The 57,671-nt window shown below is 57.7% G+C and carries 49 protein-coding genes and 1 riboswitch (2 of these 50 cut by a window edge); of the genes, 24 read left to right on the top strand and 25 right to left on the bottom strand.

Annotated elements, in window-relative coordinates; translation table 11 throughout:
- Together HKD28_RS06140 and HKD28_RS06135 are read right to left on the bottom strand one after the other, a co-directional pair.
- Nucleotides 1–2,155, bottom strand: the 5' portion of a protein-coding gene (locus tag HKD28_RS06140) for a TonB-dependent siderophore receptor (protein ID WP_235993339.1). It extends 197 nt beyond the left edge of the window; the window shows 2,155 of its 2,352 coding nt (coding positions 1–2,155); it begins with the start codon at nucleotides 2,153–2,155; its stop codon lies off the left edge, out of view.
- A gap of 120 nt (nucleotides 2,156–2,275) precedes the next feature.
- On the bottom strand, nucleotides 2,276–2,488 hold the full coding sequence (locus HKD28_RS06135) for a heavy-metal-associated domain-containing protein (protein ID WP_194267563.1): 213 nt from the start codon (nucleotides 2,486–2,488) through the stop codon (nucleotides 2,276–2,278).
- A 310-nt stretch (nucleotides 2,489–2,798) separates the two neighbouring features.
- On the opposite strand from HKD28_RS06135, the gene HKD28_RS06130 reads away from it, so the two are divergent.
- The 4 genes from HKD28_RS06130 (at nucleotide 2,799) to HKD28_RS06115 (ending at nucleotide 6,195) form a co-directional block, all read left to right on the top strand.
- Nucleotides 2,799–3,206 carry a hypothetical protein gene (locus HKD28_RS06130; RefSeq protein ID WP_194267562.1) on the top strand — a complete coding sequence of 136 codons (408 nt, stop codon included), beginning with the start codon at nucleotides 2,799–2,801 and terminating at the stop codon, nucleotides 3,204–3,206.
- A gap of 87 nt (nucleotides 3,207–3,293) precedes the next feature.
- Complete coding sequence (locus HKD28_RS06125; protein ID WP_194267561.1) at nucleotides 3,294–5,075, top strand: copper resistance system multicopper oxidase; 1,782 nt, start codon at nucleotides 3,294–3,296, stop codon at nucleotides 5,073–5,075.
- Nucleotides 5,072–5,845, top strand: a complete 774-nt coding sequence (locus HKD28_RS06120) for a copper resistance protein B (protein ID WP_194267560.1) — start codon at nucleotides 5,072–5,074, stop codon at nucleotides 5,843–5,845. The genes HKD28_RS06125 and HKD28_RS06120 overlap by 4 nt, the downstream gene beginning before the upstream one ends.
- 32 nt (nucleotides 5,846–5,877) lie before the next feature.
- Entirely contained in the window at nucleotides 5,878–6,195 is a 318-nt protein-coding gene (locus HKD28_RS06115) for a hypothetical protein (protein ID WP_194267559.1), read from the top strand.
- 4 nt (nucleotides 6,196–6,199) lie between these two features.
- On the opposite strand, the gene HKD28_RS06110 is transcribed toward HKD28_RS06115, so the two are convergent.
- Nucleotides 6,200–6,541: a metal-sensitive transcriptional regulator gene (locus tag HKD28_RS06110; RefSeq protein WP_235993338.1), complete on the bottom strand. Its 342-nt coding sequence runs from the start codon at nucleotides 6,539–6,541 to the stop codon at nucleotides 6,200–6,202.
- Nucleotides 6,542–6,981: 440 nt separating this feature from the next.
- Here HKD28_RS06110 and HKD28_RS06105 point away from each other — a divergent pair, with 440 nt between their 5' ends.
- The 3 genes from HKD28_RS06105 to HKD28_RS06095 are packed head-to-tail and all read left to right on the top strand — an operon-like array spanning nucleotide 6,982 to nucleotide 9,287.
- A complete protein-coding gene (locus tag HKD28_RS06105; RefSeq protein WP_099286286.1) occupies nucleotides 6,982–7,224 on the top strand; it encodes a FeoA family protein in 243 nt (80 codons plus the stop codon).
- A gap of 6 nt (nucleotides 7,225–7,230) precedes the next feature.
- On the top strand, nucleotides 7,231–9,099 hold the full coding sequence (gene feoB / locus HKD28_RS06100) for a ferrous iron transporter B (RefSeq protein WP_194267558.1): 1,869 nt from the start codon (nucleotides 7,231–7,233) through the stop codon (nucleotides 9,097–9,099).
- A complete protein-coding gene (locus HKD28_RS06095) occupies nucleotides 9,099–9,287 on the top strand; it encodes a hypothetical protein (protein WP_194267557.1) in 189 nt (62 codons plus the stop codon). The genes feoB and HKD28_RS06095 overlap by 1 nt, the downstream gene beginning before the upstream one ends.
- Nucleotides 9,288–9,305: 18 nt before the next feature.
- Here the strand turns inward: HKD28_RS06095 and HKD28_RS06090 are convergent, their stop codons facing one another.
- Nucleotides 9,306–10,904: an alkaline phosphatase D family protein gene (locus HKD28_RS06090; protein WP_194267556.1), complete on the bottom strand. Its 1,599-nt coding sequence runs from the start codon at nucleotides 10,902–10,904 to the stop codon at nucleotides 9,306–9,308.
- A 239-nt stretch (nucleotides 10,905–11,143) separates the two neighbouring features.
- On the opposite strand from HKD28_RS06090, the gene HKD28_RS06085 reads away from it, so the two are divergent.
- The 3 genes from HKD28_RS06085 to HKD28_RS06075 all read left to right on the top strand — a co-directional run bounded on the left by HKD28_RS06085 (nucleotide 11,144) and on the right by HKD28_RS06075 (nucleotide 15,331).
- The gene (locus HKD28_RS06085; protein ID WP_194267555.1) at nucleotides 11,144–11,617 is read left to right on the top strand and encodes an RNA polymerase sigma factor; all 474 of its coding nucleotides are present in this window, start codon (nucleotides 11,144–11,146) and stop codon (nucleotides 11,615–11,617) included.
- A gap of 12 nt (nucleotides 11,618–11,629) precedes the next feature.
- Nucleotides 11,630–12,547, top strand: a complete 918-nt coding sequence (locus HKD28_RS06080; protein WP_194267554.1) for a FecR family protein — start codon at nucleotides 11,630–11,632, stop codon at nucleotides 12,545–12,547.
- 99 nt (nucleotides 12,548–12,646) lie between these two features.
- Nucleotides 12,647–15,331 (top strand): TonB-dependent receptor plug domain-containing protein, encoded by a 2,685-nt coding sequence (locus HKD28_RS06075; RefSeq protein WP_194267553.1) that lies wholly within the window; start codon nucleotides 12,647–12,649, stop codon nucleotides 15,329–15,331.
- Nucleotides 15,332–15,392: 61 nt separating this feature from the next.
- Here the strand turns inward: HKD28_RS06075 and HKD28_RS06070 are convergent, their stop codons facing one another.
- The 3 genes from HKD28_RS06070 to HKD28_RS06060 are packed head-to-tail and all read right to left on the bottom strand — an operon-like array spanning nucleotide 15,393 to nucleotide 19,205.
- Nucleotides 15,393–16,721 (bottom strand): c-type cytochrome, encoded by a 1,329-nt coding sequence (locus tag HKD28_RS06070; RefSeq protein ID WP_194267552.1) that lies wholly within the window; start codon nucleotides 16,719–16,721, stop codon nucleotides 15,393–15,395.
- Nucleotides 16,718–18,496 (bottom strand): GMC family oxidoreductase, encoded by a 1,779-nt coding sequence (locus HKD28_RS06065; RefSeq protein WP_194267551.1) that lies wholly within the window; start codon nucleotides 18,494–18,496, stop codon nucleotides 16,718–16,720. The genes HKD28_RS06070 and HKD28_RS06065 overlap by 4 nt, the downstream gene beginning before the upstream one ends.
- A gap of 13 nt (nucleotides 18,497–18,509) precedes the next feature.
- Nucleotides 18,510–19,205 (bottom strand): gluconate 2-dehydrogenase subunit 3 family protein, encoded by a 696-nt coding sequence (locus tag HKD28_RS06060; protein WP_194267550.1) that lies wholly within the window; start codon nucleotides 19,203–19,205, stop codon nucleotides 18,510–18,512.
- Nucleotides 19,206–19,391: 186 nt separating this feature from the next.
- On the opposite strand from HKD28_RS06060, the gene HKD28_RS06055 reads away from it, so the two are divergent.
- Nucleotides 19,392–20,411, top strand: coding sequence for a LacI family DNA-binding transcriptional regulator (locus HKD28_RS06055; protein ID WP_194267549.1), 1,020 nt, complete (start codon nucleotides 19,392–19,394; stop codon nucleotides 20,409–20,411).
- Between the two features lie 85 nt (nucleotides 20,412–20,496).
- Here HKD28_RS06055 and HKD28_RS06050 read toward each other — a convergent pair whose 3' ends face one another.
- A complete protein-coding gene (locus tag HKD28_RS06050; protein WP_235993337.1) occupies nucleotides 20,497–22,092 on the bottom strand; it encodes a carbohydrate porin in 1,596 nt (531 codons plus the stop codon).
- A 499-nt stretch (nucleotides 22,093–22,591) separates the two neighbouring features.
- On the opposite strand from HKD28_RS06050, the gene HKD28_RS06045 reads away from it, so the two are divergent.
- The 5 genes from HKD28_RS06045 to HKD28_RS06025 are packed head-to-tail and all read left to right on the top strand — an operon-like array spanning nucleotide 22,592 to nucleotide 28,019.
- A complete protein-coding gene (locus tag HKD28_RS06045) occupies nucleotides 22,592–23,026 on the top strand; it encodes a GlcG/HbpS family heme-binding protein (protein WP_194267547.1) in 435 nt (144 codons plus the stop codon).
- Nucleotides 23,027–23,069: 43 nt separating this feature from the next.
- Entirely contained in the window at nucleotides 23,070–23,738 is a 669-nt protein-coding gene (locus tag HKD28_RS06040; RefSeq protein WP_328749362.1) for a sugar dehydrogenase complex small subunit, read from the top strand.
- Between the two features lie 3 nt (nucleotides 23,739–23,741).
- Nucleotides 23,742–25,400, top strand: coding sequence for a GMC family oxidoreductase (locus tag HKD28_RS06035; protein WP_194267546.1), 1,659 nt, complete (start codon nucleotides 23,742–23,744; stop codon nucleotides 25,398–25,400).
- A complete protein-coding gene (locus HKD28_RS06030) occupies nucleotides 25,397–26,827 on the top strand; it encodes a c-type cytochrome (protein ID WP_194267545.1) in 1,431 nt (476 codons plus the stop codon). Before HKD28_RS06035 ends, HKD28_RS06030 begins: the two co-directional genes overlap by 4 nt.
- 43 nt (nucleotides 26,828–26,870) lie before the next feature.
- Nucleotides 26,871–28,019, top strand: coding sequence for a lactonase family protein (locus HKD28_RS06025; RefSeq protein WP_194267544.1), 1,149 nt, complete (start codon nucleotides 26,871–26,873; stop codon nucleotides 28,017–28,019).
- Between the two features lie 291 nt (nucleotides 28,020–28,310).
- Here the strand turns inward: HKD28_RS06025 and HKD28_RS06020 are convergent, their stop codons facing one another.
- Together HKD28_RS06020 and tmpT are read right to left on the bottom strand one after the other, a co-directional pair.
- A complete protein-coding gene (locus HKD28_RS06020) occupies nucleotides 28,311–31,556 on the bottom strand; it encodes a TonB-dependent receptor domain-containing protein (protein WP_194267543.1) in 3,246 nt (1,081 codons plus the stop codon).
- A 266-nt stretch (nucleotides 31,557–31,822) separates the two neighbouring features.
- Complete coding sequence (tmpT, locus tag HKD28_RS06015) at nucleotides 31,823–32,485, bottom strand: thiopurine S-methyltransferase (RefSeq protein WP_194267682.1); 663 nt, start codon at nucleotides 32,483–32,485, stop codon at nucleotides 31,823–31,825.
- A gap of 97 nt (nucleotides 32,486–32,582) precedes the next feature.
- Here tmpT and HKD28_RS06010 point away from each other — a divergent pair, with 97 nt between their 5' ends.
- Nucleotides 32,583–33,905 (top strand): ATP-dependent DNA helicase, encoded by a 1,323-nt coding sequence (locus HKD28_RS06010; RefSeq protein ID WP_194267542.1) that lies wholly within the window; start codon nucleotides 32,583–32,585, stop codon nucleotides 33,903–33,905.
- On the opposite strand, the gene panS is transcribed toward HKD28_RS06010, so the two are convergent.
- On the bottom strand, nucleotides 33,877–34,824 hold the full coding sequence (gene panS, locus HKD28_RS06005) for a ketopantoate/pantoate/pantothenate transporter PanS (RefSeq protein WP_194267541.1): 948 nt from the start codon (nucleotides 34,822–34,824) through the stop codon (nucleotides 33,877–33,879). The genes HKD28_RS06010 and panS overlap by 29 nt on opposite strands.
- Nucleotides 34,825–35,050: 226 nt before the next feature.
- Between panS and HKD28_RS06000 the strand changes: the two genes are divergently transcribed.
- Nucleotides 35,051–36,223, top strand: coding sequence for a GGDEF domain-containing protein (locus tag HKD28_RS06000; protein ID WP_194267540.1), 1,173 nt, complete (start codon nucleotides 35,051–35,053; stop codon nucleotides 36,221–36,223).
- A 350-nt stretch (nucleotides 36,224–36,573) separates the two neighbouring features.
- Here the strand turns inward: HKD28_RS06000 and HKD28_RS05995 are convergent, their stop codons facing one another.
- The 3 genes from HKD28_RS05995 to HKD28_RS05985 are packed head-to-tail and all read right to left on the bottom strand — an operon-like array spanning nucleotide 36,574 to nucleotide 40,543.
- Nucleotides 36,574–38,040, bottom strand: coding sequence for a PepSY-associated TM helix domain-containing protein (locus HKD28_RS05995; RefSeq protein ID WP_194267539.1), 1,467 nt, complete (start codon nucleotides 38,038–38,040; stop codon nucleotides 36,574–36,576).
- Entirely contained in the window at nucleotides 38,040–38,354 is a 315-nt protein-coding gene (locus tag HKD28_RS05990; RefSeq protein WP_235993335.1) for a hypothetical protein, read from the bottom strand. The genes HKD28_RS05995 and HKD28_RS05990 overlap by 1 nt, the downstream gene beginning before the upstream one ends.
- The gene (locus HKD28_RS05985) at nucleotides 38,354–40,543 is read right to left on the bottom strand and encodes a TonB-dependent siderophore receptor (RefSeq protein ID WP_328749355.1); all 2,190 of its coding nucleotides are present in this window, start codon (nucleotides 40,541–40,543) and stop codon (nucleotides 38,354–38,356) included. Before HKD28_RS05985 ends, HKD28_RS05990 begins: the two co-directional genes overlap by 1 nt.
- 506 nt (nucleotides 40,544–41,049) lie before the next feature.
- On the opposite strand from HKD28_RS05985, the gene HKD28_RS05980 reads away from it, so the two are divergent.
- The gene (locus tag HKD28_RS05980; RefSeq protein WP_194267679.1) at nucleotides 41,050–42,234 is read left to right on the top strand and encodes an MFS transporter; all 1,185 of its coding nucleotides are present in this window, start codon (nucleotides 41,050–41,052) and stop codon (nucleotides 42,232–42,234) included.
- A gap of 10 nt (nucleotides 42,235–42,244) precedes the next feature.
- On the opposite strand, the gene HKD28_RS05975 is transcribed toward HKD28_RS05980, so the two are convergent.
- From HKD28_RS05975 to HKD28_RS05935, 9 genes are all read right to left on the bottom strand, one after another.
- The gene (locus HKD28_RS05975) at nucleotides 42,245–42,976 is read right to left on the bottom strand and encodes a bifunctional hydroxymethylpyrimidine kinase/phosphomethylpyrimidine kinase (RefSeq protein WP_194267538.1); all 732 of its coding nucleotides are present in this window, start codon (nucleotides 42,974–42,976) and stop codon (nucleotides 42,245–42,247) included.
- Nucleotides 42,973–43,935 (bottom strand): HesA/MoeB/ThiF family protein, encoded by a 963-nt coding sequence (locus HKD28_RS05970; protein ID WP_235993334.1) that lies wholly within the window; start codon nucleotides 43,933–43,935, stop codon nucleotides 42,973–42,975. Before HKD28_RS05970 ends, HKD28_RS05975 begins: the two co-directional genes overlap by 4 nt.
- A complete protein-coding gene (locus HKD28_RS05965) occupies nucleotides 43,932–44,546 on the bottom strand; it encodes a thiamine phosphate synthase (RefSeq protein WP_235993333.1) in 615 nt (204 codons plus the stop codon). Before HKD28_RS05965 ends, HKD28_RS05970 begins: the two co-directional genes overlap by 4 nt.
- Nucleotides 44,543–45,301, bottom strand: a complete 759-nt coding sequence (locus HKD28_RS05960) for a thiazole synthase (protein ID WP_194267536.1) — start codon at nucleotides 45,299–45,301, stop codon at nucleotides 44,543–44,545. Before HKD28_RS05960 ends, HKD28_RS05965 begins: the two co-directional genes overlap by 4 nt.
- A gap of 1 nt (nucleotide 45,302) precedes the next feature.
- Nucleotides 45,303–45,500, bottom strand: a complete 198-nt coding sequence (gene thiS, locus HKD28_RS05955) for a sulfur carrier protein ThiS (RefSeq protein ID WP_194267535.1) — start codon at nucleotides 45,498–45,500, stop codon at nucleotides 45,303–45,305.
- Nucleotides 45,490–46,428: an FAD-dependent oxidoreductase gene (locus HKD28_RS05950; protein ID WP_194267534.1), complete on the bottom strand. Its 939-nt coding sequence runs from the start codon at nucleotides 46,426–46,428 to the stop codon at nucleotides 45,490–45,492. The genes thiS and HKD28_RS05950 overlap by 11 nt, the downstream gene beginning before the upstream one ends.
- Complete coding sequence (gene thiC, locus HKD28_RS05945) at nucleotides 46,425–48,218, bottom strand: phosphomethylpyrimidine synthase ThiC (RefSeq protein WP_062109326.1); 1,794 nt, start codon at nucleotides 48,216–48,218, stop codon at nucleotides 46,425–46,427. Before thiC ends, HKD28_RS05950 begins: the two co-directional genes overlap by 4 nt.
- A 112-nt stretch (nucleotides 48,219–48,330) precedes the next feature.
- A riboswitch (TPP riboswitch) is annotated at nucleotides 48,331–48,464 on the bottom strand.
- Between the two features lie 54 nt (nucleotides 48,465–48,518).
- Nucleotides 48,519–49,001, bottom strand: coding sequence for a YybH family protein (locus HKD28_RS05940; RefSeq protein ID WP_194267533.1), 483 nt, complete (start codon nucleotides 48,999–49,001; stop codon nucleotides 48,519–48,521).
- 49 nt (nucleotides 49,002–49,050) lie between these two features.
- Nucleotides 49,051–49,797 carry an SDR family oxidoreductase gene (locus tag HKD28_RS05935; RefSeq protein WP_194267532.1) on the bottom strand — a complete coding sequence of 249 codons (747 nt, stop codon included), beginning with the start codon at nucleotides 49,795–49,797 and terminating at the stop codon, nucleotides 49,051–49,053.
- 244 nt (nucleotides 49,798–50,041) lie between these two features.
- Here HKD28_RS05935 and HKD28_RS05930 point away from each other — a divergent pair, with 244 nt between their 5' ends.
- Nucleotides 50,042–50,857 carry a DJ-1/PfpI family protein gene (locus tag HKD28_RS05930; RefSeq protein ID WP_194267531.1) on the top strand — a complete coding sequence of 272 codons (816 nt, stop codon included), beginning with the start codon at nucleotides 50,042–50,044 and terminating at the stop codon, nucleotides 50,855–50,857.
- Between the two features lie 44 nt (nucleotides 50,858–50,901).
- On the opposite strand, the gene HKD28_RS05925 is transcribed toward HKD28_RS05930, so the two are convergent.
- Entirely contained in the window at nucleotides 50,902–52,278 is a 1,377-nt protein-coding gene (locus tag HKD28_RS05925; protein ID WP_194267530.1) for a carotenoid oxygenase family protein, read from the bottom strand.
- Nucleotides 52,279–52,354: 76 nt separating this feature from the next.
- On the opposite strand from HKD28_RS05925, the gene HKD28_RS05920 reads away from it, so the two are divergent.
- Complete coding sequence (locus HKD28_RS05920) at nucleotides 52,355–52,930, top strand: TetR/AcrR family transcriptional regulator (protein ID WP_194267529.1); 576 nt, start codon at nucleotides 52,355–52,357, stop codon at nucleotides 52,928–52,930.
- 20 nt (nucleotides 52,931–52,950) lie between these two features.
- Here HKD28_RS05920 and HKD28_RS05915 read toward each other — a convergent pair whose 3' ends face one another.
- Nucleotides 52,951–53,898, bottom strand: a complete 948-nt coding sequence (locus HKD28_RS05915) for a GlxA family transcriptional regulator (protein ID WP_194267528.1) — start codon at nucleotides 53,896–53,898, stop codon at nucleotides 52,951–52,953.
- Nucleotides 53,899–54,626: 728 nt separating this feature from the next.
- Between HKD28_RS05915 and HKD28_RS05910 the strand changes: the two genes are divergently transcribed.
- The 3 genes from HKD28_RS05910 to HKD28_RS05900 form a co-directional block, all read left to right on the top strand.
- Nucleotides 54,627–55,349, top strand: a complete 723-nt coding sequence (locus HKD28_RS05910) for a response regulator (protein WP_207728891.1) — start codon at nucleotides 54,627–54,629, stop codon at nucleotides 55,347–55,349.
- Entirely contained in the window at nucleotides 55,346–56,755 is a 1,410-nt protein-coding gene (locus HKD28_RS05905) for a sensor histidine kinase (RefSeq protein ID WP_194267526.1), read from the top strand. The genes HKD28_RS05910 and HKD28_RS05905 overlap by 4 nt, the downstream gene beginning before the upstream one ends.
- Before the next feature lie 308 nt (nucleotides 56,756–57,063).
- Nucleotides 57,064–57,671 carry the 5' portion of a DUF3313 family protein gene (locus HKD28_RS05900; RefSeq protein ID WP_235993332.1) on the top strand. It continues 79 nt past the right edge of the window, so the window shows 608 of its 687 coding nt (coding positions 1–608); it begins with the start codon at nucleotides 57,064–57,066; the stop codon falls past the right edge of the window.

Here is a 57,671-nt window from a genome sequence, read left to right as displayed (position 1 = left end):
AACTGCCGCGCAGATTGCTGTTCGCATCAATCCCCGCCCCCACATTCAGACCTTTGAGAAAGCCATCCTGCACATTGTAATGCACCCAGGATTTGAACATGTGATGCGGCGAGAAAACACCCCCGAAATCATTGACCTTCGCATTTGAGACCTTCGTGTCCAGATAGGTATAGCCAATCGACACATCCAGCCCCGGCAGGATCTGACCATCGACCTGCGCTTCCCAGCCCTGACGGCGGATCGGGCCGGTCGTGATGTAGTACAGTGAATGATATGGGTCCTGCACCGGCTGATTGATACTTTCCATCCGGAACAGCGCGGATGAGAGGTTCAGGCGTCCATGAAAATATTCAGCCTTGAACCCGGTCTCGACCTGATTGCCTTCCTGTGGCGCCAAACCACCGCCACGATAACTCTGCTTGCCGACAGCAGGCGTGAAAATGCTGGCATAGCTGGCATACCAGGAGATGTTCGGCGTGATCTGATACACCGTGCCCAGATAGGGGGTAAGCTGCCCGCGCAGATCGGCCTGATTGACCCATTCCCCCTTCGGTGCAGGAGAAATGTCCTGAAGTTTTTCATAGTAGCGTGAAACACGACCGCCCAGAATCAGGGAGAGATGCCGGATCACCTCCAGCCGGAGCTGACCATAAAACCCCCACTGATAGGCATAGTCGTCCGTCCCGTATCCATCGGCATTCTGCTTGTAATCAAAGCAGCTTGCGGGTGGCTGGGGAACGGCATTGGTGTTTTCGAGGCTGATATTGTTGTAGATATTGTTGCAGTTCACGTTCGCATACTGCGTGATCTGCTCGTAGGAATTGTAGTTGAACCCGAACAACGCGTGATGCGTCCGGTTGAGCAGCTTGAAACTGCCCTGCGCATACACATCGGCGGAACGGGACGTGTTGGAGCCTTTATATTTGGAGATCCCCTGATCCCGGTACTGAAGTGTTCCGGTCGCAGGATTCATTTTGTTCCAAGGCTCGTTATAGAAAGTATTGTAGTCCTGATCATAGAATGTGGCGCGCGCCGTCGCCGTCCAGTCGCCCCAGAGCTTCTGGGTGATGGATGCAATCGTCTGCTGCGTCATGTAATTCGAATACCCCCAGCTCTGGCTCGGGTTCGCATCGCGGTTACCAGACCACAGGGTATTGGCGGTGGTCAGCGGCAGACCATAGTAGGGCGCCGTAATGTCCTGCTGCTGGGCAGCATGGGAAACCATAAACGTCGTCGTGGGCGTGACATCCCATTCCAGCGCGCCATAGGCCTGCCATTTGCGCGAGTGGGAATATTTGTAGAAAAAATGATTGTCCTGATACAGGTCCGCCGTCCGGAAGCGCACGGTTTTCGAGTGGTTCAGCGGAATGGTGATATCCGTATCCACCCGGTAATTATCAAAACTGCCCACGCTGACCGATCCGCCCGCGGCAAAGTCCATCCCGGGTTTCTTCGTCACCTGATTGACCACACCACCCGCGCCGCCCCCGCCCTGCAACAGGCCGGAAGAGCCACGAAGCACCTCGATCCTGTCATACATCGACAGGTCAAAGGTGGCATTATTCAGCGTCCCGGCAGCGTTGGGCGTGCCATCAATGGACGTCGTGAGCTGATATCCGCGTGAATAATAATTGGAATTGGCCGTAGAACCCGGAAAGACCCGGATTCCGTTGATCTGCCGCATCGCATCCGCCATCGTCAGCATGTTGGAATCTTCCATACGCTGTTGGGTGATGACCGAAATCGACTGCGGCACGTCCTTAAGCGCCACGGGGCTTTTCCCCCAGACTTCAACAGCGGGTGCCGTATAGGTGTGGTTGGTGCCCAGAACCTGAATATTTTCGTCTGACGCAGCATCCAGATCTTCGGAAGAGCGAGACGCGGCTGCGACAGGCGCTGGAGCAGAGACCGTAGCGGGAGCCTTCGCAGACTGCGCAAAAGGCGTGTCGGCGCGTCGCGATACCCCGCAATGCACAGGACGCGGTACCCTGTGTGTGGCATGGCAAACAGACGGGTGGTTTCTGGCGCGCTCTGCAACCGTATCAGCCAAAGCCGCAGGGCATGCGCCCGCCATCAGGCTGCCCCAGATCAGGGCATGGTGGGAAATAGCGGAAAAGTTGAGCCGACGGCGAGCTGAAATGCCATGCTGTGTCATAATGTTTGTCCTAAAGAGACATGCCAGCCCCATGCAACAGCCCGTAACACGAAAAGCATCGTGTTACGGCATGAGGCCAGCAATGAAACGCTCCTGTTCAGGAGGAGGCGTGCTCCGGCTTCAGGAAACGACGTCAAATCCCGTGTCTTCGACGACGTCCCTGAACGCTGCGGGCGAAACATGGGCCGGGTCGTAAGAGACCGTCACCTTGCCGCCATCCAGCACGATATCGACGCCCGTTACGCCATTTACGGCTTCAAGAGCGCGCTGGAGCTTACCCAAACATCCGTTGCAGGACATGCCCTCGACCGTCATGTGCGCTGTTTCTGTCATGTCATGAAATCCTTGAAAGAGAGAAAAATTCCCCCAGTGAGGGCATATCCACATACGATGCGGGGGTATGGTTTATACAACTATTCGCCATAAAACGATTCTGGCAACAGTTATTATTCAACGATCATATTTTGGTATATATACCGCACCGGGGTATATGATTTTTCATATTGCCTCCGAAACAGATTCGACAAGACAATTTTTTCAGACACGAAAAAATAATCTTTTCCGATCCCCCGGCTGGCTATAGGGTCACATCAGATTCGAACGATGAATCGCTCCGTTTCTTCCCCTTCTGTGGTGATTTCTGATGGTCAGGACACATGCCCGGATCTGGATCGGCCTGCTGGCCTGCCTGCTCATGCAGGTGGGGCTGTTGCTCGGCGCATCCACCGCGCAGGCCAGATCTGAAGCCCCTCACATGGCCATGACCCACATCGCCATGACGATGCATCACATGGCCCATCACCAGAAACCAGACGCCACGGATTGCTGCAAAACCTCAGCGTTCCACGCGATCCCTCATCCGCAGCAGTCTTCCGAAGGCTGCTGCCACACGCATGCGGTCTCGGCCGACCCCATGCTGACAATGGCGTCCGTCCACCCGTCCGGCCCGGCCCATACGGCCGCGCGCGTCTTTGCCTCAGGGCTGCAAGGACGCTTCAGCGGGACGGACTGGATCCCCGCCTCGCCGCCTCCAAAACTACACGCAATCTGACACACGCCTGACCGGCGTGGACCCGTCCTGCTGTCCGAAATGGGCATTCAGGGCCTGATCCTCTGTCATTTTTGCGGATTTTTCCTCATGACCTTTCCGTCCCGCTTCCGGGGCGGCCTGACACGACGGCGTTTCGTAACAGGGATCGGTGCAGGCGGCCTGCTGGCAGTCCTGCCCCGCACCTCACAGGCGTTCTCGTCCACGGCTGTTCCCATTAGAGCTTCTTCGGGTATCATACCCCCCACCCCTTCTGATCGGTGGGATCTGAAGGTCGGCCACACGCGCATTTCGCTCGATGGCAAGACCATGCACGCCCCGACTGTCGGCGGCACGGTGCCCGGTCCGATCCTGCGCTTCAAGCAGGGCGATACCGTCAGCATCAACGTGACCAACACGCTGGATGAACCGACCTCGATCCACTGGCACGGCATCCGTACGCCCGCGAACATGGACGGCGTCCCGGGGCTGAGCTTTGGTGGCATCGCGCCCGGCGAGACCTTCACCTATCGCTTCAAACTCCATCAGAGCGGCACCTACTGGTATCACAGCCATTCGGGGATGCAGGAAGCGATGGGCCTGTATGGCGCGATGGTGATCGACCCGCGCCGACCGGACCCGAACGCCTGCGACCGCGATTACGTCATTTTCCTCGCTGAATGGACGGATGTCATGCCCCATGACATCGTCAGCAACCTCAAGATGCAGGACGATTATTACGTCTTCCGCCAACGCACGGCGGCGTCTTTCCCAAAGGAAGCGCGCGAGGCCGGAAGCGCGGGCGCGGCCCTCGCGGACCGTCTGGCCTGGTCAAAAATGCGCATGGCCGCGACCGACATCGCGGACGTCTCGGGCGCGATCTACACCTACACGCTGAACGGCCACGCCCCGGAGATGAACTGGAACGGCCTGTTCCGGCCTGGCGAAAAAGTGCGCCTGCGCTTCATCAACGGCTCGACCATGACGTTCTTCGACATCCGGATTCCGGGGCTCGAAATGCTGGTCGTGCAGGCGGATGGCAACGATATCGAACCTGTCCCGGTGGACGAGTTCCGCATCGGCGTGGCTGAGACCTACGATGTGATCGTCCAGCCGAAGGACGAGCGCGCCTATGCCATTTTCGCCCAGAGCGAAGACCGCACCGGCTACGCAAGAGGCACCCTTGCCCCGCGCGAAGGCATGATTGCGCCGCTCCCGCCGATGGACCCACGCCCCGTCCGCACCATGGTCGATATGGGCATGGGGAACATGAAGCCCGGCGAGAGCATGAAGGACATGGATATGTCCGGAGACATGTCGGGCATGAAAATGAAAGGCATGGATATGAGCCACATGGCCATGCCGAAAATGGAAGTGGACGACCCCGGCCCACCGCCCATCAATGTCGAAAACCAGATGCGCGCCATGATGCCCATCGACCGCACCGGCAGCCCCGGCGACGGGCTGGAGAACAATGGCCGCCGCGTCCTGAACTACAAACAACTCCGCGCCACACGCCCCGGAGCGGATTTGCGACCGCCAACGCGGGAGATCATTCTGCATCTGACCGGCAACATGGAGCGCTATATCTGGGGCTTCAACGGTCGGAAGTTCTCGGAATCCGGCCCGATCCGCCTCAAGCTGGGCGAGCGCGTGCGCTTCACGCTCATCAACGACACCATGATGGAACATCCGATCCATTTGCACGGTCTGTGGAGCGAACTGGAAAATGGTCAGGGCGATTACCGCCCCTACAAACACACCATCATTTCCCAGCCGGGCTCGAAACTGAGCTATCTCGTGACGGCCGATACCCCCGGCATGTGGGCGTATCACTGCCACCTGATGTATCACATGGATCTGGGCATGTTCCGCACGGTGATCGTGGCATGAAACACGCCCTTTCTCTCACGGTTCTAGCCCTCGCAGCCCTGTCTGGCACGGCCCGCGCCGCCCAGCCGGTCTATCATGCCGCCGATGCGCCGGAAGCAACCCCCGTCGTCTATATTGGCGGTATCAAACCCGCCATGGATCAGGGCACCTGGCTGCACGGCATCTTCAACCAGCTTGAAGGCCGCTATGCGCCCGGCGGCACCGATTTCCGCTGGGACGGCGAAGCCTGGTTCGGCGGCGATTACAACAAGATCTGGCTCAAATCCGAAGGCACGCTGGAGAAAGGCCGCCTGAGCGATGGCGACCACGAACTGCTCTATACACGCTCCATTTCGTCCTACTGGAACCTTCAGGGCGGTGTGCGGATGGACCTTGATGACGGCCCGACACGCACTTGGGGCGCCTTCGGCGTGCAGGGTCTGGCGCTCTACGAGTTCGAGTTCGAGGCCACAGCTTATGTCAGCGATCGCGGACGTTTCGCCGCCCGCGTGGAAGGCTCTTACGACTTCCTGCTGACCAACCGCCTGATCCTCCAGCCACAGGCCGAGTTCAATTTCTACACGAAGTCCGACACGGGACGTCAGGCTGGCGCCGGTCTGTCGGACGTCGATGCCGGTCTGCGCCTGCGATACGAACTCTGGCGGAAATTCGCACCCTACGTGGCCGTGACCTACTCCGGATATCTCACACAAGCCCGCCGGATCGCCCGTGACCAGCACGACGATACCGGCTCCGTCCGCTTCAGCCTCGGCGTCCGAAGCTGGTTCTGATTCCAAAACCCCACACAAGAAAGTCACACATCATGCGCAAGACCCTCCTCGCACTGACCGCCCTCCTCGCAACCGGCACGGCCTACGCCGATCCCTCCATGCCCGGCATGGACATGAGCCATATGGAGATGGGCGGTAAAAATGCCATGACCATGTCGTCCCCCAAAACGCAGGACCCGATGGCCGGACTGAACATGGATCAGCAGATGGCCTTGTGCGCGCATCTTGAGACGCTCAGCAAACAGAACCGCCCGCTGACGCCAAAAATGAAGCAGCAGCGCGCCGCCTGTCAGAAAATGGACATGGGCATGACGAGCCAGCCCGCCCCCGGCGAAACGCTGGACCGCTGATTCGTCAGCGCATCATCCGGCGAACGACCTGGAGAAGCTCGTCAATGGCGTCTTCTCCACCGTCTTCCTGTACCGCGCGGCGCACGCAGCCATTGGCGTGGGACGACAGGATCTGGATGGACACACCATCCAGCGCCGACTTGATGGCGGAAATCTGGGTCAGGATATCCACGCAGTAGCGGTCGTTCTCGATCATGTTGAGAACACCGCCGACCTGCCCCTCGATCCGACGCACACGGTTCGTCAGGGCTTTCTTGCGAGGCTGCTCGACGCGACGACCGCCATCGTCCAGCGGCGCACAGTTCTCGCAGACATCCACTGCATGCTCATTCCGGGATAGTGCCATTACTGGATCCGCCCTTTAGTCAGACATCCGAACATCACTCATGGGTCCATGTCCGCCCATCCGGGCGCACCTTACAAGCGCACCCGTAGCGCGTGTGTATGCCCCGCTGCGTCGGGAATTGCCAGTCCGCAGACGCCGATCCGCCTTTTCCCGATCGAAAAAACCGAGTCTCCCGCAGGAAAACGGGCCTCCTGTTGCGTCAGTAAGGTGCAGATATTCCGTTTCAATATGGGATATTGCTCCGGCCTATGTCCCGTCAGCAGGGATTTTCGTAAAATTTATTATAAAATCCGGCGATTTCTCCAGTCCCAGACAGTGCCCCGGGCCGCACTTGATGCAAATCATTCTCACTCCCCTTCCCGGACGGGCCGGATGCGCCTATCTAGAACGGAGGACGGAGCCTGTGAGTCTCCGTGCATACTCACCGAGGTACGGAACTGATGTTGTATCTGGATACACTGCCCAAGGGCGGACATGCCGTGATCGAAAAGGTCGAACAGCGTGCGCCTCTGGACCCGATCGCCACACGCCTCGGCGAACTGGGCTTCGTGCCCGGCGAAGCCGTACAGGTCGTCGCGACCGGTCCGATGGGCAGAGATCCGATTGCCGTGCGTCTGGGCACATCACGCTTTGCCCTGCGCCGTGGCGAAGCCGCCCGCGTCGGCCTGCGGACCGTTTCCTGACACCCCATGAGTGCAACCGAGTCCCCGCAGACACCCGCGTCCTCTCTGCATATCGCCCTCGTCGGAAATCCGAACTGCGGCAAGACCTCCCTGTTCAACCAGCTGACGGGCAGCCGTCAGAAAGTCGCCAACTACGCGGGCGTCACGGTCGAACGCAAGGAAGGCTTCTTCACCACACCCAACGGCCGCGCCATCCGCGTGCTCGACCTGCCGGGCGCCTACAGTCTTGATTCGACGAGCCCGGACGAGGACGTCACACGCGATGTCTGTCTCGGCCGCCACCGGACCGAACCCCGCCCGGAAATGCTGGTAGCCGTTATTTCGGCCACCAACCTGCGGTTGCATCTGCGCTTCCTTCTGGAACTAAAGCAGCTGGGCCTCCCCGTCATCGTCGCACTGAGCATGATGGACGAAGCCCGCCGCCACGGCCTTCAGATCGACATCGCCGGATTGCAGGCCGATCTGGGCATCCCCATCGTTCCCGTGATCAGCCTCAACCGCGCAGGCGTGATGCCGCTGCTTCAGGCGCTGGATCTTCCCCTCCCGGCCCCGCCTGTGCCTCTTCCGGCAGGGCTCGATCCACATATGGAAGTCCGGCGGCTGCTCGCGACCTATGTCGTCGATCCCGCCTCCGGAACGGACCGCCTGACGGACCGGCTGGACCGCGTGTTTCTGCACCCAGTCTGGGGTCCGGTCATTCTTCTGATCGTGCTGTTCGTCATGTTCCAGACCGTCTTCGCGTGGGCGCAACCGCTCATGGACGGTCTGGGCAATGGCATCTCCCTCTTTGGAGAGATCGTTCTCAAACCGCTGCCGGGCGGCGTCCTGCACAGTCTGCTGGCGGACGGTGTACTGGCGGGTGCAGGCACGGTCATCGTGTTCCTGCCGCAGATCCTCATCCTGTTTTTGTGGATTCTCGCCCTTGAGGAATCCGGCTATCTGCCACGCGCGGCTTTTCTGCTGGACCGGCTGATGGCGCTGGCGGGGCTGAGCGGACGCTCCTTCATTCCCCTGTTGTCGAGCTTCGCCTGCGCCATTCCCGGCATCATGGCGGCCCGCACGATCCAGAACCCGCGGGACCGTCTGGTCACGATCCTGATCGCGCCGCTCATGACCTGCTCGGCACGCCTGCCGGTCTATACGCTGCTGATCGGCGCGTTTGTGCCACACCGGAGCGTGCTCGGGATTTTCGGCCTTCAGGGGCTGGTGCTGTTCGGGCTCTATGCCGTCGCCATCGTCAGCGGCGTGATCGCCGCGCGGGTCATGACGCGGGGTGTGAAGTCCGAAGAACATCCGCTGCTGCTCGAACTGCCGTCCTATCGCCGCCCGAATCTCAGGAGCCTTGCGCTTGGACTGTGGCAACAGGCGGTGATGTTCCTCTCCCGCGTCGGCACGATCATCGTCACGCTGAACGTGCTGCTCTGGGCGCTATCAAGCTTCCCGCTCCCCCCCGCAGGCGCACCGGGACCGGCCATCGATTACAGTCTGGCGGGGCGGATCGGCCATCTGATGCAGTGGGTTTTCGCACCCATCGGCTTCAACTGGCAAATCTGCGTTTCGCTCATTCCCGGCCTTGCCGCGCGTGAAGTGGCGGTCAGTTCGCTGGCCACCGTCTACGCCATCGGAGCCACCGATGACGGGGCGGCCGACAGGCTTCTGCCCCTGCTCTCGACGCAATGGAGCATGGCCACGGCCTTCTCGCTGCTGGCCTGGTATGTTTATGCGCCGCAATGCATTTCGACGCTGGCTGTCATGCGTCGGGAAACCGGATCGATCAAAACCGTTCTGGGGGCTGCGGCGTATCTGTTCGGTCTGGCCTATCTGGCCGCATTCCTGACCTATCACATCACCCGCGCCATTACGGGAGTTCCCTGATGCTCGAACTTGCTGTTGCCGTCCTGATCGTTTGCGCAGCCGCCATTTACTGGTACGCGCGCCTGTTCCCCGTCGGATGGGGCCGAGTGCGAACGGCTGTGGGCCTGTCCACGCCACAGTCCACCGCAGGCAAGGGCTGCGGCGGCTGTTCGGGCTGCGACCGTTCGGGCAAAGGCGGCTGCCACTAAGGCAGCCACCCCTCTTTTTCAGGCTTTCTGAAGGCCCGGATTGCCACGCTCAACCGCAAAGCTGGCATAAGTGGACAGCTTGCCCCCCGGCACCATGACCCGATCGATCGTCTTCAGATCGGCGTGCCATACTTCCGGCCCCACATCACACAAAACATAACCGCGCTTGTCGGTCGTGGCTTTCAGGTGCGGGTTTTCGCTGCGGGCAATGCGACTGAAATGATCGTCGTCGCCCAAACCATCCGCACCCGATGAAATGGACGTCGCAAGGAACTCCACCGAAACCGGTTTGCCGCGCCCCGGCTCGATCAGCAGATCCCCGGCGAAGTGCCGATGCGCGTCGCCCGTCACATTCACCACGTTTCCGGGGCAATGCGTGTCGATGAAGTCCAGCAGGCGCTTGCGGCTGTAAAGATAGCCCGACCACTGATCCATGCTGTAGGTCAGTTCTGAATGCGCGGACTTCCGATGCGCCAGATCCATGATCATGACCTGATGCGCCAGCAGGTTCCATTTCGCGTCCGACCGCCCCAGACCATCAAACAGCCACTGCTCCTGCTGCGCGCCCATCATGGTGCGCTCGGGAGACCAGACATCCTTGCCTTGCGCCGCATTCGTGTCGCCATACGCCTGATCGCTGCGATACTGGCGCGTATCCAGCACGAACATGTTCATCAGATCGCCGAAGCTGAAACTGCGATAAAGCTGCATGTGGCTGCCATCGGGAATGGACGTCGCCCGCAGTGGCATGTTCTCGTAATACGCCTGTAGTCCGACCGCCCGGCGCAGACGGAAAATCTCCGGCGGCGTCCCGTCCTGATCGGTATCTCCGGCCCAGTTATTGTCGATCTCGTGATCGTCAAAGCTGACAATCCATGATGTCGCCGCATGAGCAGCCTGAAGGTCCGGGTCCAGCTTATACTGGGCATAGCGGCGGCGATATTCGTCCAGAGAATAACATTCCGGCCCGACATGACGCCGCAGGACATGCGCCTTGCGCCCGTCGATATCGCGCAGATGGTCGCCGCTATCCGCGCCTTCGTAAATATAGTCGCCATAATGGAACACGAAGTCGATCGGCTCGTTCGCGATGGCGCGCCAGGCGGTGTAGTAGCCATATTCGTAATGCTGGCAGCCGGCTGCGGCAAAACGCACGCGCGACAGCGGCGCACCCGTCATCGGCAGCGTCCGCCCCCGCCCAACTGGGCTCTGATAGCCCGCAATGTGAAAGCGGTACCAATACGGCCGGTCAGGCCTCAGCCCCGCAACCTCAACATGAACCGAATGGCCAAGCTCCGGATGGGCGAGCGCCTGTCCGCTCTGCACGGGTTTCGAGAATGTCTCATCCTCGCTGACCTCCCAGCCCACCAGAACCGGTTTGAGAGCCTCCATGCCGCCTGCCTCTTCCAGCGGGTCGGGCGCGAGGCGCGTCCACAGCACCAGACCGTCCGAAGCCGGATCGCCGGAAGCCACGCCAAGCTGGAACGGAGTGGCCGTGAAGGTCGGATTTTTCTCCAGATCGCGCGGGACAGCAGCCCGTAGCGCACGCACGCGCGTCGAGAGGAGGAGACCCGCACCAAGGCCGGTCAGCAGGCTTCTACGTTTCATGAACACCATGCAGCAGTTCTTTCCTACGAAGCCCGGCTCCCTGCGGAACCGGGCTTCCAGAGGTCTTTGGACACACGCCCTCCGCTCTGTGGACACATGAAATGGAGATTTGCCCACTCCCCCAAACGCCATTTCATGAAACTGTCACGAATGTGGCCGCGCGAATTCCCTAAACGCTATCGCGCCGCAGCCCCGAGGAGGTCTTTCAGGGCGCGGTGATTCGGAAACATCCAGAAACGGGAACATGGATGCGCTGTCAGCAGGAATGGTTGCGCCTTTATCGCAGGGTACGTTCCCGGACCCGTCGGGAGGATGCGGACGACCACCTTCAGAATGCCCTCATGAGCTATTTCGAGCGCCCCGAAGGCAGCGTGCAGCATCAGGACGCCTATATCACCCGAAGCGCCGTGAATTCCTCCCTCAACGCAATCCGCCGCGAACGGCAGGGATATGTGCAGGCGGCGGACGACTTCGAAACCCTCGTCAATATCCCCGACCCTGCGCCCTCGCAGGAGGATATTTACGAATCAACACAAAGACTGGCGCATTTTCACGAAGGCTGCGAACAGCTTCCGGACCGGACCCGACAGATCTTCCTGATGAACCGTGTGGAAAAAATGAAGTACAGCCATATTGCGCAATCGCTGGCGATCAGTGAAAGCAGCGTTGAAAAACATATCGCAAAGGCGTTGATCTTCCTTTCAACATGGATGGATCACTGAAATACCGATCTGATGGACGTCATCAAACTCCGCGCGGCAGAATGGATTGCACGCCTCCATGCCGAGGACTGCACACCGCTCGACCATGACATGTTCCGCGACTGGCTGGCGAGCGATCCCCGGAACGGACCGGTTTTCGAACATCTGACGGAGCTGTGGGAACTCTCCGGAGGCGCACGCACGCCACCCGTCGTTGCGAAACCGGTTCAGACAGCCCGCCGCCCCGTGCTCAGCCGGCGTCATGCGCTGGCCGGGTTGGTGGCTGCGGCCTTTCTGGCCGTTCCGCCATGGGAAGGGGCCCATGCCAGCCGGATCGAAGAGACCGGAATTGGAAGCATCCGCGACGTCCGCCTCACGCCCCAGACGGATTGCCGCCTCGATACCCAGACGCGCCTCGTGATGGGCGCGAACGGGCAGCAGGCGCGGCTGTGTCACGGGCAGGTCCTGCTTTCAGTGGCCGGACCGGACCCGTTCCATCTTTCCGCCGACGGCATGACCGTACAACTTCATGACCAGACCTCCGCCGATATCCGCATCAATCGCGGCAATACGGAAGTCACGGCCATCCGGGGCAAGGTGTTCCTGACCGCAGCCGCCCTGCGCGAGACCGGACGTTGGGTGATGCCCGGACAGCGCCTGCGGATGGATCGCAACGGCGGCTGGAACATTGATTATCCCGATCTGGAAACATTGCTCTCCTGGCAGAGCGGCGAACTGGTGTTCCGCAATCAGCCGCTGGCGGAGGTGATTCAGGAAATCAACCGTTACGCCTCCCGACAGATCGTCCTGTCCGCGCCACGTCTGGCCTCGCAGCGTCTGAGCGGCGTGTATCATGTGCGTCAGGGGGATGCGTTTTTGCAGATGCTCCCGCATCTGCTGCCCCTACGGATCCGTCCGGCCCATAACGCTTACGAAATCGTCGCTTTGTGACGTTTCGATGAAAACCGCTGCACCGCGCTGAGGTTTTCATTTTCTCATCTGTCTTCCTGTCGAGACCGCTTTCAGGCCCGACGACAGGAAACGAGCCCCATGACCCCGCCCTCCCGTTACCCCCGCCGCACCGTTCTGCTTCTGTCGGCAGGCGCGACCATTCTGACGCATTCGCTGTCCAGCGCCTGCGCAGCCCCGAGCGCTCCGGTGCATATTGCGCCACAGCCCATGGCGCAGGCCCTCGTGACGCTCGGGCATCAGACGGGCCGCAACATCATTTTCACCTCCGATGCCGTGGCCCATCTGCGCGCCCCTGCGGTGGACGGCACGCTGTCGCCCGACGATGCGGTCAAACGCCTGCTGCGCGGAAGCGGACTGAAGGCCGAGGCCATGCCCGATGGCGGCGTCATCATCCGCAAGGGCCCCTCCGCGCGCCCAAAGTCGCAGCGCCTGCGTGAAACGCAGGCGCATGACATCGAACAGATCGTCGCCACCGGCCACCGCACACGCTCGGTCATGAGTGTCAGCGGCGACGAAATGCAGACGCTCATGCCGGGCCAGAGCCCGATGCAGGCGCTGGATCTGCTGCCGGGCGTCACGTTCACCAACGTCGATCCGTGGGGCAATAACGAACAGAATTCCAGCATTTACGTCCACGGCTTCAATCAGAACCAGCTCGGCTACACGATGGACGGCGTGCCGCTCGGCGCCGGGGCTTATGGCAACTATAACGGCCTGTCCCCGCAGCGCGCGGCGATCAGTGAAGACATCGGATCGACGTCCCTGTCGTCGGGCGCAGGCGCGCTCGGCACGGCCTCGACCAGCAATCTGGGCGGGACCATCGAATTCACCACGCGTGACCCGAAAAAGAAAGCTGGTGCCACGATCAACCAGACCTTCGGCAGCTATTCCACATTCCGGACATTCGCGCGCGTCGATACGGGCAATTTCGGCAACGGTAACTCGGCCTATATGGCGTTTGCCCGTCAGGACGCCCGCCCGTGGAATCTCGGCAATGCCAACCGGCAGGGCGGTTATCAGGTGAACGGGAAATTCGTCCATAAGGGCGAAAACACCACCATCACTGCCTATTTCGACTGGCAGAACAAGGCCGAGCCCAACACGCAGGGTCTGACGGCACCTACTGACCTCTATGCGCGCGGGGCCTTCTTCCCGGACCTGAACGCCGCCATGGCGGGGTATCCGGCTGAAAGCTCGACCAAAGCCGGACCGGCGACGCCCAACAACAAATATTACTTCTCCGCCGCCCAGCGTACGGACTACCTGACCTATCTGAAAATTTCCCACCGGTTCTCCCCGAACCTGAACTGGGACAACCAGCTTTACTTCCACTATGACGACGGCGCGGGCGTGGTCGCGACCTCCATCCGCACGAATGCGATCCTGACGATCCTCGGCTCCTATCTCGACCCGACCGGCACGAAATACATCAAGAACGGCCAGTTCACCTATAGCGTCGCAGGCATTGATCCGAAGGTCTGGAACGCCACGGGCGGCACGGGTTTTGCCGTCCGCACCACGGAATACAGCGACTATCGCGGCGGCCTGATCAGCACGCTGCACTACCGCCTCGGCCATCACAACATCGAGCTGGGCGGCTGGTATGAGCGCAACAACAACGAACAGGGCCGCTACTGGTATCCGCTGACGCAGAACGACACGCTGACGCCCTATACCCGCCCGACCAACCCGTTGTTCACGCAGTGGAACAACGCGTTCTACACCAACACTTTCGTGACGCATCTTCAGGACAGCTGGAAGGTGACGTCCCGCCTGACGCTGACGGCGGGCTTCAAGTCCGAAATGGTCTATACGAACGGCACACTCCCGGTGGCCGCCCTGCCGCAGTCCCTCGCCTCTTCCGTGAAAGGTGCGAAGAAGATCGTCGATACCAGCACCAATACTGTCGCGGGCGGAACCATTCCGTCCTACAAACCGTTCCTGCCCGCCTTCGGTGCGTTATGGAACGTCACACGGCACGAACAGCTCTTTGCCAATATTCAGGAGAACATGAACTCCTTTGCCGCCACCGGATACGGCTCGACCTCACCCTGGGCGGTGTCGGATCAGGCGGATTTCGAGAAGTTCAAGCGCAGCGGCAAGCCGGAAACATCTTGGACCTATGAAACCGGCATCCGCACCAGCCATCCGATCAATACGCGCATCCTGACCGGGGTCAGCGGACAGCTCGAATATTATCACGTCGATTTCTACAACCGCCTCGGCACCATTTCGCCGCCGGGTCAGGGTATTTCAGGCGTCGGCAATACGGTGGCAAACCTTGGCAGCGTCTCGACAAACGGTATGGACATGTCGTTTACGCTACGCTTCGGACAGCATTTCTCGATCTATGATGCCGTGTCCTATGTCAGCAGCATTTACGGCAACGACTTCATGGATGGCGCGACGCTCTATGCCACCAAGGACAAGAAGGTCCCGGCCATTCCGGCATGGTCCGACAAGTTCGCCGTCAACTACAATCAGGGTGGCTTTAACGCCCAGTTCAGCGGCAGCTATATGGGCGTCCGTCCGGGCACCATCACCAACAGCGTCATGGTGCCGCCGCGCGTGCAGCTTGCCTTCAGCTCCAGCTACACGTTCCACCAGATCCCGCACATGAACAGCCTCAAGCTCCAGTTCAACGCCAGCAACCTGACGAATGCGCGCTCCTGGTCCACGATCGCCGCCGGAGATGCCAGCACCTATACCGGCTACCCCACGGCCCCGCGCATGTTCTTCGGAACGGTGTCCGCAGCTTTCTGAACATGCCCTGAATGCCGGCGAGCCCTTCCGACCGGGCGGCTCACCGGCATTTCCCGCAGTCTCAGTTCAGCGGAATAATACCCTGCTTCCTCATCGTCTCCGGTGCGGTTTTCTTAAGCTCGTCCACTGTTGCAGCCGTGACTGGCGGAGCATTGTTTCCCCATGCTTTTCGGATGAACGTTACGACATCCGCAATCTGCTGCGAGCTGAGCATGTTTCCATAGGCCGGCATGGCAAAGGCGGACGGCGCTCTGGTCATTCCTGGCAGCACCGCACCACTTTGCACCACATGCACCAGAGAGGCCGGATCATCACTCATGAGCACCGGATTACCCGCGAGCGGCGGAAAAGCGGGCGCATATCCACGACCATCGGAACGATGGCACGCCGCACAATGATCCACATAAACCTTGGCTCCCGGAGCCGAAACATCTCCCGCCTGTAACGCGGACGCCGCTTCCGGATCATACCTCCATGCCGACAAAGCCGGATTATGCGGTTGCAACGACAGCAGATACTGCGCCATCGCGTGGAGGTCTGCATCCGTCAGATGCTGCGTTCCATGGAAAATGGCATCGGTCATACCTCCGAATGCTTCACCCCGCCGGTTACGACCGGTCGCAAGAAACTGGACGATATCGTCTTCGGACCAGCCCGCAAGACCGGTCCGCTGATCCTGCCGCAGACTGGTCGGGACGAAACCGTCGATTGGCGCGCCCCCGGAAAGGAACAGCGATCCACTGCTGTTTGAAAGCGACTTCTCCTGCATCGCCAGTCCCCGTGGAGAGTGGCAGGCCCCGCAATGACCCGGCCCTTCCACAAGATAAGCGCCGCGTCCTATCCCATCATTGGGAAGAGACCGCATGACGTCTTTCTGTGCCGCGCGGATAGAAGGCGAGAACACCGCCCGCCAGATGGTCATCGGCAGACGGATGGACAGCGGCCATGCAATCCGGTTGGAAGGCGCCGGCTGATCAACCGGCTGAACACCCTTCATGAAATAGACATACAGAGCATGAATGTCTGCATCGCTCATGCGGGCATAGGACGGAAAGGGCATTGCCGGATAAAGGCTTGCTCCGTCCCGGCGTACGCCTTCACGTACGGCACGGGAAAATTCGGCCTCCGAATAGGCACCAATTCCATGTGTGGCGTCCGGAGTGATATTGGATGAATAGATCGATCCAATCGGTAGCTTGAACTCCATGCCGCCCGCGAAATTACCCCGTCCGCTGACCGTATGACAGGCGCTGCAATCGGAAGCCTCCGCAACATATTGTCCCTGTTTGACAAGGGTATTTGTATCTTCTGCATGCAGATCCGAAACGAAACCTGTCAGCAGGACAGCAGCGCTGAAAAACGCTGCGCGGGAAAACAAACCGTATGTCATGCCTGCACCATCGGACCTGGATTTTTCAGATAGGTCGTCCGGATATGATAAGCCGCCCAGTAAGCCAGAGCCGCAACCATACCGGTCGGATTATACCCCATTCCCTGCGGAAACGCGCTGGCTCCGATGACGAAAACATTCGAAATGTCCCAGCTCTGCAGATAACGGTTGACGCAACTGGTTTTGGGATCAGTACCCATGACAGCGCCTCCACCCAGATGTGTGGTCTGATACCGGCGGGTATCGAAAACCTCGCCGTCTTTCAGCATTCCCAAAGAATAACGGGTTGCCCCCATCGCCTTGATAACAGGCTCGATTTTACCAACCACATACTGGTTCATACGGATGTCGTTCTCTTTCCAGTTAAACGTCATCCGCAGCAAAGGCTGCCCATAGGCATTGGTGTAAGTAGGATCAAGATCCAGATAAACATCCCGATACGCCATGTTGCTGCCATGGGCGTCGATCGTCAGAGAATGACGATACGTGTCCACCATTGCGTCTTTGTACCCTTCGCCCCATGTGGGAGCCTTGCCGCCCGGCCCTCCGACAGCCGCCGCAATCGGCTTGACGCCCGCCTGATTGACCCAGACCGGTGATCCGCCCACAAAACCAAGAGGGCCGTGATCGAAATTCATGCTGTTGAAATCATCAATCGCCACACCTGCCCCACCAGCACCGACAAAAAGATTCGTGTACTGTTTGGGAGAAAGCCAGGCCCGGGACGTCGTGATTGTCTGATAGACGAAATTCCGTCCGACCGTTCCGGTATTCTGTTTCGGATCATAAGGCTGCCCGATACCCGAGAGCAGCATCAGATGAACATTGTGAAACTGAAAAGCGCTGATAATGACAAGATCAGCGTCCAGCTCGACCTGCTTCTGGGTTCGCAGATCGAGATAGGTCACACCAGTCGCCTTTTTCCTGTCAGCATCCAGATTGACTTTAAGAACATGCGCCTTGGTGATCAGTGTGAACTTTGAATCCTGACGCAGCGCAGGGAGAATGTTCACATTCGGCGAAGCCTTCGAATACATGTAGCAGTCATACCCGCTGCAATATCCGCAGAAATTGCACGGCCCCATCTGCGCACCATACGGATTGGTGTATTGCGCCGACGCATTCGCAGCAGGCAGCGCATACGGGTGGTAACCCACGCTGGCAGCGGCAGTCCTGAACAGACTGGCCGAGTAAACATCGCCCATCGCCGGGAGCGGAAAAGCATCGGAACGGTCAGGAGCAAAGCGGTTTCCCTTCCCCACAACCTTCCCGTTGATTGTATATGGCTCTCCTGACGTGCCGAAAACCTTCTCCGCCTTGTCGAAAAACGGCTCCAGCTCTTCATAGGTCACACCATAGTCCTGAAGATTCATACCCTCGGGAATGAAGCTCTTGCCATAACGGGCGACAACATTGGTGCGCAGGGCTAGATCGTCCGGCGCAACACGGAAATGCACGCCCGACCAATGCAAGCCGGCACCGCCAACCCCCTCGCCCGGGAGGAACGCTGCCAAACGGCGATATGGCAAGGCTTCCTGATCCAGCGTGTTCCGGATCGTGACGGTAGACTTCGACATATTCTGGAAAAGGCGATGACGGATCGCCCCCCTCAGTTCGTCGATGGAGGTTGGATAATCGCCCTCAACAGCAGTGGCGCGCTCATCACCACGCTCCAGCATGACAACAGACAGCCCCGCTTCCGTCAGTTCCTTGGCCAGGATTGAACCCGCCCAGCCCGCACCGATTACAACGGCATCAACTTTTTTTGCACACATATTCTGAAAATCCTCAGGCAGTTTCGCCAGATATCGAAACAGGCCCGAAAGGATACGGCGCCCCTTTCTGGTTGACCCAGTCCATGAAATCAGCCCGCGCGCCGGGGAAGCCGAGAAGCATCCAGCCCGCAAGACCCTTGTTGCCGCCGTAAAGGGGATCGGAGAAAACGCCTTCGAGCGTGTTCTGGCGCAGCTGCTCGAAAAACGTATGGGCAGGTACCGCGCCCAGCATCATTTTTCCCTGTTCGAACGTCTTGAGAAGAGCGATCTGGTCCGAAGGTTCAAGCTCGTCGAAACGCTGTCCTTTAAGCTGGCGCGCGTAGGCATTCGCAGCTTCAATAGACTGTCGATAGAGATCACGCGGCGGCAAAGAGAGCTGATACCCCAGATTGGGCGCCCCTGACCGAAACGGGCCGGACATGTACCACAACTCACCATGGCCATAAGGAGTATTCATCTGCCGATCGATGAACTCCGGCGCCCCGAGTACCGCGCCATCAGGCCCATGAGCATCTGCAGGGAATATTCTCGCACAGGCGGCATTCAGAAAACGCCATTCCTCGGACGTAAAATATTGCGGTTGATACGGTCGGCTGCTTTCCGACTGCAACGCATCAGCCCAGACCTTGTGGCCCCCGTAAATCCAGAACGACGTTGACCCCAAAAGACCCGCGGTGAAATTCCGCCGCGTTGAAGAAGGTAGCTTCATTTGATACTCCACTGACACACATGACGTGACGACATGAAATGATTCTGCATAATGGCATCCCTCTGCCTTTTCCCTTTGCGCACCTGAGGAAGTATGGGATGCTCACGAAAAAGAGATCCGCTCCCGGAGAGACCGTATTTTGAATAATGACGACACGCCGCAGCTCCCAGGAGGGATTTGACAAGCATGAATGGCCCTCAGAAAGCAGTAACTCTCAATTCTGTTGCTGTTGAAGCAGGGGTCTCGCGCGCCACTGCGTCTCTTGTTCTTCGAAGCAGCCCCTTGGTTTCTGTGAGCACGAGAGAACGGGTCATCGCTGCGATGGACAAGCTGGGCTATATTTACAATCGAGGTGCCGCAAATCTCCGGGGGCAGAAAACCGGCACCATCGGACTGGTTCTTTGTGATATCGGCAGCCCTTTCTACAGCCAGTTGATGCTGGGGATCGACGGGATCATCGTGGAAGCCAGTATTGTCGCAATCCTGGTCAACAGCGCTGAAAACCCCGAGAGACAGCTCAGACAGGTCCGGCGTCTGCGCGAACATGGGGTGGATGGCCTGATTATCTGTCCGGCCGTTGGAACGCCCGAGGCGCTCCTGTCCGAAATCGCAAACCTCCGCATCCCCTGCGTGCAGGTTCTGCGGCATGTCTCGCAGACGGACGGTGACTATGTCGGCCCCGACTATGCGGAGGGTACTTCTCTCGCAGTCAAACATCTTATCAAACATGGCCGGCAGAACATTGCCTTCCTCGGCGGAAGAGCCATACATTCTGCCGCCCGGGAACGTCTGGACGGTTTTCGGAAGACCCTCAAAAGACACAAACTCCGGCATGACCTGATCATCCCCACCAATCTGGAGAATCTGGCTGATTTCGGCACCCTCCCGGATCTCATGGCGTCCTCCAGTCCGCCGGATGCTTTCATCTGCTACAATGACATGGTCGCTCAGTCCTTGATGGGACATCTGCTGTCTCTGGGGGAAATGCCCGGACGCGATTTCGGTGTGATCGGTGCCGACAACCTGCCGCAGAGCGCGACGTCCTTCCCTCCCCTGACCACGATCATCACAGATCCTGTGGGCGTTGGTCGTAACGCTGCGCGCCTGCTGCTGGACAGAATTGAAAATGCCAGTCCCTCCAGTACCCGCATTCTGGTGTCCGGACAGTTGATGGTGCGTCAGAGTTGCGGAGGTCACGCGCCCTGATCCTTCCGAATGATGTACAGCCGATGGGTTCCTTGGAGCAGTTTGTATATGGGAAATCATCATAACCATAACTCCATGGATCGATCTAAAAGAGAGACACATAAGATTTGAAGCCGAGCATCGCCGAATTGCGCAGACCAACTTGTCCGTTAGGGTTCATATAATACTGAAAATCAGGTCTGAACGTTACGCCGCGCATCACATTTATGGAATAATCGACTTCGAAAACCTCGGCGTTGGTCTGAACGCCTGTCGCATGGTTGGGCATACCGACATATTTCCCCGCCGCAACCATCGCAAGCGTCGTATCACGCGTTCCCGGGGCAATGCTGACATAAGAAAAAGCCACACCAAACATATCTTCCGGACGACCAGGTATCAGTCCCTGACTGATCAAAGCGCCATAGACCTCAAAATCGCGCACGGCAGTATGAGGGGAATTATAAATATACCCCCCCATGAATGTCAGTCCTGCCGTTTCTGGTCTGTTGGAATAGTTCATAAGTTTCTGATCGAACATGAAATACGTTTGCCACGATGAGTCTCGCATGCGCTGAACGCCACCATAGACATAATAGGATTGCCCTTTGGTATTATAATAATTATCGGGACGGCGAACATCATCATAAACAAACCCTAGTTTATAATGGCCCGGAAGATTATGGTGACTTCCGAAATGTGGCTCCCATTGCGCTTCGACCGGAATTTCATAGCCAACAATATTGGCTCCGTTGAATTTGAATCCCGTTCTATGTTGGTAATTCATGTAGATGCCATTTTCAGCGAAATATACAGCCGTCTGAATATAAAGATCTTTTCGAGGCCGCCCTTTCATATGAAACGCCCATGTCGCCGCTGGATAACTGCCATAATAATTACTATCCGCCGCAGCCTTGGGACGGCCGCAGAACGAGTTGTTCTGAAAGCTACAGAAAATGGGGCTGGAGGCGAAGTCAGACATCTGGGACATCCGGCCGCCCGAAATCAGCAACCGCCCCCCGAACAGACTTTCTTCTCCGTAAAGAGAAACAAGGTGCACCACTACATTTCCACCACCGCCATAGATCTCGGAGCTATGCGCCAACCAGTCACCAAACATTCTGTTGGCAGTTGTTCCATATCGACCGATGGTCGTCATGCGCGTCACAAAGCCCTTGATACCGGCCAGATGTTCCCAATCAACAACAAGATTGGCTGAATACTGTCCAGCGTTACTCGATCCATCTCTATAGTTTTTATAGTGGGGTCCTTTCGTTGGGTTTTGAAGCGCTCCTGCATACTCATTGGTATTATCAAAATGAAACCCAATACCGTTTTTTCTCAGCCAGGACGTCATACCGAACGGGTCCGAGAAAATGGAGGGCGGCCCTTCTGTAATAGGCGACGGGGCCGCATGGGGAGGCGACAAAGGTGGGGCCGGGTAAGTGGTGAAGATACCCGGCGGGATAGCGACCTGCGGGGGCGCATTCTGCTGAACCGAATTTAAAGGTGTGGAGGCATTCTGCTGAGGCCCCAGAACTTGGGATTGAGGTTGAGTATTACTCAGGTCCTGAGCAGAAACAAAAGAATTTAATCCAGAATATGAAAAGATAAAAGCAACATATAAAAATATTTTATAGAATCTTGATGCCTTATTTAGTGAACCTCCAAAACGATATATTTCTAATATATCCTTAGACATTTCCATTCCAGTAAAACACTTTGATACTTATTCAAACTTGATTCAACGACTCCGAATCAAAGCGGATAAGTACTTCTCGTCATCTGCGGAGCGGACATGCCATATAATTTTCTCATTTCCCATCCCGCCCCTCATCACGAAATCTGTGAAGGCTTTCTCGCAAAACTAAGAGACAGGTCAAAAATTTAGATCGGTTCAAATTTTCCAATTTTCGGCCAAATGAAAAAATGGTTTTTTTTCATTGAGATAATAGCCAAGCCCTTGCCATCAAGAGGGCCAAGCCCCCTCACCAGAACAAGACAAGTTCCCTTATTTCCATACTTTGTCACAATATAGTGAATTAGACCGATCTAGGTGGACTCCTGAGTCTCATGGCAAATGCCCCTTAGCCGTTACGAAATATGACCGAAAGGCGCGCCACGTGCTGCTATTCAGGAATAGGCCCACCGGGGCTTATTATAAGCTCTTCCGACACATCTGTTATGTGACGGTTCTCGGGGTGAGCATCATTCCCAGGATTGTTCAGGCAGATGAACCATCGTCCTCGAACATATCTCTTGCTCAGGCACGCATTCTGGCGCGAACCGCAGAAGACAGAGCTGCATCCAATCATACAGCCATTGTCGTGACGGTTGTGGACCCTTCGGGACAACCGCTTCTCGTCGAACGTATGGCAGAAGCGCAGCTTGCCAGCCTCGAACTCTCAAAACGGAAAGCTGTCAGCGCAGTCTTTTACAAGCGGCCATCTTCAGCTTTCGAAGCCGCATTGAGTGGCGGAAAAATGGCAGTTCTGGCTCTTCCAGACGCCATGCCCGCCGGTGGTGGCGTCCCGATATTCCGTAACGGACAGCTTGTTGGCGGCATGGGAGTGAGCGGCGGCAATAACGCTCAGGATTCCGAGGCTGCAAATGCCGCGGTGGAGGCTTTGAAATGATGGTTACGTCTCTTCCGGAGTCTGCTGGAAAAGGGACAGTGCTGTGAAGAAAGTCAGCCCTCCGCCCCTCTCTTCCGGAACCCCGCTTCTAGGGCGCCGTTCGCTCCTGCTCGGCACCGTCATGGGCAGCGTCTCCGTAGCAATCGGCAATTCCGTCCTCGGCCGCGCCAATGCGCTTGCAGCCCCCCCGCTCGATGAGACATTTCTGGGTGTCTCAAGGGCGATTACCGGAAGACCGGATCTCGATCCGGTCCTGAGCAGCCGCCTCTGCGCTGCCATGCAGACCACATTTCCGGGTTATGCCAGCACGGTCGAGTCCCTCGCCAGAATTACAGCACAGGGCGGCCAGCCACATGAAATTCTGGATCGATCTGGTGACCTGAAGAAGGCTTTTCTGGCACTCAATGCTGCCTGGTACACAGGCTCTACTGAAGACAAGACCAACGCACCAATGGTCGCTTACTACGATGCCCTCATGTACCAGCCCACCAAAGATGGTCTGCCGGTACCAACCTACTGTTTCGGCCGTCCCGGATGGTGGACGGAGGCTCCGCCGCCTCTCGGTATTCCAATTCATGCACCACTCCCTGCGACGCCCCCGCCTCCGGCGCCTCCAGGCGTGGAAAGCAAGATCCCGCCCCAGTCGCCTCCTCTCAAACCCATTACGCCGTCCTCTCCCCCCTACATTCCCAAACCCCGTCAGGAGCACTAAACCATGGCCAAACCGGATTTTACATCATCTGGAGACGTCTCGGCGGATGTCGTTGTCGTCGGGTCCGGAGTGGTCGGCGGGCTGGTGGCAAACGAACTGGCTGCTGCCGGTCATTCCGTCGTGATTCTGGAAGCGGGACTTCGTCTCAAGCGTGCCGAATATGTGGAAAACTGGCGCAATATGTCCTTCCACAACCGGCTTCATTCGGATTTTCAGGGTCTCTATCCCCAGTCCCCCATGGCTCAGGCGCCGCTCTATTTTCCGCCCAACGATTATGTTGGACTATCCGGCCCCAATGGGTCTGCCTTCAAACAGGGCTATCTTCGTACTGTGGGCGGAACGACATGGCACTGGGCCGCATCGTGCTGGCGGCATCTACCTTCCGATTTCGAAATGAAATCACGCTACGGCGTCGGACGCGACTGGGCCATATCGTACGATGACCTTGAGCCTTTTTATTGCCGGGCAGAAGAGGAAATGGGCGTCTCAGGCCCTCATGACAAAGCTCTCCAGTCTCCTCAGGAACGCAGCCGTCCCTACCCCAGAGATATGATTCCCTTCGGTTACGGAGACCGCCGGGTTGCCGAAATCGTCAATCCCCATGGTTTTCATCTGGTTCCCATTCCGCAGGGCCGAAGCATGGAGCCTTTCGGAGAACGCCCGGCCTGCTGTGGCAACAATAACTGCCAACCCATTTGCCCGATCGGGGCGATGTATAACGGTATCCAGCATATCGAAAAAGCCGAGGCCAACGGGGCCGTCACCATTGCGGAAGCCGTGGTCTATCGCATCGATACCGACGAAAATAACCGTGTAACGGCGGTGCATTGGTACGACGCCCACCGACAGTCTCATAAGGCGACCGGAAAGACTTTCGTTCTCGCGTGTAATGGGATCGAAACGCCCCGTCTGCTTCTGCTGGCCGCCAATGCCCGCAACCCGAACGGAATTGCCAATTCTTCCGATCAGGTTGGTCGCAACATGATGGACCATTCCGGCGTGCACGCCTCTTTTCTGGCCAACGAACCCCTTTGGTTCGGACGTGGACCAGCGCAAAGCAGTTGCATCGTCGGCCCGCGGGATGGAGATTTCCGCCGGGATTATTCAGCCAACAAGATGATCCTGAACAATATCAGCCGTGTTGCGCCTGCAACGGAACAGGCCCTCAAGCTGGGACTGGTCGGAAAAGAGCTCGATGACGAAATCCGCCGCCGTGCCGCCTGTGGTGTTGACCTCTCCATCAGCCTCGAACCCCTGCCCGATCCGGAAAACCGCCTGACACTGAGCAAAACCCGCACAGATCCGCTGGGTCTCGCATGCCCGGACATTCACTACGATGTGGGCGATTATGTCCGTAAAGGACTGAATGCCGTCACCACACAGGTAAAGGAAATTGCCGGCCTGATGGGAGGAACTGAACTCCGCATTACGACGGACTATAACGCCAACAACCACATCATGGGCGGCACGATTATGGGTCGGGACCCCAAAGACTCTGTTGTCGATGGCGATTGCAGGGCCCACGATCACGCCAATCTGTGGCTTCCGGGAGGCGGCGCAATGCCGTCCGCCAGTGTCGTCAACACCACACTCAGCATGGCAGCGCTTGGACTGAAAGCGGCTGATTCCATCAAGGCCGCTTTCGCACGGGGGCAGGCATGAAACAGAAATATCGCAAAAAACCGCCACTTTCAGGGCTTACTGCTCTCGCTGTCGCAACTGTTCTCGGTTCCTGCACAGGCGCTTATGCCCAGAGCAGCGGACCCGACACGAACGTTGCCCAACGCGGGCACTATCTGGCGATCGCGGCCGACTGTGCAGCCTGCCACACCGCACCCGGCTCAACGCAGCCTTTTGCTGGCGGATACGGCATCGCGTCCCCGCTTGGATCGATCTATTCGACCAACATCACGCCCTCCAAAGAGCACGGCATCGGAAACTACACTGAAAAAGAATTTGCCCACGCTTTAAGAGAAGGCATCCGGCGCGACGGAGCCCATCTTTATCCGGCGATGCCTTACACGTCTTATACCAAGCTGACAGATGATGACGTGCATGCCCTGTACGTCTACTTTATGTCGGCAGTAAAGCCGGTCGAGAGTACTCCACAAAAAACCGCCCTCCCCTTCCCCTACAATATCCGGGCATCCATGGGGATCTGGAATGCCTTTTTTCTGGATGACACGCGGTTCAAACCGGATCCGTCCAAATCCGCAGGAATCAATCGCGGGCAGTATTTGTCCTATGCTCTGGCCCATTGCGACACCTGTCATACCCCCCGCAATGCAATGATGGCGGAGAAAAGCGGCAGCCCTCTTGCTGGTGCTTCACTGTCCTCATGGTATGCCCCCAATATTACTTCGGATCCGGTCAGCGGCATTGGTGGCTGGAGTAGCGAGGATCTGTTCCGATATCTCAAAACCGGCGACGTCCCCGGCAAAGCCCAGGCAGGCGGCCCCATGGCCGAAGCCATCGAGCATAGCTTCCAGTCTCTGGATGACGCCGACATCCGCGCAATGGTCGCCTACATCAAACAGGTTCCAGCCATCTCGGACAATAAGGATACAGCGCCCCGGGAAAGCTACGGAAAGGCCTCCGGACGTGAGGCCGTCTATCGTGCTCTGCCTGCCAACCGGCTCAGTCGGGGTGAATATCTCTTTTCAGGAGAATGCGCGGCCTGTCACCGTCCGACCGGACAGGGCAGCCCGGATGGATACTATCCGCAGCTTTTCCACAATACGGCCGTGGGTGCCCCTATCGCCGACAACCTGATCACTACCATCCTCATGGGTGTGCGCCGGGAAGTGAACGGTCATACGACCTACATGCCGGGATTTGGACCGGGATCGTATGTTGATACCCTCTCCGATCAGGACATCGCGGATATCAGCAATTACGTTGAACAGAATTTTGGCAATCCGAACGTCAAAGTCAGCCCTGATGATGTGAAGCTCATCCGATCCGGCGGCCCCAAACCTCTTATTGCACAGCTCGGTGCTTTCACCGTTCCGGCGATGATTGTGGCAGTCGTGCTTCTCACACTCGCCATTTTCTTCTTCATCCGACTTTCCCGAAAAACGAAGGCCTGAGGCCTTGCGAGCTTTCGTTCCACGTCTTCAGGAGCTTCCAGAAATGCAAAGATTGTGCCTGCTTTCCTGTGCCGCGCTTCTTGCGTTCGCATCCCCCCTGCATGCCCAGACGGTCGTCTCGGCTAATGATGCCCATTCCATTCTTCAGAATGGTGTGCAGGTCCTCCCCCACCCCCTCACACCGGACTCACTTTCCTTTCTTGAAAAAACATCGGACGGCATCTGGAAAGTCCGGACCAGCATCGATGTGCCTAGCAGCGTTGTCGGACCACCAACCGCTGTTACCTTCAGCCCGGACGGTAAAATCCTGGTCGTCTCCGCTGCATCCAAGGCTGATACGACAAGCGGCAAAATCGTTCCGGATGACGAAATCACGGTGATTGATGTTTCCGGTCCACAACCCAAAATCATCCAGCACATCGCATCTGCACCCGGCGCAACGACCCTGCGCTTTACACCGGATGGACATCACCTCCTCGTCGCCAACGGAAAATCCGGCGTTCTGACATGGTTCTCATTCGACGGGCGAAACCTCAGCCAGCGACGCGTCATTCCCCTGCCTGCCTCCGGATTTCCAGGAGGATTGGCCATTCTCCCGGACGGAAAGCGCGCCCTTGTCAGCCTGTGGCAGGCGGACAAGGTTTATACGCTTCATATTAAAGAAGATCAGATCACCGTCGATCCACATCCTTTAAACATCGCCCCAGGCCCCTGGAATATCCGGATCAGCCGGAACGATCGTTACGCTGTCATGGGAATTCTGGGCCATGGCGAAGGTTTACCAGGCGCCCTTTCCGTTCTGGACCTGAAGAGCAATCCGATCCGTGAAATTCAGAGAGTTCCTGTTCCCAATGCGCCGGAAGGACTGGATATCTCACCGGACGGGCAGTATGTCGCCGTCGTTTCGCAGAACGGCTCCGCCCTGCCCCCATCGTCGCCCCGCTATCATGATCGGGGTATCGTGACGGTTCTCTCATTCCAAGACGGACATCTGGCTCCCCTTGCCCAAGCACCGGGAACCCTATGGCCACAGGGGCTGACCTTCTCGCCTGATGGTCATGCCATTCTGGTTCAGGGTGTTATGGATCGTAGCCTCCTGACCCTGAACTGGAATGGGACTCAACTCAGCAAGGCGGGTGAAGCTCCCCTTCCGGGTGGAGGCGCTGACCTCGAAAAGACATCGCCATGGTAAGAACCAGATAAAATCTTTTGGTTGGGTGTTCCTTTTTGCTGCTCTTCGCGCGGAGCAGAAAGGCCTGTCCTCCCTAATATTCAGGGCCAGCTTTGAGCCCCCTGAGTATCTGGGCAAACCACACACCCGTAAAAGACTGGTGGAAAGGCAGGCAGCGCCACGTTCAAGATTTGTCGCCGCGACATACCCGTTCCGGCAAGCAAAAGGGTATGTCACAGGACTAAGGCCCGATCTGGAATGGTTACGAAGCGGGTTCCGCGTATATTCGCGAAACCCGAAGCCAACTGAAGGTCAGAAATGAACCCCGGCCTGCAACTCGAATGCACGCCCGAGGATGACATCGTAATATCGTGCCAGCCCCACTGTACCAACGTCTTTTGGCAAGGCATCAAACACATTGTTCATCATGAAATTCACATTGAAATTCTTGGTGATTTTATACCCGATCGTCGTATTGAAGTAGAAGAAATCCGGACGATTATTATCCGTTTCCGCATACTCTCCTGCCGTGACGTTGAACTTGGACGGGCCGTAATAAATTGTCTGCCACTGAATAAATAGCGGACCACGAATATAGTTCAAATTGGCCGTAAATGAATCCTTCGGAGAACTGGTGCTTCCTACTTCCGGATAGGTTGTTCCCAGGAAAGTCTGGGTATTTTTGACATAATGATTGTAGTTTACACTAAGATCAAATGCTCCCCAGTTCTCAAACCGCCTGCCAAAACGCCGAAGCGGAAGATAGTATTTCAAAGAAGCCTCCAGCGCCTGCATGTGCTGGTTGGCGATATTCACAAACCCTTCCTCATAGCCTGTGACCTGATGGGTATTCGGATCGCGCGTGAACATATCGCAATAGGCATTGGGAAATGATTTTGAGTCGTAACAAGAACTCATAATATCGCTGATCCCCAGATCCATGATTTCATTGCTGATTTTTACATCAACGAAGGATGCATCAAGCTGAAGTCCTGGTACGAAATGTGGGGTAAAATGGAAGGAACCCGTATAGCTGTGGGACACTTCGTTTTTCAGACGTGCATTGCCACCATCAGATCCATATATCCCGTAGTTGACGATATCTGACACAAAACCCGACGGAATACCCTGCTTCGCGCAATTCGCAGCGCGAATAGCCGGATTAGGACCAGACGCAATATCTTCAGCCGCACAGGGATCACTCGCCATGCTGTTTACGCGACTTTTGGGAGAAAACAGCTCCGTGACGGATGGATTACGGACTGACTGGGCATAATTTCCGCTAAATCCAAAATCTCTCGTCGGCCACCAGCTTCCCCCGAACATATAGGTCCAGTAACTGCCGGTCATAGTGTTGTAGATATACCGTCCATTCGCCGTTGCTGAAATATTATAGGCTCCGGGAACATGCATTGCCGGAGACACAATAGGAACGTCCAGCTCTCCAAAAACTTCATGCGTTCCGTAAGCGCCATAAGTATTGGGAACGGGAATTTCATCACCATACTGACGAACACTTCCATCCGCCAAGGTCTCGCCATTCAGAATGGACCCCGCATTGAAGTCATAGGACTCCCGGCGATGTTCATAACCCAGATCCCAGCGAACATCACCTGCGGGCAACCGCATGACCGTACTGTGCATTTCCGCCTGAATGTCAAACTGGGTATTCTTGTTCTTGGGATTGACCATCGATGTAATATAATTAAGCGCCGCTGGAGTTTCCTGCCCCCGCCCGAAGACATTCAGTGGCGCACAGGTTTCACTACGGGTTTTGGCCGTCGAATTGATGTAACCCGGCGCACAGCCAATCGTCCCATCAGGCAGCGTCACTGCATCCAGAGCATTAATGAGGTTGTTTGTATCAACCATCAGAGTGTGCGTATTGCTCAGATATGCGCTATATTCCCCCTTCACGCTCCAGTCGAAATGGCGACCGACCGCATTGAAATCGCCATTCAGACCGCCCTGAAAACGATACATCTGGTTGGTTGTGGTAAAAGCGCCTTCTCCGAAATCCTGATTGGCACGGGTGAGATAAAACGTGTCCGTGGGTTGGCCGGAGGCTTTCAGGGCATTCACGATGGTTGAACGCTCTGCTGATGTAAGAAATGGGTTTGACGTGCTCAGCACCAGATTGCCGTTAACGTAACTTTCTGGTGACGAATCGAAATTTGCTCGCGTCAGGGGAGAGCCCTCAAAGGTGGCAGAGTAATAAAGCCCCTGGTTCACCGAACTTTTAGCCTCTCCCCTTTGATACCAACCCTGCCATGTGGCATGTAAATGGTCGGTAAAATCGTAATGACCCAGCGTCGTCAGGTTCAGGGATTGCTGGGGGGTATAGAGCTGATCGTAATCTTCAAAAGAAAGACCATTACCACCCGCTGTATAGTAATTACTCCGAGTTACTGTTCCCGTCAGCGGTACCAGAGATTTTCCATCCTGGCTGAACTGCAAAACTCCCCCACCTACCGCTGCAATACCACCCGAAGCCACACCAAAAGTTGAAGGATTGAGGTTCCCGTTGACCAAGGGAATACCGGTAGCACTCAACTGACTAAAACGCTCATTGCGAGTCAGAACATAATAGTATGGAGAATCGCTGGTCTTGGCTGGCCAGAGATATGTTTCTGCCCCACTCCCAATAGTATTGCGGCGATCGTTGTAAACCAGCCCATCGGCGTTCCGGTATTCGACATCGAATACGATACCACCTTTATCGTGGTCAAAGCCGGTCCCGTATTTCAGATAGATTTTTTCTTTTCCACCATCCAGCTGTTGCGTCCAATCCCCCTGCGCATTGAAATCTACTCCCTTGAAATGATCATCCAACTGATAATTCACAACGCCTGCCACAGCATCAGCGCCATAAGCTGCGCCAGCGCCGCCATAACGCGTGTCAATTTTCTTTACGAGGGACGTAGGAATGGTGCCAACATCGACCTGCGAACCACTGCCAGCGCCATAAAGCGAAGCGGTCGCCCCTCCAACCATGCGCATGCCATCGATCAGCGTCAGGGTCCGCTGGTCTCCCAGCGCAAGAAGTCCGGTGAAGGTCTGTCCCGCGCCCCAAGATCCCTGACTACCGACCGGACTGTTGGAGGGGACAGAAAAAGCCGGATTTTCACGCAGAAGAGCCATGCCAAGGTTGGAATACCCACGGGCGCGCAACTGCGCCGCATCCAGCGTGCTTCCTGCCGTCACCTCATTAAGGCGCGTCTGCGAAAGACGTGTGCCCGTGACTGTAATGTCTTCACTATGCTCATTCAGAGTACCAGAAGACGCTTGTAAAACTGTGGTGGATTTCTGACGCAGACCGTTTGTCGCGACGGCAGGAGAAGTCGAGAGGCCAGATGTTGGAGCGGCAGTCGTATCATGAGCAGTTGTTGCCTTCCGAACTACCTTCTTTTTATGCTTGGCAGCCTTAACTGCTCCGTGACGCGGAGAATCTGAAGTCGCGGCATAGGTATTCTCAATATTCCAGCCAGAAACCGTTATTGCGGCTCCAATCAGCAGTACCGCTTTCAGTTTTGGTTTGGATGGAAGGCCCGTACACATGTCCATAAACTCCCCAATGCGCCACGGTGGCTGCAGCCAAAGCTTTGCCTTGGAATGAGTCCACCTCGCTTTATTTCGGTATCATTCCAAGTTTTGGGTCGTCTATTTCCAAAATGTTTTGACACATTAACCTTCGGTACATAGTGCTCGGGACAAAGCGAGCGGCACCGGTGCCTTACAGTAAGTCATTTTATGATCTTTACGCGTGCACAACCTCCGTTTCGATATCGCGCCGGTTATATTTCGGATTCGACATGGGCGTGTTTTCAGTTATCAGCCCTTACCAGACTAAACTGCCAGACACTTTCGGAAGCCGGGCAGCGTCCTTTCAGCCCGCCTGCAACGTCCCGCATTTGCAAGCACCTGATTTCGTACACCTTGCCGTAAGCCGCGCGTACAAAGTCCTCGTCCACGGAAAACGGCGGTCCCTTCAGACAGGACTGATCATAAGTCAGCGTTACAAGCAGTTCCGGCACAGGACCGGTCAGGGCCAGAAGATGGGCGACATAAGCCCGCCGCAGATCTTCCGGAAGGGCAATCAGCGCAGCACGATCATAAATACCTTCCACCGGGCCAAGAAGATCCGGCGTCAGATCAAAAATATTGCCTGTAAAAATACAAATGTCTGAGGCCGAAAAACACCGCAGCGTCCCAACCTGCACGACATCAGGCGTAACACCGAGATCGCTGAAAAACCGCTCCACCGCAATCTCGCTGAGTTCACATCCGATCACCCGATACCCCCGCCCGGCCAGCCAGACCATGTCCTGACTCATCCCGCACAGAGGCACGAAAATCCGCGCCCCAACCGGCAGATGCAACGCGCCAAAATGGTAGGTCAAAAGCGGATTGGCGCGCACTTCATGAAAGCCCGTCTCCCCACGTTCCCATTTTCCCTGCCAGAAAACGGCATTCGACGCTGCATCCATCACTCCGGCGATCCTCCTGTTCAGCCTGGCCGATCCTGTGCTTTCTTCCCTCGACGAAGCAATGGCCTCCCCGGAGAAAATGTGAGAAAAGCCGCTCATGGTCATGCTCACCCCCTCACAGCGGCAGGCGCTCGATGAAATCATTGCCGCCCATGCCGCAGGACTGCCCACGCACCTGCTGACGGGATATGCGGGCAGCGGCAAGACGACCCTGATGCAGGCCGTGGCCCGGCATTTCATGGGCGAGAAAAAAGTCGTAGTCATCACGGCCCCGACCCACAAAGCCACGGCCGTCCTGCGCTCCAAAGTAGACCGGGACGTCGATTGCCGCACGATCCAGAGCCTGCTGAGCCTTCAGCCCTCTTCGGAGGGCACGACCACAACGCTAGTCCGCTCCAAGCGACCGCAGACGATCGCCGATGGCATCGTGATCGTCGATGAATGTTCGATGCTCTCTGCGGAGTTGATGAACTGGATCCGCGATCTGCTGCGTTACTGCTTCGTGCTGTTCGTAGGCGACCCGGCCCAGCTTCCGCCCGTCGGGGAAGCCGCTTCCCCCTCGTTTTCCGTGCCCTCCCGCTCCCATCTCGACACCGTCGTCCGACAGGCAGCAGGCAATCCGATCCTCGAAGCCGCGACCCTCATCCGCCAAAGCCAGGGCGGTGAAGCCGACTGGAGCTGGGTCCGCGATGCCCGTCAGGAACAGACCGGCCTGTTCCTACCTAAGGATGTAGAAAGCTGGGTCCGCAAGGCGTTTCTGTCCGACGCGTTCGACGAAGATAACGACTGGTGCCGCTATCTGTGCTGGACGAACGCGCGGGTGCATCAGATCAACCGGATGGTCCGGCTCTGGCGCTATGGCGGCGAGACCCCCACCCCCTTCATGCCCGGCGAGCGTGTCGTATCCCGCGCACCGTTTTCCATCCAGCAGGAAGAAAGCGGCCCACGTCAGGCCATCGCCACGAACGAGGAAGTCCTCGTCATGGACATCAAGCCCGGTCGGCTGTCCTATAAGTTCGAGCTGTGCAAGGACGTTCCGGCGTGGGTGGCCGATCTGGCATCATGGGAGGTCACGCTGCTGACGATGGCGGGCGAGGAAATCACCGGCCATATCGTGCAGAACCCGAAGGATCTGGAGGCCGTGGACCGGCGCCTGGTGCAGGAAGCGAAGCAACAGCACCGCCGCTGGAGCCACCGTTTCGCCTTCCAGAATGCCCTGCTTCAGCTTCAGGCGATCTACGCCATGACCGTCCACACCGCACAAGGCAGCACGTTCAAAAACGTGTTCGTGGATCTCGGCGATATCGGCCGTCGTGCCCGGCAGAACCCGCTGGAGACGCAGCAGCTCTGTTATGTGGCGGTCACGCGCGCGACGGACATGGTGTTCCTTGTCAACACGGCGGGTCTTTCCGCACAATAGGCCGCGACGCCCAGAACGAGGCCAGCATGGACCCCGAAACATTGTGCCAGACGGAGAACACCGCGCCCGGCAACGCGGTCAGCGGAGAGAAATAAAGCCGCCCCAGCGTCGCGGCGAGGCCGGAATTCTGCATCCCAACTTCCAGCGCCAGCGTCCGGCAGACACTCTCGTCAAAGCCGAGCAGTCGCCCGCCCCAGTAGCCTCCCAGAAGCCCGATCCCGTTATGCAGGATGACGGCCAAGAGCATAATCGGACCGGCCTCTTTCAAGGACGGCCCCACACCCGCCACGATCGCCCCGATGATGAGCAGGATCGACACCATGGCCACCAGCGGCAGCGCGGGCTCGAGCCGGCGCACCGCCCGATGCCAGAACGTGTTGAGCACCACGCCCGCCAGAACAGGCAAGGCCACCATGGTGACGATGCTGCGAAACAGCGCCCAGCTATCGACCGCAACGCCCTCCGAGACATAGAACCGCACCAGAAGCGGCGTCGCCACGATCCCGACGAGCGTTGAAAACGCGCTGATGCTGACCGAAAGCGCCACGTCCCCGCGCGACAGATAGATCATGACATTGGATGCCGTGCCACTCGACACGCACCCGACCAGAACCATGCCTGTCATCAGTGCAGGCGACAGTCCCAGCAGATGCGCAATCCCCCACGCCGCAAGCGGCATGACAAGATAATGCAGCCCCACCCCGGCCAGAACCGGCGCGGGCCGACGCAGGATACGCCCGAAATCGGCCGGTGTGAGCGACACGCCCATCGTGAACATAACAAACGCCAGAAGTGGCGTAATAACGGGCACGAGCGTCAGGAACCCTCCGGGCAGAAGGAGTGCAAGCCCGGACACCAGAATGGCCCAGAGCGGGAAAAGACGCATCACCACCGCAACCGGACCATCTCGCAAAAACATTCTTCAAGTGGCATTCGATCCCTCATGACAAAGAGGACAAAAAAAGTCCTTATGCCGGGAGATGGCGGTTGCGTCACCCACCCCGAAGAAATACCAGCCTGAAAAATGCCATTAACCTCAAGGTAAGGTCGAGCTGTCTTTATTGTTTTTGTGAGGAATCGAAGTCTGTCCATCAGCGTTTTCGGGAGTGGCCTGTGCGGCCTGTTCAATAACCCATGCAGTATCCATGACACCTGATCCGCCCACTCTGCTTGGGTACAGCACGGTTATTTTCCTGCTTCTGGGCGTCCATTTCATCCTGTCAGAATTTTCCGGCAGACGATGGTCCCGCATGGCGTGGTACGCGGCTCCCTTCTTTCTGGGCGCGATCTCGGGCCTGTTCTCCACTGTCCAGAGCATTCTGCCGGGACAGTGGGGGCTCCGGATGAGTTCCCTGTTCATGATCATGGCCTACGGAGCCGCGTGGCAGGCCATGCGAATCATCCTCGGCTATCGCACCCGGGTTCTGCCGGTTCTGCTGGCCTGTATCGTCTTCTTTGTTCTGTCAGCCCTCTCGGGGCGCACAGGGCTGTTCCACATCCTCAGTACGGCCTGCCGTCTGGCCGCGCTTGCAATGCTCCACATTCTGGGGCTTCGGAATCTGCGGAACGCAGACCAGATCAGAACCCCGGCACGGCGCAACCTGCAAAGACTTCTGACCCTCTATGCAGGGTTTTACCTTTTACTGGTGGCGCTCGTACTGTGGATGCCAGCCCCTCTTGGTGCCGCTCCAGCAACCATCTGGGCCGTGGCAACCTATAATTTCCTGACCGTTATCGAAGTAACGCTGTTCGCTCTGGGCATGATTGCAATCCCATGGGAGCAACTCGCCTTCCAGCAGAAAGAACTGATCCTTCAGGACCCTCTTTCAGGCGGCGGCAATCGCCGGGCCTTTCAGGAGTGGCTGGAAAATGACGGAAAAAACTGCGCCCATGAAGCGCTTCTCATGGTCGATATCGATCATTTCAAAAACATCAATGACCTCCATGGCCACGCAATCGGAGATCAGATCATCATCACCATGGGGCGTGTCTGCAGGGATCTTCTTTACCCAACGACAAGCCTGTTCCGTATTGGCGGGGACGAATTCGTTATCGTTTTCCAGTGCGGGAGTGTCGACGAAATGCTCGCAACCGCCCAGCGCCTCCGTAATACGTTCTCAACCGAAACCCGTCTGATCGGAGAGGACGGTATCACGGCAACACTGAGCATTGGCGCTGCCCTCTGTCCTGGCACGGGGATCAGTCGAACAGATCTTCTGGCCCGGGCCGACAATGCTCTTTATGCCGCCAAACAGACAGGTCGTGATCGCGTGGTTCACTTTGCACAGGAAGAAGACAGTTCACTTCCGGGAATATAAGATCTTTTCGAGCCCTATCCCTGAAAACCCGGACCTTCATTCTTTTCCGAGCGTTTTTGCCCTGACGTTCGAAGTCAAGATCAGAAGTTCCCGGTATCGGGCCAGTCCGGACCAACCCAGCGCGACGAGTAACCCCGCGACTGAAAATGTCGCAACCCAGACTGGAACTGCTGTCGACGCACGCTCCGCAAAACACAGTGCAAGCGCCGCGAGAGGCAAGACAAACCGTAACCCTCCTGCCCTTTGCAGCCACGCAGGTTTCTGAAGCCGCGCATACCGCAGCATTTTCGGCTCATGGCAGGCCTGCAAAAGCAGAAACAGGCTCCATAGACACGTGCAGAGAACAATAGTCACAGGCGGCGCGCCATCTGGAGCGAGACGAGCGCTAGAAAGAACGCCACCAGATCCGTTGCGGCAAAAACCGTCGGGACATGAAAAAATGTAACCCCCGGTCGGGTCACAACGTCCAGCGGAGTCAGAAAAAGACCAAGCCCCGCCAGACAGAAAAGCTGGATTTTCCAGCCCTGAAACGGACGGCCCAGAAGGCTCCACACCATCCCCGAAACGGCACTGAGCACCCAGACAGCCAGAAAAACATGTCCTTCCGCCAGCGGACGGTCGTGCAAAGCGACGGGCAATAGGCGATTGGCCCAAAAAAAAGCCAGCGCCCCCATTGGCATCCCCACAACACTGCCGATGGCCAGGCCCTCGGCAATCCGGAACATGAGCCGCTCCCCTGACTGACGACGGCGTTTCATCAGAAAAATGATAGAGCCGCTCGCGAACATGACGGCCCCCATGGCGCCCGAAATGAAATACAGCCAGCGCATGCCCACCCCCGTCCAGCGGGCATAATGCAACCCTTTCAGAACCTGCTCCGTATGGGTAATGGCGCCGGGCAGCAGGACATGACGCAGAACATGACCATCCTCCGGGCTGAAATCGACATGCTCGCGTGTCAGTAACGGGCCGGACGCATCGGTTCGGGATATGAGGATATTCTGCGGCTGGAACAGGATATATCCGGTCTGGCCCGCCCCAATCGTACGTTCAGCCTCCGCTACGAGGGGAGCCAGCGGGGGGAAGATTGAAGGGATTGAAACAGCCGGTTTCTCGGATGTGTGGTGCGTGGATGGCGCAGAGGCCCGGAAAGCGTTTTCAACGGAGGCGAGATAGGACACGGGCGGAAAAAGCGTCCGCGCACGGATAAAGGTGCCGCTATAGGCCATCAGCAGAATGAACGGCAGGAACACAACAGCGGCCACCACATGTACGTCCAGCCATGCCCGCAATCTGGCCGCAAAAGGACGCAGGAGCATCAAGTCGGAGATAAGCCCCTTCAGATGGATGATGATGCCCGAACCGATTGTCAGCAGAAGCGCCAGACCTGCAAACGCAACAACCGTTTCTCCGTAAACGCCGGAACGCATCGTGTAATGCAGGTCGTAGAAAAACGTCCCTCCGGCCGTAGCGCGGACGTTCAGACGTTCTCCAGTCTGTGGATTGTATGGAACGGTCAGGAACTCATGCCCGTCATGATGCTCCAGACGCAGATAGGGGTCCCGTGCGGAAGGCAGGGTTATGAACGGCTTTTCACCCTGCGCCAGCAGGTCGTGCACGGCCGGAAGGACATGGTCCAGAGATTGCGGAGAAAATGCCTCTGTCTGCGGTGGGGCTTCAGGCTGGAGCCAGCGCGTCAGTTCGGTGTCGAATACGGCAAGGCAGCCTGAAGCAAAAACGCAGAACAGCAGGAGCCCTGCGGCAAAACCGACCCAGGCATGCAGCCATCCCATCCGGGTGCGAAGCGTATCCTGCATCACGAATGCAACAAAACGGCCAGAAGGGCCACAACGCCGACCGCTCCAGCAATGATCCCGCCACGCAACGGACTGCGTGTTCCGAAAGCGAGCAGAAACAGTAGCGGAAACGCAGCGACCGCAATCATCTGCCCCAAAACCGTCGCGTCATGCCGCACAGCAGGCCCCCATTTCAGGGCGCCCAGCGTGATGAAATGCGCCGCTATCCAGACCAGCGCAAACACGAACACCGCACGCCAGATCCACCGGCGCGCAGGTGATGATGACACGCCGGAACGACGGGAGCGTGCGGTTGAGGGAGTTTCGGAAGGCATCAGAAATTCGAGCGCAGGGTAAACATGAAATTCCGGGGCTCACCGTAATAGTTGTAATAATAGAAATTGCCGAGCCGCTGATAATAGCGCGTATTGGAGATGTTGTTGAGGTTCATGGTCAGCGCCAGATAGCGGTTCCATTGATATCCGACCTGTGCCGAGGCGATGATGTAGCCGGACTGCGTGACAAGGCGATTGGTGCCAAACGTCCCGCTCTGCGCATTGATGCCGCCCCCGATGCTCCAGATGTTTTTCTGCGCGCCCCGATAGGGTTCGAACCGATAATGCGTCCAGAGTTTCCACAGATGCCGCGGCGAATTCCCGGCATAGGCAAGACCTGCATTCGACGGCGTACCGTTATCAACGATGCGGTTGTCGTTGTAGGTGTAACTGGCATTGATGTCCCATCCCGGCAGGGGGCGGCCAATCACTTCGGCTTCCGCACCCTGACTGCGCGTTCTTCCTGCCGCGACGTAACAGGTAGCGGTATGGCTCGGGCCACAGGTCGGGTCCAGATCGCTGTTGGCAATCGCATCGTTCCGCTGCACGATCTTGTATCCCGCCATCGTAAAGCTCAGCATCTGGTTGAACAGCGCACCTTTCATGCCGCCTTCAAGCTGCCCACCCCGTACCGGCTGAAGCTGGCGTCCGTCCACGCCATAGGCAGACTGGGGGCTGAACGTATCGGTATAGCTGGCATAGAATGTGATGTGCGGCAGAACGTGATAGACCAGCGCGGCATAGGGCGTCAGGATACCCTGCTGATCGATGGACGTACTGGTCACGGCACCCGGCACCAGATCGCGCGATTTCTGCACATATCCGCTGATGCGCCCGCCCAGCGTCAGGAAAATGCTCGACATGAGCTGAAAACGCCCCTGCCCGTACACACCCCACTGTTCGGTCGGCTGCCAGCTCCGGCTTGTAACGGAAGGGAGAATGGCCCCTGAAATTGCGCCATAATCGCTGATCGGCAGACCGGCCAGAGCGGCGTTCGTGCGAGAGTTCACGCTCGCCCCGCCGCCTTCATAGACATAGCGGTTATAATTCGCGCCGATCATGAGCGTATGCGTCCGATTCAGAAGATGCAGCGGCCCGGTCAGATACCCGTCCACACCATCATTGGTTTCGCTGTAAATGGAGCGAGCCGCCACATAATTCGCTGTCTGCGCCTTGGCATTATAAGCGTTGATATAGCTGTATTGCAGATCAGTATCGGCTGTCCTGTGCCGTCCTGTGACACGCCCGACCCAGCCCGCACCAAAGCGCCGTTCGAGCTGCGCCATGACTTCGGTCGTCGGCACCTGCCCCTTGTTCCAGTCCGAGCCGATGAACGTATTGCGCGGCAGATTGAGGTCCGCCCCCGTACCGCTCATGCGCGGCAGGCCCATATAGCGGGTCGTGTCATTGGACTGCGACGTGACGGAAACGGTCAGGGTGGTGCGTCGATCGATATGGACGTCCGTCACGCCATAGATCGTCCAGCGGCGGTCATAGGCATTTTTATAGAAGAAATCGCGATCGGTCCCAGCCATGACCAGACGGGCGGACACGATTTTCGATTTCCCGATCGGCCCACCCACATCGACGCTGGCATGATAATTATCCCATGATCCGGCACTGAAAGAGGCATTGCCCTGAAATGTTTCCGTCGGGCGTTTATGAACGAAATTGACACTGCCTCCCGGCGCGCTTGAACCCTGCAACACACCATCCGGGCCGCGCAGAACCTCGATCCGGTCATAGATCGCAAGGTCGAACTGCTGGGCAAGCTGAAGGCCGCCTGTCGCGGGCGATCCATCGTACTGAGCCGCGAGTTGGAAACCACGGGCCGAAAACCCCGCCGTACCATCGCCATACAGATTGACGTTGACGCCCGCGACCTGTTTGAGCGCGTTGTCGACCGTGAAAAGATTCTGGTCCTTCATCTGCTGCGTGCTCAGAACAGAAATTGACTGCGGTACATCTTCGGGCCGTAACAACATGCGCGTCGTGGACACCGCACGCACGGTATAGGTTCCGGTACCGTCTGTTGTAGCGGTTGCACGATGTCCATGGACCAGAAGCTGCTCGACACTGCCGGGGACATCTGGCTCTGCCGTTACGACAGAAGACGGTTTTTTCTTCGTGGAGACCTTCTTCTGCTCCTGTCCCGCCGCAGAGAGATCCGCAGGGACCGCCTGAGCCACAGCCTCCTCCCAGCCACTGGACAGCAACGCGAGAGCATACAGGGTTTTTCTGAACCCCGTTCCAGGACGGGAACGTGAAGCCGGATTATTCCCTGTCTGCATCATACGCGCTTTCGAGTGACCGTTTATCAGCCCCTCTCATGGAAGGGATGACGCAAACCTACATGAGAATAGTTCTTATTAACAGAGTGCTATTCTGCTTTTGTTGTCAAAAAAGCCTTTACGAAAACATACGAAACACTTTTGACGCCTGATACGGGGGTCCGGTACAGAAATAACCTTCCAGAAAGCCTCTGGAGATGATCTGCCGAATCCGGAATATCATCCCGAGAAAACGAAACCGGACATCTTCATAAACCCCTGACAAAACGGGCCTTGCGGGCCATTCCGCCCCCCTTCACACGATCATTGCATCACCCTGAATTTTTGGGTTTCCGTGATGCGATCAAAGTGCCAAAAGCCCTCGCATTCGGGACGCTCAGGTCACCGTTCCAATCAGGAATTGCATCGTGTTCAAAACGCTCTCCGGCCCAGCCATTGCGGGTCTCTGCGCTCTGTTCGCATCGACCTTCATTGCCGTGACAACCGAGGTCGCACCGGTTGGCCTGCTGATCGACATGGCCAAGTCCTTCAACATCACCGAAGGCCATGCCGGATTGGCCGTGAGCGCCTATGCCCTGCTCGTCGCATTCGGGGCCGTCCCCATCACGATCGCCACGAGCCGCATGGACCGAAAGATGCTCATGGTGCTCTGCCTCGTCGGGTATGTCGTCTCCAACCTGATTTCCGCCATGGCACCCAGCTTCGGCATTCTCTGCGTCGGCCGGGCGCTGGGTGGCCTGTCTCACGCGCTGCTGATGTCCATTGCCGCCGCCTATACCGCCCATCTCGTACCCGAACGCATGACGGGACGCGCCATTTCGTTCGTTTTCGGAGGGACGTCTCTGGGGTCGGTTCTGGGCGTTCCGGGAGCCGCCGCAATCAGCCAGTTCACAAGCTGGCGTGTGGCACTCTACGTCATTGCAGCGCTGGCCGCGATGCTGACGATCTTCATCGCACTCTATCTCCCGCCCGTACGCGGCGCCGATACCAAAGCCCTCAAAGTTCCCACCCTTCGCTCACCCCATGCCGCGCGGATTTTCGGCATCGTAATCGGCGTGAACGCCATTTTCTTCTTCGCGCATAACCTGCTCTATACTTACGTCTCTCCGCTGCTTCTGGCACATGATCTGCCCGAACATCTGTTAAGCATTGCGCTGCTCATCACCGGACTTGTCAGCATTTCCGGTCTGTGGGCGGCAGGACAGGTCGTGGATCGCTGGCCTGCGGGCGGTCTGTTCGGTGGCGGCATCGCCATGCTGACGGGCATGACCCTGGTCTACGGACATTTGCTGTCCGCCTGGCCAAGCGTCGCGGCGATCGGGCTATGGTGCATGGGCTATGCCGCCATTATTCCCTTCGTTATGTCTGGTGCCATCCGGGCCCGCGCGACCAGTGCGGATGTTGCGGGCGCGGCCGTCAACAGCAGCAGCAACATGGGCATCCTGCTGGGCTCGGCGATTGGCGGCCATCTTCTCAATACATTGGGATTTGCGGTGCTCTGCCCCGCCTCCGTCGTGATCGCACTGAGCGGCATCCTGCTCGCAGCGTTCAACCCGGCTGCCTTCCCACGCAAACTCCAGCACGACTGACACATTCTTTTCAGGCGTTACGGAAACGCTCTTCAATTCCGCAACGCGCAGCCCGGATGGCCTCGGGCAGATCTTGTCCCTCAGCCAGTCCCGCCGCCAGAGCACTGGCAAGCTGGCAGCCCGTTCCCCTCAACTCGAATGAAAAACGGGGGGAACGGAAAGCTACGGGAAGAGAACCCGTTTCATACAGGACATCCTCAGAAACCGAAGACGGCAGATCATGCCCGCCCTTGAGCAGAACGCTCCGACAGCCCCGAGACAGCAGCGCGTTGACGATTTCCTCGCGTTCCACCGCCGGAGCCATTCCCAGCGCAGCAGCCAGCGCCGCCAGTTCCGGCAGATTGGGAGTGAGAATAGTGGTTCGGGGCAGAAACAGCGCAATCAGGGCCTGCACGCCCTCCTGATCCAGCAGCGCATGACCGGAGCTTGAACAGAGCACAGGGTCCAGCACCACCGGAACATCTGGCAGGAGTGCTGCGACAACACGGATCAGAGGCGCGTTGAACACGGCCCCGATCTTGACGGCCCCGATCCCCGTTTCCAGCGCCGCTTCAATCTGCGCGGCCAGAAGCGATGGAGGGACAGGCTCCACCGCCAGAACGCGACGATCGGTCTGTGCCGTGACGGCGGTGACGGCAAGGCGAGCGGTCTGTCCAGACGCCTGAACAGACAGCAGATCCCGTGCAAGGCCAGCGCCCCCGCTGGAATCCATCCCACCGATCAGCAGAACAGGCTGCGTCATCGTCCCGTCGTTGCAATGAACGCAGGCACACCCGCCTGTGCAGAAAAGCGTTTGGCGGCCCGCCACGCCCGCAGACCACTCGCACAGACAAAGACGGTCCTGCCCGGCCCCGCAAGCAAAGTTTCCGGATGCTCGACCGGCCCGCGAACGGCCCAAGACACGGAGGGCGGTCCCTGTTCCTCCAGCCCCCGCAGATCGAAAACGCGGTCTTCCGCGCTGATGTCCTCAAGCCCGAGAATGAAGGGGCCCTCATTTTCGACAGCAACCGCCGTATCGAACCTAAAAGACGAACTTCTCCACCGTTCCAGATCCAGCGTCATGATCTGCCCCAGCGGAGAAGGCTGCGTTTCAAGCAGAACGGACAGCACCATCTGTGCCTGTATGGCCCCGAGTGCCGCAACAGCAGGCCCCAGCACACCGGCTTCCGCACAGTTCGGCAGAGTGGCGGGCAGATCCGGGAAAACAGCCCGGTAATCGGGGGCCGTGCCGCAGAACCCGCCCGCATATCCCGACCGGCCCAGCACTGAAGCACTCACAAGGGGAATACCCGCTTCAACACACAGATCGGACAACAGATAAGTGACGGCCACGCTGTCCGCCGCATCCACGACAACGGACACATCCGTCAGAAGACGCCGGGCCAGTGTCGGCTCCAGACGCTCCGCTACGGGTACGATCTGACAGTCCGGATTCAGGTCCGACAGCCGATCGGCCACGCAGGCGGCCTTGAAGCGGCCGATATCGTCCATGCGAAAGAGCGTCTGACGATGCAGGTTGCTCTCATCCACACGGTCATGATCGACCACCGTGATCCGCCCACATCCAGCACCGGCGAGCGCGGGCAGAACAGTCGCGCCCAGACCACCTGCGCCCACGACCAGAACATGGGCTTCCAAAAGGCGCTTCTGATCCGCCACCCCCTGCGGGAAAAGCCCGGTCTGTCGCGAATAACGGCTCATCGTCTGTAAGCCTGCGTCGCGGCGACCCATTCCCGACAGCGCGCCACCGGATCTTCCGCCTGCTGGATGTCCGTCACAACGGCTGCACTGTCCGCCCCCGCCGCAAAAACCCCTTCCAAACGCTCCGGCGTGAGGCCCCCAATGGCGACCAGTGGCGTCTCTCCGGCACGGGTTTTCCAGTCCCGGACGCGCTCCAGCCCCTGCGGCCCCCATTTCATTTTCTTCAGCAACGTCGGATAGACGGGGCCGAGTGCAACATAGGCCGGTTTGAAACCCAGAGCGCGTTCAAGCTCCGCTGGATCGTGAGTGGACAGCCCGAACCGGATGCCCGCACGCCGCAGAGCGTCAAAATCGGCGGTCTCCATGTCTTCCTGCCCGAGATGGACGAAATCGCACCCCAGTTCCAGCGCCAGACGCCAGTAATCATTGATGACAAGCTGCGCGCCATGAATGGCGCAGAGTGCCCGCGCATGGCGGATCTGACGGCGGAGCTCTTCATCCGGCTTGTCCTTCAGCCGAAGCTGGACCAGACGCACGCCACAGGGCAGCAGCGTTTCAAGGAGCGAAACGTCTCCCGCCAGAAGATAAAACGGGTCAAGCGCCATCATCATGCCAGCTCCGCCAGACCGAAGACCGGCGTCGAGGCGCAGGCCATGTCCCGTTTGGGCATCAGTCCGGCCTCGAACGCTTCTCGCCCCGCCTGAATGGCGCGACCGAACGCCCGCGCCATGGCCGCCGGGTCCACGGCCTTGGCCACCGCCGTATTGAGCAGAATGGCGTCCAGACCCATCTCCATGGCCTGTGCCGCCTGACTGGGCGCACCAATTCCCGCATCCACAACGAGCGGAACACCGGTGAAATGCGCCCGCATGGTCCGCAGACCTTCAGGATTGCGCAGCCCCTGCCCCGATCCGATCGGCGCGCCCCACGGCATCAGCACCTTGCATCCGGCTTCCAGAAGTTTTTCCCCTACGATCAGATCTTCGGTTGTGTAGGGAAACACCTCGAACCCCTCCGCACACAGCATGCGCGCGGCTTCGACGAGTGCGAACGGATCCGGCTGGAGTGTGTCGGCATGGCCGATGACTTCCAGCTTGATCCACGATGTTCCAAACACTTCGCGCGCCATACGGGCCGTGGTGACGGCTTCGCGGGCCGTATGACACCCGGCAGTGTTTGGCAGCAGGCGGCAGCGGCTTTCGGACAGGATGTTCCGGAACGCCGCACCCGCAGCCCCCTCCCGCCGCAGCGAGACCGTGATGATCTCCGCGCCAGATGCCTTGATCGCCTCCAGCAACACCGCGGGCGACGGATACTGGGCCGTCCCGAGCATCAGCCGCGACGTTAGATCAACGCCATAAAGCATGTCAGCCTCCCTGCATCGGAGACAGAACTTCGACCTTCATGCCGTCGTTCAGACGGGTTGCGTCACGCATGGAACGGGCAATGAAATCACCATTCAGGGCCGTGGCCACGCAGGGGGCATCGAAACCCTGTTCGGTCAGCAGGTCAGCCAGCGTCCGGGCCTGTGTCCTGATGACCTCGCCGTTCAGATCAATCCGCATGGGCATAAACCTCCGCAAGTTCTGCCGCCAGTTGCTCGGCGCAGACTGGCGCCATCAGGAAACCGTGGCGATACATTCCGTTAACGTAACTCCGCCCCGCGACATGGCGGACGGCCGGGATATTGTCCGGAAAAGACGGGCGCAGCCCCGCGCCCAGTTCAAGGATTTCAGCCTCGGCAAAGCCCGGATGAAGCGTGTAGGCCGCCGAAAGCAGTTCCATCGCCGCTCGCGCGGTCACCGGGCCGGGCCGGGCGCTTTCCACCATGGTCGCCCCGATCATGTATTGATCCCCGTCTCTTGGCACAACGTAACAGGGAAAGCGCGGATGCAGCAGCCGGACCGGCCGCGTCAGCGCTACGTCCGGGGCATGCACGATCAGCATTTCCCCCCGCACGCCGCGCAGATCGGCGAGACTGTCTCGGGCAGCCAATCCCCGACAATCCACGACGTGACCGCGCGGCGCTCCGGAACGGAAGGTCACGCCTTTCGCAAGCAGGCTGTCACGCAGACTGGCGAGCGCTTTGCGCGGGTCCAGATGCGCTTCGGTCGGGAAAAACAGTCCGCGCGCAAACCGTCCCTCCAGATCCGGCTCCAGATCGCCGGGGACGACCCAGTCGTGCTGCTGCGTGGCGCGCGCAAAACGATCCAGTTCGGCGCCGTCACGCGGCGGGGCGACAACAAGCGTGCCACGCTTTGTGACGCCCGGAACATGAGCCGCCCACCAGTCCACCGCCGCCTGCCCCTGCGCCACGATCAGGTCGGGCGCGCTTTCTCCCTCACAGAACGGGGCCAGCATTCCCCCCGCAAACCGTGACGCCGCCTCTGGACTGCCCTCCGGGACGATGACTTCCACGTCAAGACCCCGGTCGGAAAGGGCGGTGGCGCAACACAGCGCCGCAACCCCTTCCCCCAGGACGGAATGGATCATTCCGCCGGTTCCGTCACGGGTACATAAAGCGCGCCGCCTTCCCGGAACTTCCCGGCCATTTCTTCCATCCCGGCCTGTTTTTCCGCTTCCGCCCGGATGTCGTGGGAGATCTTCATCGAACAGAATTTCGGCCCGCACATCGAACAGAAATGCGAGACCTTGTGCGCCTCTTTCGGGAGGGTCTCGTCATGCATGGAGCGCGCCGTATCGGGGTCCAGACCCAGATTGAACTGGTCTTCCCACCGGAACTCGAACCGCGCGCGGGACAGCGCATCGTCACGCATCTGCGCGCCCGGATGCCCCTTCGCCAGATCCGCCGCATGGGCCGCGAGCTTGTAGGTAATGACGCCGGTCTTGACGTCATTGCGGTCCGGCAGGCCCAGATGTTCCTTGGGCGTCACATAACAGAGCATCGCCGTGCCGAACCAGCCGATCATGGCCGCACCAATGGCGGAGGTGATGTGATCGTAACCCGGCGCAATATCGGTTGTTAGTGGACCAAGCGTGTAGAACGGTGCCTCGTGGCAGTGCTCGAGCTGCTTGTCCATGTTGGCCTTGATCTTGTGCATCGGCACATGGCCCGGCCCTTCGATCATGACCTGACAGTCCTTCGCCCAAGCGATTTTCGTCAGTTCGCCAAGGGTTTCCAGTTCCGCGAACTGTGCCGCGTCATTGGCATCCGCAATCGAGCCGGGGCGCAGGCCGTCGCCCAGCGAAAACGACACATCATAACGACGACAGATATCGCAGATTTCATCGAAATGCTCATACAGAAAGCTCTCGCGATGATGATGCAGGCACCATTTTGCCATGATGGAGCCGCCACGGGAAACGATCCCCGTCACGCGGCGGGCCGTCAGCGGGATCATGTGCAAGCGGACACCGGCATGGATGGTGAAATAATCCACCCCCTGCTCCGCCTGTTCGATCAGCGTGTCGCGGAAGATTTCCCATGTCAGGTCTTCGGCAATTCCGCCGACCTTCTCCAGCGCCTGATAGAGCGGAACCGTCCCGATCGGCACGGGTGCGTTGCGGATGATCCAGTCGCGGATGTTGTGAATGTTACGACCCGTCGAGAGATCCATGACCGTATCCGCGCCCCAGCGGATGGACCACACCATTTTCTCGACTTCTTCTTCCATCGAAGACGTCACAGCCGAGTTGCCGATATTGGCATTGATCTTCACGAGGAAGTTCCGGCCAATAATCATCGGTTCGAGTTCGCGATGATTGATGTTGGCGGGAATAATGGCGCGACCCGAGGCAATTTCCTGCCGCACGAATTCCGGCGTTACGAAATCCGGAATGCTGGCTCCGAAATCCTCGCCGTCGCGCGCCTCTTTCAGGGCTTCCGTCCGGCCGATATTCTCGCGAATGGCGACGAATTCCATTTCCGGCGTGATGATCCCGGCACGCGCATAGGCCATTTGCGTAACCGCGCGATCTCCAACAGCCCGCAGGGGACGACGCTGCTGTGGAAAGCTCGGCGTCAACCGGTCACCCTGTGCAAAACCGTTATCGGCTGCCGTGATCGTCCGCCCTTCATACTCTTCCACGTCTCCACGATCACGAAGCCAGTTGCCCCGGCTGTCCGACAGGCCCTTTGCGATGTCGATGCTGACGGAGGGATCGGTATAGGGGCCTGAACTGTCATAGACATTCAGCGGACATTCACCTGAAACCGCAATCTGCCGCAGCGGCACCGCGATGTCGTGATGCACGCCACGGACATGGATTTTGCTGGAGGCCGGCAGAGGGCCGGTCGTAATAGCGGGAATGGAAGCGTTCATGTGGTGTCTCCTCAAGCGCACTCGAAAAGACCCAAGAAACGTGAGGCAGAAAGGGAGCCGCTGCCCCCAGTGCCCGATAACGGACACGGAAAAGGCCAGACCGGCCCGAGAGGGACATGCCCTCCGGTCTTCCTACGCCAGCATCAACTGGGTCAGGTTCAAAGGGTCGCCTCACCGTGGCGCCGGTTTCCCGACGTCACCAATTGGCCTCTCAGTCCCCTGGGCGGGACTCCCCTGACAGGAAGCGACAGTGCTGGAGAAGCGTCAGAAGATCAAGAGCAGAGTGCGTCTGCCGTGCTCTTATGGTTCTGCAGCATGAGTGGGAGAATTATCTGACCACATATCTCGATGGATCTTCCATTTGCCATCCTGCTTGAGCAAAACGATCGTCTGTTTGCCGCGCTCGATAACCTGACCTTTGGTATCAAGCATCCTGATTTGAGAAAGGCTGGTTGCAGCGTTTTCACCACCATAAATCTCATAGTGATCGAATGTGGCACCGCCAACGAGATCAGGCCGCAAGGTCTTCTCAAAATAAGCGAGAATGGCAGCCCGGCCGGAAATTGGGTCTGCGTTGGGGGGCAGTAGTCTGGCGTCATCAGTGTAGAGGCGCGAAATTGCCTGAAGATCGCCCTTGGCGAGATCGGCAGCAAACTGCTCGGTCACAGCCTTCACGGCAGCCGCATCCGACGATTGCGTGCTGGCCGCCATGGCAGGCGCGCATTGCAGAACGAGCGCCATCGAGGCGCCGAGAAAAGAAGCGAACGGTTTTGTAAATGTCATGACGAATGTCCCGGTGATAAAAAGTCGTTGAAGCGATCGGCCCTGTATTTCAAAGCTGCGAACAGCCGCCATCGACCACCAGTTCTGTGCCGACGACATATTGGGATTCGTCGCTTGCGAGATACAGGACGGCGGCAGCAATTTCTTCAGCCCGGCCCATGCGTCCAAGAGGAACGCTCGCAGCAAACTGGGTTTTGAAGTCTTCCACTTCGGCTTCAGAAAGACCGATCTTGTTCAGAAGCGGCGTTTCGATCCCGCCGGGTGCGACCGCGTTGACACGGATTTTGCGACCGAGCAGCTCATAGGACCAGCTTCGTGCGAAAGACCGAACTGCCGCTTTGGCGGCGGCAACCAGCGACAGGGCATGTTTGCCGGTCTGGTCGATAAACGAGGTCGTCAGAATAACGGATGCCCCCTCACGCAGTACGGGGAGTGCCGCCTGCATCGTGAATACGGCACCTTTGACACTGACATCCATGACCTCGTCATACTGACGTTCATCGATGGACTGTAATGGTGTCGGAATGACGTAACCGGCGTTCACAAACAAAATATCGAGGCCGCCGAATGCCTTCTGGACCTTGTCCGCAACGGAGATCATGGCGTCGACAGACCGCACATCGGCCGCCAGAACCAGCGCCTCTCCGCCCAGTTCTGCATGCACATCGGCAAACCGGGTTTCATCGCGCCCCGTGACGGCAACACGCGCTCCTTCTGCGATAAACCGCTTTGCAGTCGCAAGGCCGATACCGCTCGTACCGCCCGTGATGAGAGCAGTTTTTCCCGAAAGTCTCATATCAGATCCCCATATTAGAAAAACGTGACAGGCGTCCCGGACGCGATCACCGTTCCCGTTGATCCTATCAAAACGGGTTATGACCTAAAGGACATATTTCCCTCTCTTTAAGACATATAGCCTTGCTACCCACACATGGCGCAAAACAAGGGAAATAGGTCCTTTAGGAAATTCTCGCAGAGCATTACGTCTCAAGACCATCCAGCAACCAGCCCTATGAGGCAGGAGACATAAGGAGACGGAGATGCCTGAAATTTTCGATGAAACCTTCGCAGAAGAATTGACTGAGGCAGGGAATGCGCGGCGGCGCATGATGCTCATGGGCGGCGCTGCGATTGCTGCAACTGCGGCAACGCGCCTTTTGCCGGAAAGCGCACGGGCGGCTGTGCCGGGGACAGCCGAAAAGCCTATCGATTTTCTGTTTGCGATTTATCCGAACGGAACACTTCTCGATTTTGCCGGCCCCAACGAAATCCTGTCGCGCATTCCCAACACGAATGTTCGTTTTGCCAGTCCTGAGGGCGGTTTCGTCACGCTGGAAAAGGGCATTGTTTTCGGGCCAACGGAAAAGCTTTCCGATATCGACAAGGTCGATGTTATTTGTGTGCCTGGCGCCCTGAATCTTTCGGCCATGATGAAGCCCGAGATGCTGGGGCATGTCCGGCGTCTGTCCGAGACGGCGAGATATGTAACCTCCGTCTGTACCGGTTCAATCATCCTTGCGGCTTCAGGAGTTCTGAAGGGACGGCGGAGTGCCTGTCATTGGGCATTTCTGAACATCCTCAAAGAATACGGAGCCATTCCCGATCCCGCGCGGATTGTGAAGGATGGACGCTTCATGAGTGGCGGCGGAGTAACGGCCGGTATTGATTTCGGTCTGGCGATCGCAGCTGAACTCCGTGGGGCGCAGGCTGCGCAGGAAGTACAGCTTCTTGTGCAGTATGATCCACAGCCACCTTTTCATGCTGGCAATCCTGCGGAGGCACCCCCGGCAATTCGTGACGTGGTTTATAAGAAACTGCCGGGCTCTCAGAACGGCCTGATGCGCCCGATTCTTTAGTCTGTAGAGAGGCGATACGCACCAGCAAATGGTGCGTATCTGTTTCAGGCCGAATGAGATGGCAGCGTGCCGTCGGCGATCCAGTCTCCGTGAAAGCCAAACGGCACCCGGACCGGCAGGCGTATCGTAGCGACAGGCTCCCCAGTAAAATCCTGAGCATCCAGAATAACGACATCGCTCAGATTTCGGGCCGCATCGTACACATAAGACATGATCCAGCCTTCATCTTCGGCAAGTGCCTCTGGCTTGCGCACGAAGATGGGCTCTAACGTCATACGGTCGGGGCCATAATGATGGATTTCCGTGGTTCCCCGCAGCATGTCGTGTTTCATGGCAGGTCCGAAACGTACGTCCCGCCCCCAGTGCGCTGTATAGCCGAAGCGATAGGACTGACCACCGAACCGGTCATTGATCCGTGGGAACTCAGTTCCATGATCGTCAAGAAGCGTCTCGCTCAAGCGCCCGGAGCGCCGGTCTAGCGTCCAGCGAACGAGTATGGGCGCGCCTTCGTTCGGGCCATTGTGATCTCGGTCGAACATGCGGGGATGGCGGACGAGATCGATGATGGTCAGGTCGCCATCGTCATAGGCATTCACGAAATGGAAAACAAAACAGCGTGGGGCTTCGAACCACTGAATGTTCGTGACGTCTTCATTGCGGGGCAGCAACCCAATCCGCGCATCCCGTCGCTCATCCCAGAGCCAGGGGAATTTCGCCTTCGCATGTTCGGGCTGAAACGTAACCGGCAGATCGGGGATGACAATGAACGACGCGGTAAATGCCATATCATGGATTAGTGGAATATGGGGCAGATCGATCCGTGCTTTTGTCGTGGCATATCCGTTCTGATCGAGCGAAATATAGCGAACCGGCTGTCCGGGTTCATAGGCAAGAGCGTGCTGTTCGCCGGTTATGGGATCGAATTTTGGATGGCCGGTGAAGCCGGCTTCAAGAGTCCTGTTGAAATCCGCACGCGCGACGCTTTCCAACTTATAGTTCAACTCGACTGGAAGGCTGCCCGCTTCGACAACAGCATAGAGTTTTCCTCCAACACTGGTAAAATTCGTGTTCACGCTGCCATCGCGCCGACCGATGCCAGGCCCTCCGAGCGGAGGCGATTTCAGAGCGGCGACCACGGACGCATCCCTGACATAGCGGCTGCGATACCACTCTGCCCTTCCCTTACGCAAACGCAGTCCATGCGCCATGCCTGACCCTGAAAACCAGTGATATTGCGCAGGGTCTGGAACACTGGCGGGGTTGGGACCGATACGCAGCAGGCGGCCGTTCAAGGCTTCAGGAATATGGCCGATCACTTCCAGATCGAAAGCGGTCGTTTCAACCTCGATCGGTTTGAAATTATTGGCGAGATAGGGCGCCCCGGAATGCGTGGGCGCATGGGATTTCGAGATTAGAGTCATGACGACGTCCTATGTGATAGTTCATCACATCGTCATTCGTTGATCCAATGTCAACTTAAATGTTATACGTCATCACATGAAGCACATCACAGACGCAAAACCTTCCGGTTCTCGCAAAACCTACCATCATGGTGATCTGCGGAAGGTATTGCTTGATGCCGCTTTGGTGGAAATCGCCGCTCATGGGGCCCAAGGCCTTTCCATGGCATCGCTGGCGCGCAGGGCTGGCGTTGCGCAGTCGGCGCCGTACCGCCATTTCAGCGACCGTGAAGACCTCCTTGCTGCCGTTGCGACGGATGGATTTGAACGCTTCACCGAGGCTCTTCTCGAAGCCGCGTCGGACGGAGACGACATGACCGCACTGAACAGGATGGCGGTCGCCTATCTCGTGTTCGGGGAGAGGAATGTGGAGCTCTATCGCCTCATGTTCGCATCGGGTTTGGTTCCGGGGGCGGCACCCGATAGCGCCCTCAAACGCGCAGCAAACGCCAGCTTTCAGCCGCTTCTCGATCGCGTCCGGACCTCAGGCCCGGCGGCATCGCCTTTGTCGGCACATGTCAGATGGGGACAACTTCACGGGCTGGTCATGCTGAAGGCCGACGGGTTTATTCATGATCCGTTGGAGGCACTGGTGGGTGTCCTCTCTCTTTAAGATCATACCCTCGTCATCACTCAGCCTGAACTGTCCTGACGACCTGCGCGTCGGATCGCCTGCGGCGGATGGCCGTGCAGCTTGACGAACGCGCGGCGCATGCGCTCCGGATCGGAAAAGCCCACGGATTTTGCGATCTGCTCAATCGGTTCCAACCCGCTTTGCAGGCGGGAACAGGCTGCCTCCACGCGCAGACGCTCGACCGCTCGGGCCGGTGTCTCGCCCGTCTGACTGCGAAAAGCACGACCGAACTGACGCACGCTTAACCGTGCTGCTTCCGCCAGACGTTCGATCGGAAGCGGCTCGACCAGATGCTCCCGCGCGAAGGCAAGCGCCATGCGGATACGGTCCGATTCCGGCTCCATCTGTGACATGGCCGAGAACTGTGACTGCCCACCAGAGCGCCGATAAGGGACGACAAGCTCACGGGCGACGTCACGGGCGATTGCAATGCCGTGGTCGGTTTCAATGAGGGCCAGTGCCAGATCGATCCCAGCGGAAATCCCTGCGGACGTCCATACATTATGGTCCGAGATAAAGATACGGTCGGCCTCAACCCTGATCTGGGGATAACGCTGTTGCAGTTCCGGTGCGAGACGCCAATGCGTCGTTGCGCGGCGGCCGTCGAGCAGCCCGGTTTCCGCCAGCAGGAAGGCACCTGTGCAGACGCTCGCGACGCGGACGGTTCGTGCCGCAAGGTCCTTTGCCGCAGCGATGGTGCCAGAGTTTTGGAAAGGCCCGATGTCTCCACCGATGAACAGAACCGTGTCAAAAGCCGTGTCGCGGCTGGGTCGTGTGTCAATGGGAACACCCGAACTCCCGACGACGATGCCGCCGGGTTCGGAAATGACCGTCAGCCGATACGCCCCACCCTCAATGAGGGTGTCGGCCTCTTCGAAAGCCCCCAAAGGGCCTGCGAGATCGAGAATCCGGTGGTTTGGGCAGATAAAAAATCCGACGTGATGCATGGTCCTGATTTAAGGGAAAAATGAAATTCAGGCCATATATTTGTTATCATTCCTCAAAAGCAAGATCAGCTTGCACGAACGAAAATCGCGACCTCACGCTTTCTCAATCAATATCCACACAGGATTGTAACAGCGAGACAGATCGCGCCATAAACAATCAGAAAAATCCACGGCAAGGAGGAAAGAATTGCCTCCATGACCGCATGTATTCTTCCTGGAAAAGGCCTGTGACGATCCTTCTGTTCGCAAGACGTGCATGTCAGGCAGCCTGCAGGATGCAGACTTCCGAAATTATGTTCGAAATCTGTACTGCCGCTCCGCTTGATCTCTCTTTTCATGTCTCGGCACACCGTTTGACCAACGCGTGCATCACGTCGAAACCCAGCGCGAACAAACCCATGGGCTCCATAACGTAAAACACGGTCAACTCAGCCGCAGTAAACGCCAGATGAAAACAGTGCGCTTTCACGACACACCTCCAGAAACAGGTTCCAGCCAGATCAGCCGGTCAGTGCCTGTTCTTTTAGGAAGCGATTCTTTCACACGTATGTCGCAAATATCTCGGCCCTGAAATATGGCCGTACCGTCAATTCCGAACAGCTCAGCCCCCACCGGAATCAAATGAGGACATCAATAGAATGGCGGGGCATGAAGAATGTGTCTGAGCTGAAATAAAGCGCTCATATAAGAGACATCATGAGTAGAAGCTGGTGTGATATCAGGAGAGAATGACAGTCATGCCTCATCTCCTTATCGTGGACGACGACAGGGACATTCTCTCCCTGCTCACCCGATTTCTCGGCAAACATTCCTATACCGTCTCGGTCGCAGAGGATGGTCCTGCCATGTTCTCACGTCTGGGTTCAGAAACAATTGATCTGGTCATCCTTGACGTCATGCTGCGCAACGAGGATGGCTTCAGTCTCTGCAGACGCCTCAGAACCAGCTCCAACATTCCGGTCATCATGCTCTCTGCGATGGCCGAGCACACGGATCGCGTTGTCGGTCTCGAGATTGGAGCGGACGACTATCTCACCAAACCCTTTGATCAAAGGGAACTGCTGGCCAGAGTAAAAGCTGTCCTCCGCCGGACAGCGGACAGGACTGACAGCATTCCTGTGAGCGAAGCGCGCCCGATCCTGTCTTTCGGAGGCTGGCGCCTGGACGTCGCACGCAGGGAGCTCCGCTCGGAAGATAATGCGCTCGTTCTTTTGTCTGGTGGAGAGTTTGAGCTTCTTCTGGCTTTTGCAGAACATCCCCAGCGGGTTCTGACCCGCGACCAGCTCCTCGATCTGGCAAGGGGGCGAAATCATACGGCATATGACCGCAGCATCGATGTTCAGATCAGCCGTCTGCGCCAGAAGCTGGAGGAAGACCCCAAAAATCCAATCGTGATTCGGACTGTCCGGAACGGTGGCTATCTGTTCTCTCCGGAAGTCAAACGTCTGTGACCCGTCTTCGCTGGTTTGAAGACACCATTACACGCCGTCTGGTGACGACGGTGGCTCTGGCCGCAGCCACAACGGTTGGGTTGTTGCAGTTATTCTTCCTGTTTGGTGGGCACTGGGCACAACCCAACATCGAGCAGACCGGTCTTCTTCAGGAAGTCGCTGCCATCACACGCGTCATTACGGCGGCTCCTGTAGCTGTACGCCCGAAAATTGCGCAGGCGGCTTCCACCGAAGGTTTTCAGTTCAAGTGGTTTGCCGCAGACAGCCGTACTGCGGAAATGCTAAAAACCGCACATTACAATCCGTATGAAGTCCAGATGGGACATGACATCATTGCGTCCCTTATCGGCGGAACGACAAGAAGCATGGACGCATTTTCCGTCGATAACCCCGTCGCACAGGCTCCTGATATTTCCGTTGATCCTAAAAAATATCCTGATGCATCGTTTATGGCCCTACAGCTCGACGATGGAAGCTGGCTGGTCTGTGCCGCTTTGGTGCGATACTGGGGGTTTTTCTGGCGCGAACGCCTTTTGCTGGAATTCGCCACGATTGCCACATGGGTGATTGCCGTCTCTCTCATTGCCTCTCGCCAGCTTTCCAGACCTATCGAAAATCTGGCGAAAGATGTTCGTCTTGCCGGAATGAACCCATCCTCCGCCCCCATTCCGGCAACCGGTCCGCGCGAACTTCAACTGGTTGCCCAGACGATCAACGCCATGAGGGATCAGATCCAGAAATTTATCGCGGCACGCACCACCATGCTGGCAGCCATCTCGCACGATCTCAGAACGCCATTGACGCGACTGCGTCTCCGAGGAGAGTTCATCGACGATATGGAACAGCAGGCACGGCTGTTCCGGGATGTCGACGAAATGCAGGCCATGGTCGATGGCGCCCTGTCGTTTTTCAGGGATGATGCTGTCTGCGAAGAGATGACGACCTGCGATCTTCCAGGGATTTTACGAACCATCGTCAATGATTTTGCGGATCAGAACATTATTCTCGAATATTCCGGCCCCGTAAGAGCAACCTCTCAGGGCCGTCCTTTTGCTCTCAAACGCGTTTTTACCAATCTGGTCGAAAATGCCGTCAAATATGCCACGGTTCCTTCCCTCGAACTGAGATGCATGCCAACGCAGTCTGTCATCACGATCAGGGATCATGGTCCAGGCATCCCTGACGATCAGATCGGGCGAATTTTCGAACCCTACTTCAGAGGCGACAAATCCAGAAATCGGGAAACGGGCGGCATTGGTCTGGGACTGACATCCGCCCTCAGTATCGTCCAGACCCATGGCGGCGAAATCAAAGCGTCCAATCACCCGGAAGGCGGCCTCGAAATTCAGGTTATTTTACCGAAAACACCCTCAGATTTCCCTGATCGCATCGTGGCGATATTTTGAATCGACACCAGTTTTCCTGAATGGAAAATCGTTTCTGAAATAATATTTCATCCCCGACATAATAGCGAGATAATCTGGAAATCCTCGCCAGATAAACCTCCTCCAGCAGCGTCGCTTCTACCAGCAGAGCGATCTGCACACTCAGTGTTCTGCTGTGGGGAGAGTTAAAAATGACATTATTACCTGCGCCATATCGCGCCCAGCTTCGTCAGGCAGCGCACTCACGGATTCTGAGCGTTGCAGAAACGTTTTCACGTTCCCGGTTCGGACACTTTGCAAGCACAATACCGCTCATACCCAAGCCCCTCATGCGAATCACCGCCTACAGCGCTCCCATGATGGCGTTACTCGCGCTCACCGGTTGCGCCGGGCAGAACGTAACGCATTCCGGCTTCCTGCCAGAAAAAACCTACGGCGACATGACGCCGCAAAAGGGACACGTTGACGACCATATCTACGTTAAACCCGGTCTGGATGCCTCAAAATACCAAACCGCTGTCATTGATCCCGTGACCTGGCATCCGGTGGCCAACGCCCCCCATCTCAAACCGGAAGTCGCGGCCCGCATGACAAATGCCTTCACAGCCGAAATCAAAAAGAATATCGGCAAGATCTATACAGTCGTTGATGCATCCGAGTGTGGAACCTGCGCGGACGCCGTTCATATCCGCGCCGCCATCACGAATATCCGTCGCAGCAAATGGTATTACAATGCCATTCCCGTTGTCGCCGGGTTTGCAGCCGGTGCGGCTGGTGGTGGCCTGCCCCCTATTCCACCCCCGTTTCCCGGCGGAGCCAGTGAAGAACTGATAGCTGTCGATGGCGCAACCGGAGAAACCTTGATTGCAATCGCGACCTATAATAACGGAATGCCCTGGAATATGATGGGCCAGTGGATGCCATATCTGCATGCCAA

This window comes from Gluconobacter cadivus (assembly GCF_015244745.1).
In the GTDB taxonomy this organism is placed as follows: domain Bacteria; phylum Pseudomonadota; class Alphaproteobacteria; order Acetobacterales; family Acetobacteraceae; genus Gluconobacter; species Gluconobacter cadivus.
The sequence above is the reverse complement of the archived record's forward strand: the minus strand, read 5'-3'. Positions and strand labels throughout refer to the sequence as shown.

Excerpts from the sequence above, each read along its gene's own strand:
- HKD28_RS06135 (WP_194267563.1), bottom strand. The coding sequence starts at position 2,488 with ATGACAGAAACAGCGCACATGACGGTCGAGGGCATGTCCTGCAACGGA.
- HKD28_RS06130 (WP_194267562.1), top strand. The coding sequence starts at position 2,799 with ATGGTCAGGACACATGCCCGGATCTGGATCGGCCTGCTGGCCTGCCTG.
- HKD28_RS06125 (WP_194267561.1), top strand. The coding sequence starts at position 3,294 with ATGACCTTTCCGTCCCGCTTCCGGGGCGGCCTGACACGACGGCGTTTC.
- HKD28_RS06120 (WP_194267560.1), top strand. The coding sequence starts at position 5,072 with ATGAAACACGCCCTTTCTCTCACGGTTCTAGCCCTCGCAGCCCTGTCT.
- HKD28_RS06115 (WP_194267559.1), top strand. The coding sequence starts at position 5,878 with ATGCGCAAGACCCTCCTCGCACTGACCGCCCTCCTCGCAACCGGCACG.
- HKD28_RS06110 (WP_235993338.1), bottom strand. The coding sequence starts at position 6,541 with ATGGCACTATCCCGGAATGAGCATGCAGTGGATGTCTGCGAGAACTGT.
- HKD28_RS06105 (WP_099286286.1), top strand. The coding sequence starts at position 6,982 with ATGTTGTATCTGGATACACTGCCCAAGGGCGGACATGCCGTGATCGAA.
- feoB (WP_194267558.1), top strand. The coding sequence starts at position 7,231 with ATGAGTGCAACCGAGTCCCCGCAGACACCCGCGTCCTCTCTGCATATC.
- HKD28_RS06095 (WP_194267557.1), top strand. The coding sequence starts at position 9,099 with ATGCTCGAACTTGCTGTTGCCGTCCTGATCGTTTGCGCAGCCGCCATT.
- HKD28_RS06090 (WP_194267556.1), bottom strand. The coding sequence starts at position 10,904 with ATGGTGTTCATGAAACGTAGAAGCCTGCTGACCGGCCTTGGTGCGGGT.
- HKD28_RS06085 (WP_194267555.1), top strand. The coding sequence starts at position 11,144 with ATGCGCTGTCAGCAGGAATGGTTGCGCCTTTATCGCAGGGTACGTTCC.
- HKD28_RS06080 (WP_194267554.1), top strand. The coding sequence starts at position 11,630 with ATGGACGTCATCAAACTCCGCGCGGCAGAATGGATTGCACGCCTCCAT.
- HKD28_RS06075 (WP_194267553.1), top strand. The coding sequence starts at position 12,647 with ATGACCCCGCCCTCCCGTTACCCCCGCCGCACCGTTCTGCTTCTGTCG.
- HKD28_RS06070 (WP_194267552.1), bottom strand. The coding sequence starts at position 16,721 with ATGACATACGGTTTGTTTTCCCGCGCAGCGTTTTTCAGCGCTGCTGTC.
- HKD28_RS06065 (WP_194267551.1), bottom strand. The coding sequence starts at position 18,496 with ATGTGTGCAAAAAAAGTTGATGCCGTTGTAATCGGTGCGGGCTGGGCG.
- HKD28_RS06060 (WP_194267550.1), bottom strand. The coding sequence starts at position 19,205 with ATGAAGCTACCTTCTTCAACGCGGCGGAATTTCACCGCGGGTCTTTTG.
- HKD28_RS06055 (WP_194267549.1), top strand. The coding sequence starts at position 19,392 with ATGAATGGCCCTCAGAAAGCAGTAACTCTCAATTCTGTTGCTGTTGAA.
- HKD28_RS06050 (WP_235993337.1), bottom strand. The coding sequence starts at position 22,092 with ATGTCTAAGGATATATTAGAAATATATCGTTTTGGAGGTTCACTAAAT.
- HKD28_RS06035 (WP_194267546.1), top strand. The coding sequence starts at position 23,742 with ATGGCCAAACCGGATTTTACATCATCTGGAGACGTCTCGGCGGATGTC.
- HKD28_RS06030 (WP_194267545.1), top strand. The coding sequence starts at position 25,397 with ATGAAACAGAAATATCGCAAAAAACCGCCACTTTCAGGGCTTACTGCT.
- HKD28_RS06025 (WP_194267544.1), top strand. The coding sequence starts at position 26,871 with ATGCAAAGATTGTGCCTGCTTTCCTGTGCCGCGCTTCTTGCGTTCGCA.
- HKD28_RS06020 (WP_194267543.1), bottom strand. The coding sequence starts at position 31,556 with ATGTGTACGGGCCTTCCATCCAAACCAAAACTGAAAGCGGTACTGCTG.
- tmpT (WP_194267682.1), bottom strand. The coding sequence starts at position 32,485 with ATGGATGCAGCGTCGAATGCCGTTTTCTGGCAGGGAAAATGGGAACGT.
- HKD28_RS06010 (WP_194267542.1), top strand. The coding sequence starts at position 32,583 with ATGGTCATGCTCACCCCCTCACAGCGGCAGGCGCTCGATGAAATCATT.
- panS (WP_194267541.1), bottom strand. The coding sequence starts at position 34,824 with ATGTTTTTGCGAGATGGTCCGGTTGCGGTGGTGATGCGTCTTTTCCCG.
- HKD28_RS06000 (WP_194267540.1), top strand. The coding sequence starts at position 35,051 with ATGACACCTGATCCGCCCACTCTGCTTGGGTACAGCACGGTTATTTTC.
- HKD28_RS05995 (WP_194267539.1), bottom strand. The coding sequence starts at position 38,040 with ATGCAGGATACGCTTCGCACCCGGATGGGATGGCTGCATGCCTGGGTC.
- HKD28_RS05990 (WP_235993335.1), bottom strand. The coding sequence starts at position 38,354 with ATGCCTTCCGAAACTCCCTCAACCGCACGCTCCCGTCGTTCCGGCGTG.
- HKD28_RS05975 (WP_194267538.1), bottom strand. The coding sequence starts at position 42,976 with ATGACGCAGCCTGTTCTGCTGATCGGTGGGATGGATTCCAGCGGGGGC.
- HKD28_RS05970 (WP_235993334.1), bottom strand. The coding sequence starts at position 43,935 with ATGAGCCGTTATTCGCGACAGACCGGGCTTTTCCCGCAGGGGGTGGCG.
- HKD28_RS05965 (WP_235993333.1), bottom strand. The coding sequence starts at position 44,546 with ATGATGATGGCGCTTGACCCGTTTTATCTTCTGGCGGGAGACGTTTCG.
- HKD28_RS05960 (WP_194267536.1), bottom strand. The coding sequence starts at position 45,301 with ATGCTTTATGGCGTTGATCTAACGTCGCGGCTGATGCTCGGGACGGCC.
- thiS (WP_194267535.1), bottom strand. The coding sequence starts at position 45,500 with ATGCGGATTGATCTGAACGGCGAGGTCATCAGGACACAGGCCCGGACG.
- HKD28_RS05950 (WP_194267534.1), bottom strand. The coding sequence starts at position 46,428 with ATGATCCATTCCGTCCTGGGGGAAGGGGTTGCGGCGCTGTGTTGCGCC.
- thiC (WP_062109326.1), bottom strand. The coding sequence starts at position 48,218 with ATGAACGCTTCCATTCCCGCTATTACGACCGGCCCTCTGCCGGCCTCC.
- HKD28_RS05940 (WP_194267533.1), bottom strand. The coding sequence starts at position 49,001 with ATGACATTTACAAAACCGTTCGCTTCTTTTCTCGGCGCCTCGATGGCG.
- HKD28_RS05935 (WP_194267532.1), bottom strand. The coding sequence starts at position 49,797 with ATGAGACTTTCGGGAAAAACTGCTCTCATCACGGGCGGTACGAGCGGT.
- HKD28_RS05930 (WP_194267531.1), top strand. The coding sequence starts at position 50,042 with ATGCCTGAAATTTTCGATGAAACCTTCGCAGAAGAATTGACTGAGGCA.
- HKD28_RS05925 (WP_194267530.1), bottom strand. The coding sequence starts at position 52,278 with ATGACTCTAATCTCGAAATCCCATGCGCCCACGCATTCCGGGGCGCCC.
- HKD28_RS05920 (WP_194267529.1), top strand. The coding sequence starts at position 52,355 with ATGAAGCACATCACAGACGCAAAACCTTCCGGTTCTCGCAAAACCTAC.
- HKD28_RS05915 (WP_194267528.1), bottom strand. The coding sequence starts at position 53,898 with ATGCATCACGTCGGATTTTTTATCTGCCCAAACCACCGGATTCTCGAT.
- HKD28_RS05910 (WP_207728891.1), top strand. The coding sequence starts at position 54,627 with ATGACAGTCATGCCTCATCTCCTTATCGTGGACGACGACAGGGACATT.